This is a genomic window from Photorhabdus tasmaniensis (assembly GCF_011189505.1).
Taxonomy (GTDB): domain Bacteria; phylum Pseudomonadota; class Gammaproteobacteria; order Enterobacterales; family Enterobacteriaceae; genus Photorhabdus; species Photorhabdus tasmaniensis.
Window position 1 is genome coordinate 1 of sequence record NZ_PUJU01000033.1, and the last position, 53,040, is coordinate 53,040.

Sequence of the window (53,040 nt, forward strand, 5' to 3'; positions counted from 1 at the left end):
CACATAAGCGCAGGGCCATCGGGATATGATAAGTTTCGCTAACGCCCTCAATCTGTGCCAGGAACCACAAGCGTTGTTGAGCAAATGACAGCGGCAACTCACCCTCACGGGATATCGGCACGATGGCCGGCAGAGTAGGGTCCAATTGACCAGACCGGGCCTGCATGACCTCGGCAAAAGCCATTAAAGTAGGGGATTTAAACAGGGTCGCCAGCGACAGGTCGACACCGAGTGCCGCGACACGGTTCATCACCCGTACCGCCAGCAACGAATGGCCGCCCAGGGCAAAGAAATTGTCATGCCGACTGATTTGCTCAATCCCCAGGATTTCACGCCAAATCGCGGCCAGCGCGATTTCTGTTTCCCCTTGTGGTGCTTCATAAACTTGACGGGCAAAAGCTTCATTATCCGGTGCCGGCAATGCTCGACGATCCAATTTACCGTTAGGCGTTAAAGGAAACGCATCCAGCCGCACAAAGGCTGACGGCACCATATAATCAGGCAGAATGGCACTCAGGTGGGCCCGCAGACTGTTCACCAGCCCCTCATCCGCAGGTGCCACCACATAGGCCACCAGCCGTTTATCCGCCCCTTCCCCTTGAACCAACACCGCAGCCTCACGTACCGCAGAGTACTCTGCCAACCGGGCCTCAATTTCCCCCGGTTCAATGCGGAAACCCCGGATTTTAACCTGCTGATCATTACGGCCAAGAAACGCCAGATTGCCGTCCGGCAGATAACACGCTAAATCCCCGGTGCGGTACATGCGGGCATCCGGTTTATCACTAAACGGATCGACAAGGAAATATTCTGCGGTCAATTCAGGACGATTAAGATAACCACAGGCAACCCCATCTCCCCCGACATAAATCTCTCCGGTCCCCCCCAACGGCACGGGCTGACCATACGCATCCAACAGATAAACCCGCGTGTTAGCTACCGGTCGGCCAATAGGGATACGGGTTGCTCCCTGCGCTAATGCGGTGATACGGTATGTCGTCGTAAAGGTCGTGCCTTCACTCGGCCCATAGCCATTTAATAGCTGTTGTGGCGGACTCGTGCTCAATACCTGCCCAATGACATGGGGATCAAGGGCATCTCCCCCGACAATCAGAAGCTTTATCTGCGGAAACACCGGAGACAGCTCCGCCGCCAGCTGGTTAAACAATCCAACACTCAGCCACAGAACAGTCATTCGCTGAACCTGTAAAGCCTGTACGAACGTTTGCGGTGTCAGCAAAGTGACGTGCTCGACCACCACTAACGCGCCACCATTGAGCAATGGTGCCCAGACTTCAAACGTACTGGCATCAAAAGCCGGATTAGCGGCAAAGGCCACCCGGTCACCCGGTCCAATTTCAGCATACCCGTTGTTGATAACCAGCCGGACCACCGCACGATGAGGTACCAGGACCCCTTTAGGTGTACCGGTAGAACCAGAGGTATACATGATATACGCTAACTCAGCGCTAGAACATGGTAAGTCAGGGTTGAGGCAATCTTCCTCTCTATTCGTGTCTGTCTCATCAGAGAGACGCAATAGCGGAACAGCTAGGTTAGCCGGAATATCATCCCGTGTATCAGTAAGCAACAACCTGGCTGAACAATCGCTCATCAGCCAGTTTTTCCGTTCATCCGGCACATTGGGATCAATCGGCACGTAAACGGCGCCAGCTTTAAGAATAGCCAATTGGGCCACCACCAGCTCCATCGATCGCTCTAACAGGAGCGCAACATGCTCACTAGGATCAACCCCTTGTTCGATCAGCTGACGAGCCAACCGGTTAGCACGCGTATTCAGTTCCGTGTAGCTGAAGGTCTTATCTCCCGCTATCAGTGCCGTCGCATCCGGGGTTTTCTCCACCTGTTGTTCAAACAACTGATGAATACACAACGTATCAGGATACACAGTTTCTGTGGCGTTCCAAGTTTCCAGTAACAGCGTACGTTCAGCCTCCGGCAACAAATTAAGCTGCCAGACGGGGATTTCATCACCGCTCCTTTTCGACAATGCCAGCACCGGTAAATGCTCACTCATCCGTAGAATCACTTCCGGACTCAGACGATTTTCATCATAGATCCAGCGAAAACCGCCCTGTGCATTCATCTGAAGCGTTAGCAATTCGCCGGATACTTCCTGATCATACGGTCTGTCATCTTGTATCACAGAGACGGCGATCTGCCACGGCCGGTTGGTTCTTAATGCCGGGATAGCCCGCAGTGAAGGAGAACGGGTGAAGAGGTCACGGCTAAATGTCTGGTGCTGTGCCAATCGAGCAAGTTCATCATCAATCCAGTCAGCTACTGCACTCCAAGGCTTATCAAACGCCACTTCAATGGTCATGGGGACCACCGGTGCCAGAACATCTGCCGATTTACCTTTGACCTCATCCACGCACCAACCGATTTGGAATTCAGCCTGCTGAGTCAGACGCGCAAGATAGATAACTATTACCTGCAACAGTGCCTGTAATGGCTCCTCTTCATCGTTTTTTGGCAGTGGAGGCTGCCAGGGACTCATTACCCATTGGGGTTCTGTCTGTTCCCCTATCATTTCAAAAGGCAACTGGATTGGCTGCAAAGAGGCAAGGCGCTCATACCAAAATGATTCACTGGGTGCGAGGGTTTGAAGGGTATTTTTTACATTCTGAGCCTGCTGTGAGGAAAGCAGAGGCAACGGTTTACCCGGACTGAGTGCCGATATATCGGCAAGCTCCCTGGCAGACAGCAAGTGACCTTCAAGGGTGGCGAACCCGCCGATCCGAACATCCTCACTGCCGGTCGTTACCTGCCAGGCATCCTCCTCCACCCTAATCAGGGTACCGGGTACCCCCTCAGAACATGTGTTCAACCGCTGTAGCCAGGAAATTTGCACCGTGCCCTGTTCAAGTAATAGTTTCGGGCAACCCAATGGATTTACGTAATTCTCGCCAAAATCTAATGCTCGCACCAAAGCTGACAGTGCCTCTCCCGATTGTTTCCAATACAGATATCCCCCCCCATCGGGGCGACGTGACTGAGCATAAAAACTGCGTTGCGTGAGATCCTGCGGATAAGTCACCAATGTGCCGTGACCCAAATCTTTCAAAAGTTCAATAAACCCTTTCTGAGCCGCCTGATAACATTTCAGATTCAGCGAGAAAGCGTTATCGTGTTCCTCAATCGATACCGGGCATTGCACAGCAATATCGCCGGTATCCACACCACCTTCAATAGAGTGCCAGGAAATAGCGTAATGCCTCTCCTGAGCTAACAACGCCCAAGAAGTGGCATGACTGCCCGCATAACGTGGCAAAGGACTATCATGATAATTAAAAGCGCCGCCGCGAATCTGCCCAATTAGCGACACTGGTAAGATGATTGGATTGACGATGGAGAAAAGCCAATCGACAGGATGTAACATGATTTGTTCTTGTAATGCATCAACCGAGTTCACACAAACAATCCCTTGTCGAGCCGCCCACGTTTGTAGAACCGTATCAGTAGATAGCACCGCTTGTATGATATGCCCGGCTGCCTGAATTTGCTCGGCGCAGAACACCGCAAGAGTCGTCCCTCCCACCACAACGCATGTGCGTGATAGAATTGATGTATCATTTATATTATGAGTTTTATTTTCACATGACATTTGAGAGAGAGTTTCGGCTTTAAGAACATTTTCCTCTGTAGTAACATTACCTTTCATCTATTACCTCAACGAATCTGTTGAAATTTGAGAATTGTCATTCCTGACAACCATCACCAATATTTCTTTCTTACTTCTTGCCCCCAAGAAATAAAAACGGACATATCTGACATTAACTCAAGACACACAGATGCTGTGCCATCACCTGATTAATAACGGCCAATTAACAATCCTTCAACACTAATTTATTTGACAATGGAAAAAATAACCCAATTCATTGTACAAATAGAACGCGATATTCTTGTTCCTATGGAAAAATTACAAATGACAATTAACTTCATCATATATTATTTTGTAATAACAAAATAACGTTAGCAGCATAACAATTAACGCGATAAAATATTGATTGCAACCGAACGCATTCCAGTCAGATCGTTCTTTAATGCGATTTTTCGAACGTCTAGCGATATTTACTAACACGTAATGCCAGCTGGAACAGAGTTTAATATTATTCAATTTTCATATACCTGCCAACATATACATTTAGACTTTTCCCCATCACTTTTTCACATTTATTGCCTATCCCATAGGGCTATTCTATTTACCATTCTTTATAATAAAAAGCGAACTTAGTCAACGTTCAGACAAAAGCAATAGCTTTCGAACGTACTTTAGTTCTACGCCAAGGACAGACGAATCGAGTCGTTCTCACCTATTATATGTACATGCCGGTTTTTGCACACTGTCCATGTTCACCCTTTATTCACAAGAACGGCCAACGGCTATTAATCCCAATTAGGTAGCCTCTTAATTATCTCGAGTTATTTACAATAACCCCAATATGACCCAAAGCGAAATCATGAAATGAAGGATAATTAAATCAGCCTATATTACGACCAAAAACACATGTCCATGATCACCCCTTCAATTATCTTCTCACAATTATTTATGACAATAAACCTTTCCAACAATAACTCTACAATTAAATATATAATTTTGAGACCAAGGCGATCAACAAAAAATAAAACCAACAATAAAACAACAATAAAACCAGATTCAGATCACATAATATAAAACAGCGACAATAAAAAAATTCAAAAAAAATAACTTCCGGGGAAATTATCACGTTTCTTCTTCTACTTTAATAGAGAAACAATCCGGTATAAACAATGTATACCGGATTATCATATAAATGTTAAATTATTCTATATGAATTAATATATGAGTATTACAGTACTTCCCCATCACAATGGATTGCCAACACCCTATTCAGGGCCTGAGCTAAAGCCGCTTTATTTTCATTCTCCTCCAATACACTAAAATGGTTACCCGGAATAACAATCAACCGAAGTGAAAAGTCAGGCATTATCTGTATCCAACCTCACAACGGTTCTCTCTTTAACAACTCCGATTTTTCATACGTGACAAAAGAAACCGCAGGAGAAGATTCTATCGCATAAAACTGATGCAGCATTATCGCTAACGCTTGCAGATCATCAATTGACCAGTACAAAACTGTAACCTATAATTTTTTCTTCACCAAATGTAAATTTCTTTACATCATTTAAAAGTCCATTTGTCATTTTAAACAAAATTCGTCTTATATCTTCTTCTGAGTTACCTTTGAAAATTAGATATTTCAGTGATTCAGGCAATAGAAAAAAAAGAAATACAGATAAAAATAGTGGCAAAATACCCCCTAAGATCAGAACACCTTGCCATCCAAAATGTGGAATAATCCATGCAGAAAACATTCCTCCTAGCGCCGCACCAAAAGGAAAGCCACAAAAAACGATATTTATTAATAAAGACCGCCGATGCTCTGGTGCATACTCAGATATCAACGTTATTGCATTTGACATTGCTGCACCAAGACCCAACCCCGTCAAAAAACGCAAAATAGTTAATGTCTGTATTGAATCAGCTGCGGCGGTAACCAAACTAAACAGACCAAAAACACCCACTGAGATTGTAAGTACTAATTTTCGACCAAATCTATCAGCAAGCGGACCAGAAAAAAGCGCGCCCAATGCTAAACCAAAAAGTGCAGCGCTCATGACTGGCCCAAGAACAATGCTTTCTACGTTAAAGTCATTGATCACTGCGGGTGCAATATAACCAATTAATGCTGTATCGAAACCATCAATAGTCACGATAGAGAAACAAAGAATTAATACTTGCCACTGGACTTTTGAAAGTTTTTGACTATTGATAACATTCTGGATATTGACTGTTGTAATACTATTCATTTTAAATCACCGACGTCAAAGAGTTCATTATTATTAATTAGAAAGATAAATCATCCAGTTAACTTCAATTAATTTCAATGCAAAATATGGAGACAAAACAGAAACTAATATTTTATTGGTATAAGAGAGCTAATTGGTTAATTTAGCCCTCTTTTATTATAAAAGAAACTCATTCAAGTTCAAATTGGCGCAAGGCACGGCGATCATCTGTGTGATCATATTGATCTACTTTGAATTTACGTAAATCTGATTGTTGAACCATTGTACCGTCACCAACAGGCCGATCACCTTTTATTGTTACTCGTTCCATCAAACGGGGATTAGGATAATAATCATGAACCGCAGCATGCTGAACAGAACGATTATCCCAAAACACAAGCATATTAGGTTGCCAATGATGCCGGTATTGATACTCTAAAATGGCAGTGGAGCGATATAAGCTATTCAATAATTCAAAGCTCTCTCTATCATCCATGCCTTTGATATATCGAGTGTAGTGAGGATTAACAAATAAAATTTTTTTTCCAGTTACCGGATGTATACGCACTACCGGATGGCTAATGGGTGGATATTGATCTTCATTTTTACGCAGTTGTTGCCTCCCTTTATCCGTTTCAGGAAAAAGATATTTGTAAGATGCAAAATCGTGTATAGCTTCAAGCCCAGAAATAAATTGCTGCATTTTATTTGAAAGTGCGTTATAAGCGGCGGTCATACTCGAAAAACAGGTGTCCCCTCCAATTTCAGGAACAACTTTAGAATAAAGTATCGTTCCTAAAGGTGGACATTCCCGATATGTCTCATCAGAATGCCAGCGATCAGTTAAGACCGGCGGATTACCTTCTTTATAATCAAAGACAATAAGCTCCGGAACCTCTGCTGAATTTTCAGCGAAAGGATGAACCGTCAGTTCACCAAAATAACCTCCAATTCGCAATAAATCTTCCGTTGAAAGGTTTTGGTTCGGAAAAACCAAAACTTCATGAGTAGCCAATGCATTAGATATCGCTTGAATACATCCATCATCTAACGGTTGACTCAAATCAATGCGGGTTATCTCAGCACAGAAATATGGACTTAGTTTACGTAAAGAAAACCTGTCCTCAATATTGCCTGTATTAATTTCATTTATGTTCATGTTATCACCATAAGAAATTTTTAATTAACGTTATTATTCCCAAGCCTATTATTATAGGCTGCTGCTCAGAAAGTTGATGCCAGAAATATTAAAACCAATGAACAGAAACCTCTCAGGATAAATGTTGCCACAAGATTAACTGATATATTCCAAGAGAAAATGACAGAATAAAAAATTGCAGATGAAAAATTGACTCGCTCTATTAAAAACATAATCCATTTATTATTATCAAAGAAACATGCATTAACGCGAATAAATGCAATCAAAAATAGAACAATTAATTCTCTGTTACCTTATTTTTATAGATATAGCAGAGCAAAAACATGAGTAAAGAAAGAAATCTTATATTATTCCATTATTACGCAACTCAACTATTTCATCATCTTGGTAATTTAGCAACTCTTTTAAGATCACATCAGTATGTTCTCCATGCTCTGGAGCAGCAGCCCTGACGGTTTGCATGCCACAAAAACGACTAGAATGAAATGGTTGCCCAACTAATGATAATTGACCAAGACGGGAGTGATTAATTGAACATTTCATTTTCAAATGATTCATTTGTTCATCATTCATTGCTTCCTCTATCGTATATAGAGGTCCACAAGGAATACCTACAGCATTAAGCTTTTCAATTAGCTCGGTACTTTTAAAATGTTTTATTCTTTCTTTCAATTTATTCCATAATGAAGCTCTATTTAAAGACCGCAGTGCAATATTGCTATATTCATGAAAATCAGCCAACGCTGGGATATCCAAAATTTCACACAAAAGTCTAAATTTTGAATCTTCAGCAGCAGCGATATTAACTTGTCCATCAGCCGTCGGAAATAACCCTATAGGCATTAATGTTGGATGATCATTACCCATTTGGGTTGGTACATCACCATTAGCAAGCCATCTTGCCACCTGAAAATCAAGCATTGAAATTGTAGATTCAAGTAAAGAAGTGTAGACCCACTGACCCAGACCTGTTTTCTCACGATAATAAAGCGCCATTAAAACTGCCTGAGCTAACGTCATTCCCGCACTTATATCAGTGATTGCCGCACCAACACGTACGGGCCCGCTACCAGGTATACCAGTAACTGACATTAAACCTGACATTCCCTGAATAATCTGGTCTACAGCAGGTCTTGTGCGGTAAGGACCTGTTTGCCCAAATCCAGATATACTCCCGCAAATAATACGTTCGTTTATTGATTGCAATGAATCATAATCAAGGCCAAGCCGATATTTAACTTCAGGCCTGAAATTTTCCAGAACAACATCCGCTTTACTCACCAGTTTTTTAAAAACGCTTTGCCCATCATCTGTTTTCAAATTCAGAGACAAACTCTGCTTGTTTCTATGCAGGTTTTGGTAATCAAACCCTTCACGTGAGCCACCCATGCTGTCCCCAAGATCGGCAGGCTCTTCAATTTTAATGATTGTTGCCCCCCAATCTGCCAATAATCGGGAAGTAACAGGACCCGCTCTATGCCGAGTAAAATCGAGAACCAGCAGATCATACATTGGTAATTGAGACATATATTTTTCCTATAGTGAGAATACATAGGTAAAAATTCAGATTTTCTATCTGTAAATAATGAGTAATTAATTTCCAAAAAGAAATTAGAATATCCTAAATTGGCAATACTATCGAATCAGGAATTATATCTGTATTTATAATACACATTCTATCTTTGAATTTTAATATACCGTCATCTTGAACTATTACGTCATGTGAACGCCCACAGACAAGTAGTTTACTGGATTCACCATATAAACTTTCATATATCGCAAAAGATGAACATGCTTTAATGCCATAAACATTGACATCATCTATTGAAATCAATCGTACACCGCTGACAATTCGGCATTGAGATCTTCTTCGATACATAACAGTCTTTTGCAATGCAATAGCTCTGTCCTTAATCATCTTTTGCCCATCACAGAGTACAAAACTCAGTGGAAAATTTTGATCAAAATTCTCCCTGGATGTAATTCTATAGTGGCTATCTTTAACAAAAAAATTGGGCCATTGTTCAATGTTACCTTCATCCAGAAACTCATTGTAGATGGTATAAAGCCATTGAACATCCAATGTGAGTTCACGAAATTCTGGCGTTCTATTCATCGTCTTCATAACCCATAATTTTTTTATAGTATTTATAAAACCCACGAATAGCTGACTCAGTCATCATATGATCTGCATCCCCCTCTCCGTTACCCGCTTCCAGAACGGCTACTGAGTTGGGAGAAGCAGCTGAACCGATCTGAACCATTGCCAATATTTCATTATCGTCAATTGTTACCAATCCAGACGGGCCAAATAAGTTTGCCTGATATAACCGTTTTTGAGTCAATTCAGGGCTATCCGATTCATATCCGAAAAATGTCCAGGTTTTAATACATGAATCAGGTCCATCTGGTTTCACATGCCTCATCACCAAACAATTTAATTGTTGCAAGAATATCAGATTTGGCCAAATAGTCATTACGGCCCCCGTACCATGCTCGTATTCAGATTGATACTCAATTAATCGTTTATCATTAAGACTGAAACCATTTTGAGAATTCAGCCGTTCCTTAAACTGCTCATTCTGAGCTTGCTTAAATGTTGCGGTTGAAACAAGAACACTGCTGCGTCCGTGTTTATCTACTTTAACGTGAGTTTCTTGATCAGAACGCCAAATACCAAAAGTCAGGAAAAATGAATGCAACAGTGCTGCATGAAATGGATCCTTTACATTTTCTACCTGGAGCTTCCAATTTGCGTGCACTCTATGCTGCATTTTTCCAATAACACGTAATGTTTTGCCATTACATACCCGATCAAAATAAACCAATATGCCAGGCCCCAAATACTCTTCAAACGATTCAATTTCAAAACTGAAACTTGCAAAAACAACGCCATGCCGCTCTGTTACATTAAGTTGTTCTAATCCATGTTCCGTTGAATCAAAGTCTGGTGACATCCCTCCCTTTCCATCAATACCCCGACGAAAAGGCATACCAACAAGAGTACCATCAAGATTAAAAGACCACTCATGATAAAGACAGGTAAATAATTTCACATTCCCCTGCTCTTGGTGACATATCTGAGCGCCTCTATGTGTGCAACGATTCACAAATACTCTAAATTTATTTCTTCTGTCCCTCACAAGAATTACCGGAACTTCACCTACGAATGTTTGAATAAAATCACCAATATCCTTTACTTCAGTGGTTAAACCAACATAGTTCCAGGTTCGGCTTTTGAAAATATAATCTTGTTCCCGATTATAAATTTCACGATCTGTATATACCTCAGACGGCACCCGACGAGGCCCCTCAATTGGCCATTTCAACGTCAGCCCCTTTTCCTGATTCCTTAGTTTGCTTATTATTTGTTGAATGCTCATCTGAATTGTACACTACCAGATCAGCAATTCGCCCCATAACAGACATCAGCATAGACCAGCCTTGATGTTGAATTTCAAATAATCGTTCTCCGTCACTCAAAGGTATATTTCGTAAGAATTCATAACCCATTGCCATATGCTCATCATCAGCGATTGTATGAATATCAAAATGACCTCCAGTGGCAGTGGATACCATCTCAGGCTGAATATGCTTATAGAAGAAAGTTGCTGAGGCTTCGACAACTAAGTGAACTAAAACAACTTTTTCAATATCACTAATTGAGTTCATTTTCCAGGGGAACCACGCACTTGTGGATTCAAGAACCGGATCAAATACAGTTTGAAGATCTGTTCGATTCTTCGCTAAAATACGGTTATGGCCTAACTCTTCAATCAAATGAAGCCAGGCCAATTCTTCGAATTTAGGATCCTGTAAAGTTATCACCCGCGTCAGAACCATTTTTTGAAAATGATTCGACCAAACTTGAAAACAATCCAGAAATCTTTTCTTAGCTTCAGGATTTTTAAGCAACCCTTTCCGCACAAGCGCGAATAAACGATGTTTGTCAAATCTATCCATATATTTTTCATTGAGCTGGAACAGCTGTTCAGCAATATTATCACCTACCTTCTCTGATTTCATTTCAGGATAAAAGACTGCCCATGGATCGGTGATATCTTCGTACAAACCACGAGAATCGAATTGGATTGAAAGACCCCAAAATCCATTAGGTTCCATCCCCTTAAATCCATGTAGTCTACCTGGCGGCACTAAAAGAATATCTCCAGCATTCATGTCAGCCTTTACCTCACCCGTCGTATGTGCTCCACCTTCACACATTAATATCATTGATTCGACTGGGTGAGTGTGCTCATTTAATTCTTCACCGGCTTCCAAACGTACCCACGCCATAGAAATACGATTATCGCCAGGAAGAAAACTGACAAGATATTTATTCTTAATAAAGTCTTTAACATGCCCTAACCAATGTTCAACACCATCAACTTCAATTGTTCTCATTGATGGAATTTCATCTCGTTTAACCAATGTAATATCAGATAATTTATTCATTTTCATTCTCACTTGTTATTTAAAATACAAATAATTTCACCAAAGCGAGATCATGAAGTACAAACTAACTAAATTAACCTATATCGCGCTATCAGGAAATACATTACTACTCCCATTTCTTCGCTTAGATCTTTTTAGTCATTCGTACGAAAAGATTCACAATTAAATATACGATTAAGATAACAAATAATCAATAAGTAACATAAAATAAATAATAAAGTTCGATTTAGCTCACATAACTAAACATAACAAAAGAAATAACAAATAGAAAAGTATAAAAATAAAAGAATAACAAATTAGAAATTATATATTCGATAGATATATAATTTTAAATATGAATTCCATATGCATTTAAAAACTTATATTTTCATGGTAGTTATAGTTATTCTTTTCATATGATTATTAAAGTCGGTCACGACAATTACATAAGATAATTATTTCATTTCAGACTTATTTCTTCACCCCCCTTTTTAAACAACATAAATATTAAAATCTACAATCTGACATAGCATGAAAATATTAATAATCACTACATCACACATTTTCAGGGATGCGAGCATTTTGGGCGCAAATTGCATATACCAGAGCAATCCCCCCCAGTAAAGCACCGACGATGCAGACCCCGGACCAACCTGCGTAGGAAAAAACCCATGAAGAAATCAGCGATCCGGCAGCAGCGCCGATAAAATTGGAAGTCATTATTCCCGCAGTAAGACGGCTACGAGCCTCTGGATCCAAACGATAGATAGCGTTTAGGTTAGTAACATGAACACCTTGGATAGCCAAATCCTGCAACAAAATACCGGCCAGTAAGGACAATACAGAGATCTGACCAAATGCAACAGGTAGCCAGGACACTAGCAGTAATATCAGACCGATACAGGTGAATCGGTTGCCCTGCCCTCGATCGATCATGCGTCCGAACCAGTTGGCCGCATAAGCACCAGCAACACCGGCCAACCCAAATAACCCAATAATGGTGTTCGAATAGGAGTAAGGTGGACTGACCAAGAGAAAGGTCAGAGACGTCCATAATATACCGAACGAAGCAAACAAAAGAGCTCCCAACAGGGCCCGGGCGCGAAACAGAGGTTCATCAGTGTACAGGCGGATTATAGAAGCAAGCAGACGCGGATAACTCAGCTCTACTGGGCTCTTGTAACGTGGAAGTACGAACCAGAGTGCGCCAGACATAGCCAGCATTAACACAGCGGCAACCCAGTAAACGGTACGCCAGCTGCCAAGATCGGCCAGCGCACCAGCCACAGTACGAGCCAAAAGGATCCCTAATAGCAGCCCACTCATGACCGTACCCACAACTTTGCCTCGTTCGCCCGGAGCAGCTAAAGTGGAAGCAAAAGGAATCAATATTTGCGCTACAACCGATAAGCTACCAGCAACAACAGTGCCCAATATGACAAAAGAGAGGCTGGATGCAAACGCCGTGATCAACAAACCGAAGGCAGACAGAGCAGTCATAAGAACGATCAGACTGCGCCGCTCAATGATATCACCCAGCGGTACCAGTAAGATAAGCCCGCCGGCATAGCTTAATTGGGCTACAGTGACCACACTTCCAGCCGCAGTAATAGACAAATTGAATTGTGAACCAATGCTGTGTAACAAAGGTTGAGCATAGTAGTTGCTAGCCACAGAAAGACCGACTGCCACCGACATAAGCAGCACGATGAACGAAGTCAAACGTGGAAGCTCGCTGACCGGGGAAAATGAGAATTTCACAGGTTTTCCCCGGGAAAAAGCATTCATAATAATTTCTCATTTCTTTGAAATACTACTAATCTATTTTATCAGAACCGTGCTGGCAATTCATAATATTGGATTTTCATTATCTGGAAATCCTTATAATACCTTTTCTTTTTTAGGTAGTTTTATTAGGAGGAAAAGTGAAACGACATATTTCTCTTGATCAGCTCGACTTCCGGCTACTCAATGTTTTTCTCACCATCTTTCGTGAACGACACGTGGGACGTGCCGCTGATACATTGGGGATGTCACAGCCAACTATTTCAACACTGCTGGCCCGCTTGCGTCGAATTTCCGGTGATCCACTGTTTATTCGCAGTGCGCAAGGTATGCAACCTACTGTACTGGCGCGTAATTGGGTTGAGCCAGTTACATCGGCGCTGACCATGTTGGAATCAGCTCTCAATACCCCATCAGATTTTGATGCTGCAACATCCCAGCGTACTTTCAGTGTGTATATGACAGATGTCGGCCAAATGCTCATGCTTAACCGGCTAATGTCCCGGATTGAGACAACAGCTCCCGGTATACGCATCCGGACGATTGGTACCTGGGAAGGTACCCTGGCAGATCAGCTTGACGACAGAAGCATTGATATTGCCTTTGGCTGGATCCCTCAACTTAAGGCACGTAAAACCAGTTCACTATTATTTAAGGATAGGTATGTAGGAGTGCATGATGCTGCCATAGCGCCTGCACTACACCGTTATGCCGTGGCTTATGTTCCCAATTCAGCTCATCAGATTGTGCCTGAACGTTTTCAACTGCACGGCATCAAACCCGTGATCACTGTGCCAAACTTCTTTATGTTGCCGGAAGTGCTTACAGGGACGTCTATCACAGCGGTTGTTCCAGAACGGCTGGTTCATCTTCTATCCCAACAAAGGAGAACAGCATTGCGCATTGTTGAACTCCCTTTCAAGTTGCCAATGATTAGCATCCGGATACATTGGTCTGCTGGAACATGGCGAGATGAAGGTATTGACTGGCTGCGAAACCAAATAATAGCAAGTGTCAATGACTATCCTCCCATTAAGGACTTTCCGCCTTGATAAAATTATTTCGAAAAGATATAGCCCAGTTGGGCGGCTTCCTGGGGCGCAAGGGCGAGCAGAGTTGCCCTGATATTATGGGCTATTTTTAGCCTGTCATGGGTTGCCAGCCCCAATCACAGGCAATCAATCTCTGTGGGTTTATTTTCAATGCTGACCTTTTGCGACACCCTCTTTACGGCGGGGAGCAGTCACTTAAGAGTGGCGTCCCCTGCAGGGATCGAACCTGCAATTAGCCCTTAGGAGGGGCTTGTTATATCCATTTAACTAAGGGGACAACATCCGCATTATAACCGTTTTTCTTTCCTAAGATAAGGCGTTATGAACTGTTTGCCTATTTAACAACCACTCAAATTGAGTACCATTCAAGTTGAATTGTCAGTAATATTTATATTACTGATGATCGTCGGTGGGTATTGCACAAATTGATTTGCCGGATCTAAGAAGTTATTACTTGGAGAAATGTATGATGTATCGTTTGGGCGGAATCGCTCTTACAGCCGCATTGCTGGTGGGGTGTGCCAGTTCATCTAATACTGTTGAGCAGGGGCATTCAGACCCTCTGGAAGGTTTTAACCGTACAATGTTCAACTTTAATTATGATGTTCTTGATCCTTATATTCTACGTCCGGTCGCGGTAGTGTGGCACGATTATGTACCAATGCCTGCTCGAAATGGTTTGGGTAATTTTCTAAGTAATCTCGAAGAACCGGCTAGCATGGTAAACAGTTTCTTACGTGGTAACCCATATCAGGGAATGAAACATTTTAATCGTTTTTTCCTGAATACCATTTTTGGGGTGGGTGGGTTGATTGATGTCGCAACTATGGCAAACCCTAAGCTGGCAAAAGAAGAGTCAAAACGCTTTGGTAGTACTCTGGGCTATTATGATGTGGGATATGGCCCTTATACTGTATTACCGGGTTATGGCAGTTTCACTCTACGTGATGAAGGGGGAAATTGGGCTGATATGACTTACCCAATGCTGAGTTATCTGAATATCTGGATGTCAGCGGGTAAGTGGGTATTTGAAGGTATTGAAACTCGTGCTCGTTTACTGGATTCTGATGGTTTATTGAAAAATTCATCAGATCCATACCTGATGATGCGCGAGGCTTATTTCCAGAACCATAATTTTATGGCAAGTGACGGTAAACTGGAAGCCACGAGAAATCCAAATGCTGAAGCATTACAGGATGAGTTGGACAGTATTGATTGATAGTTATTACCTGGTTTAACTTCGTAAATAAAAAAGGATAGCAGCAAGGCTATCCTTTTTTAGGCGCTACATATTATCAGAATGCGTAGTTGAAGTTCACACCATATAACCAGGCAGAACCTTTCGCATCAAATTCATATGTGTAAGGCAGACTTTCGACCAATTTCTCTTTGACAGAGACTTTCTGACCATGCATATAAGAAACACCTACGTCAACAGACATGTCTTTATTAAATGCGTAGGTTGCACCCGCGCTCAACCAGAAACGGTCCTGATCAGGAATAGAGATAGAACGGTTTTCAGCAGGAATCGGGCTATCATCAAAGGCAATACCAGTACGGAATGTCCAGTTGTCATCGTGATAATAAGTTGTACCTAAAGCAATCCGGTAGGCATCTTTAAAACCTTCATGTTTACTGAACAGGACTGAACCGTCTTTATTTTTGGTTCCTTTCAGTTCACTAAACTCACTCCAGCCTGTATATGCCAGGCTATAGTGGATAGCCCATTTAGGTGCTACGCGGTTGTAACCGGAAATCTCCCAGATATCGGGCAAATTGAGATCCAATTTACCGCCAATGGTTTGACCTCCAGTAGCAGGTAAATTTACCCCTATTCTTTGTCCCATTGCACCTAGTGCAACAGGTATGTCATTTTTATAGTCACCGTCTTTAAATTTGACTTTAACTTTAGAACGGTAAGTTAGGCTGTAGCGGTTATTTTCATCCACTTCATACATGATGCCTGCGTTCCAGCCATAGCCCCAATCTTTACCTGACAGATTAGCCAGCTCATCTGTTGGTTTGATGAGACCTTTTGGTAGCTTAGGGTTCTGCGCCAGAATGTCTGACAGAGCGCCCGCATGACGGACGATTTTCGCATCAGCATAAACAGCGTTCAGTCCTAAACCAAAGCTGAAGTTATCGTTCAGTCGATAAGCACCGCTTAGGTTGAAGTTCAACGTTGTCAGATCAGTTTTACCGCCGATGGGGCCTGCTTCATAGTTGTTACTAAAATCAGTAGCCAGACCAAAGTTAGTGGTGACCGAAGTACCAACAAACCATTGATCATCAATCGGCATAATAAAATGCAGATTAGGTATCCAAGCGGTAGGCGCAATATTTTTAGCATTAGTGCTTTTACCCGTCGGCGACTTACCTGTAATATCAACGTCCGGATTGATATAGATGGCACCAATAGAAAACGATGGGCGATCAAACAGAGTCATTGCTGCTGGGTTACGGCTGCCTACAGTCGCGTTATCTGCAACAACTCCTTCCCCGGAAAAAGCTCGGCCCAAAGCCGAAGTAGAAAATTCATTTAACTGGAAACCAGCAGCGCCAGCATTGGATGAAATTATAGCCACTGCAACCGCTAATGCTGAACGGGTGAACAGGTTTTTCTGGTTCATGACCAAAACCCTCTTGTTTATTATTTAACTATGCCACTTACTTAGCTAAGGAGCGCAGGATTGTAGAGTCGGTTTGTCTTGATGACAAATCAGACCAGTCGTGAAGTATAGGTCTGATGACAGCTGGTGTTGCAAGAATGTTTTTAAAATATGGCCAAATTGATATCAAAAACGCGACTCAGTTAACAAAAAAATGATTTTTGATGTTAATAAAAACGTTTAAAAATGACTTTTTGAGATCAAATATCAATGGGATAAATATACTTGTAATAGGGTAGACGCTGGTTTTCCGTGGTCAGAAGGATGAAATAAATAGGTTTTCATAATAGTGATACACCCATTTTTACCCTTCCCGATTTTTGCTGTTGTCATGATACTGCTTCCATGAATACCTTTACATGTTGAAGCCATTGCCACATAAATTGACAACAGTGGTTCCATGTCACGTCGTTCATTTCGGAGGGTAGACAGTTATGGACTTCCTGTCCATTTTGAACTTTCAGTCGGTCAAGAAAACGACATTGTTCATGCCGAGAGCCTGATTACGCAGTCACCTCCGTCAGAGTATGTCATTGCCGACAAGGGATACGACAGTGAAAAGTTCAGAGACTTTATCCGAAAGAGGGGAGCTACAAGCGTGATCCCTTACCGGAAAAACAGCCGTAAAAGTGACCAGAGCATTGACAGGCACTTATACAGTATCGGCATCTGGTTGAAAATGCTTTTGCCAGAGTTAAACATTTTCGAGCAATAGCCACAAGATACGACAAACTTGAGCGGAATTATGCCAGTATGGTTGCCATGGCTTTTATGATGATGTGGTTACCCATGTGGGTTGTATAAGTTATGTACATGAAACGTCAACAGTCCCTAGCCCCTAGGGATTGTTCTGTTGTTTTTCGGCTTAGGGACCACGTTATCTTCCGGTCTTTATGCATTTTTCGACCACCGTGCTGATTATAAGAAAATGCTAAAAATGAGTTATACATTTCTCGGTGGTCTAATGTTATTACTACCCTATTTGGGATCGGTTTTCAGTTTATCCGTAACCCAGGGCGAGAACACGAACGTTTTTTGAACTTAAATTGCACGTAACACAATCTAAATATAAACAAAAAACACTCAATTCAACGCTATTCAAGCATTGGGTAGTGCTTTATTTGAGCGATTTGTTCAAAATGCAGCCTTTCATGCTCTCGCCCTGATCCGTAACCCTTTTTCTAATTGGCTTAAGTATTGGATTTTGTGGCCCACTAGGAGCAACGTTTCTACAAAAAAACGTTGAAAATAAATTACAAGGCAGAGTTTTTTCAATTTATAACTCAATAAGATTTCTTCCTGTTCCTATCGGGATGGTTCTATTTGGTTTTCTATTAGAAAATCATCTGACCAGTTATATTGGGTATTTTATGTGCGGCATAATTTGGATCGGTGTATTTATTTTTACCTTAATGAATAGAAGCAGATTACTGTATATTCATAACTAATGAAATCTTCTAAAGATAATTTTAATCAATATATATTTAGGATGCACAATGAAAGAATATATCTCTGCGTTACGTATCTTATCAAAAATTGGTGAGTTAGGAGCAAAAATTATCCTGGGTGAAAAAATCGATGAAATGATTATCAGCGCCCCAAAAGGGAGCCTTGACCAATCACTCATCCATGAAATTAAAACCAATAAAACAACCATATTAAAACTGATTGGCAATCAGCAGATGATTGCAAAGACCAAGTCTGAAGTTGCTGAGAATATTGGAAAGAGTAATCATCATTTAAAATTGACATTACAACAACGCCAACTTCTTGCGATCAGGAATAGTTCATCACACGACAAAGAATATAACATTGCTAGAATAATTGAGCTACGAAATAACATCAATGCTGAAAAACTCGCATCTAATCTGGTAGATAAATTAAATAATATTCATTATGCCAAGTATTTCCAGAATGATTTTTGGAAAACTTATCTAAAAGGCGCAAATACGAGCTTAAACCTTATCTACCAAATTAATGATGCACCAAATAAAGAAGCAGAATATTATATTGCGACTATTGATAATCATGACAGAGACAGTATTAGAACTTTGTCCAAAATGTTAAAAGTTACCGAGTATCACATATATAAACTATGCCTATTATACACGTGCTCATTGAAAATGCTTGATTTTCCCCAAAATGAAGCTCATGGTATCAGTCATGAAAATATTTATTACTGATAAACAAAAAGCCGAACTTGAACACCTCCATCACACCTGCCGTGATAAAAGGGAATGTGATCGCATAAAAGCGGTTCTGCTCGCCTCTGAGGGCTGGAGTTCAATGATTCGCTCAGGCTCTGCGCCTTCATGAAACGACCGTTAATCGTCATATCAGCGATTACCTTAATCATCGCAAACTGAAGCCTGAAAATGGCGGTTCTCAGAGCTATCTCAGCAAAACACAGACTCAGGAACTTATCGCTTATCTGACCGCAGATCTTCTGCCCACCACACAGGCGGTTATCCGTCTTGTCGAAGCGGGGTGGGATATCAGTTACACCGTTCCCGGCATGAATAAATGGCTGCACCACAATGGCTTCAGCTACAAAAAACCAACCGGCGTGCCGCACAAGTCCAATGCGGAACAGCAACGGGCCTTTATGGAAACTTACGGGAAACTGAAACAGGAAGCCGGAGACTATGAGCCCATCCTGTTCATTGATGGCGTCCATCCCACACAGAGAACGAAGCTCGCTGATGGCTGGATGCGAAAAGGCCAGAAAACCGCAGTGAAAACAACGGGAAGCCGTACCCGTCTGAACCTGATGGGGGCCCTGAATCTGGCCGATATCAGTAACACGGGGGTCCGCGAATATGACCGTATCGACAGTTATCACATCGTAGAGTTCTTCATTGCCATCCGTGAAACCTATCCGGTCAGTCCGAAGGTTCATATTATCCTTGACGGAGCCAGCTATCATCGGAGTGAGCTGGTGAAAGACTGGGCTTATGTGATGAATATTGACCTTCATTATTTACCGCCTTACAGCCCGAATCTGAACCCGATAGAACGGCTGTGGAAGGTGATGAATGAACAAGTCAGAAATAACCATTATTTCGCCTCGACGACCTTGTTCAGGCAGGCAATACATCGTTTTTTTACGGAAATATTACCGGAACTTGCCGGGAACCTGTCGTGCCGTATTAATGACAACTTCCAAGTTCTGAATCCTGCATCTTCAAGTTAAGCGGGTATATCTATATTTTTAATATGGTTATTTACACCAATAGATTAATTTCATAATTTAAAGGGTAATAACACGCCTACTTAACTAACCTTATATCTGTTTAAGAGTAGCCAATTTAGAAGCATACAGATTCAGACGCGATTTTTGGGTTGGAAGGTTCAAGCTCATCCAAATAACATGCCGCTTCTATGCGTTTTGTGCATTTATTCAAGCATTTTTACGCCGATTAAGGACTCTCAACACGAATTAGTGGCATATTTGCTCAAGTTCGTTCTGGCTCAGCCCGGTGGCTTTTATTATCATTTCACGGTCGATGCCAATGTCCATCAGCGCACACGCCACTTTCAGAACCCCCTGTTTTTCACCTTCCTGCAATCCTTCCTGCAATCCTTCCTGGAGTCCCTCTTGGCGTCCTTTCTGCTCCAGTTTCTGCGCTATTGTCATCAATACCTCCTCATAACTTCGGGGACTGTTCCGCCAGCTGCCATAAGACTCTTTTAACACGAATCGTTGAATGCCGATGAAGGGCTCTCAGCACGAATTAGTGGCGTATTTGCTCAAGTTCGCTCTGGCTCAGCCCGGTGGCTTTCATTATCATTTCACGGTCGATGCCAATGTCCATCATCGCACACGCCGTTTTCAGAATTCCCTGTTTTTCACCTTTCTCCAATCCTTCCTGGAGTCCTTCCTGACGCCCTTCCTGGCGTCCTTTCTGCTCCAGTTTCTGCGCTATTGTCATCAATACCTCCTCATACTTCGGGGACTGTTCTGCCAGTCGCCGGATAAAACCCTCTGGATCGGCGGTATCTCCCGCCTGTAATAAGTAGTTTAGCACGCTTTTTAGCTGTTCATCCGTATAGTAATCATACGCCAGCAGTATGACCAACTCTTGCAGCAGCTCCGCCATATCTCGCTGCCGGATATGCTTTTGCACCATTTCCAGTAGTGCTACCCGTTTATGCGTCAGGATTTCATCATCTGAGATGACCGTCACATCGACCAGCGGGAACGCGCCAGAATAGATTTCCTCCGCCAAAACCGGAGCATCGAAACAATCGAACCAATTGGTGCTCCACGGATGCGGTCGCATTTTCCCGTGATAGAACAACATCGGAATAACCAGCGGCAATTTTTCATGTCCCTGCTCCAGATGCCGTTGCATGGCTGAAATACTGTAACGCATCAACCGGAATGCCATCATCTTATCCGGGGAACTCTGATGTTCAATCACGCAATACACATAACCTTCACCCTGCACCGTTTTCAATGAATACAAAATGTCGGAATAATACGCACGCAGATTGTCTTCAATAAACGATCCGGATTCCAACCGCAATGTATCCAGATCACACACTGCCCGTGATGTCGCAGGCAAGTGTATCTCCAGAAAGTCCCTTGCGGTATCAATATGACCTAAAAACTGTTTGAATACCGCATCATGTGGCGTTGGTGTGTGTTTTCTCTTCATCGGTGAATGGTAGCATATTTTCTTTTATATTGAAGAAATATTAAGCAAAAAACCGAGCAGATTGTAATGTCTTGAGTGTTCTCTCTGAGAAACGAAGTTCAGGTAATCGAAACTTATAAATAGTTATATTTAGATATCATCATATTTAAAAAATGATCCGTAACAGGAAATACGTACATGATGAACACTTTATTGATGGAAAATAAAATGTTCATTATGAGACAGGCAACTACTCCGGTACTGTTTTAACGCAATAAATATCTCAGCTAAATTAATATCAGAGATTTTACAAGTTACTTATTCATTACCGGAATATTCCCCCGCAACCAACTGCCTAATTTACGCTGGTAAAATGGCTGTGTATGCTGCATCAAATAATGGCTGATACCACGTTCTTTTTCATCAACCAGGCAGAAGTCAATCGGTTCTTCTTCCGAAGTGTATTCGCAGGCAATACCGCCAGCTTCTTGAATTAGCTGTTCAACCTCATCCTCCGTGCCATTCATTTCCAGCCCAATTAATAAATTGGGTTTTTCATCCATATTTTTATCATGGGCCTGGATGATAAAAGCACGACGGACAGGTTTACGCTGACTAAATAAACTGACCAGAGCTTCAATGAGCTGCGAAGGATATTCTTCCGGCTGGCTGAGTGTTATCGCGCTGCCACTTGGCACATCAACCTCAACTGAAATCAACTCATTTAATGAACTCATAAAAATCTCCAATCAGTTTTTTTATATAAAATGGGTTTATTTCGCTTTCGCTAACAACAAATTAGCAATCGAACGAACACCATAACCCGTTGCGCCAGCCGACCAATGTTCTACCGCAGATTTACGGTAAGTTGCCGAGCAATCAATGTGAACCCAGCCCTTTTGGTATTCTTCCACAAAATGAGACAGAAAAGCCGCCGCAGTACTCGCACCAGCCGTATGTGATGGTGCAGCAACATTGTTCAAATCAGCAAAATTCGATGGCAGTTGGCTACGGTGGAATTCAGCCAGTGGCAAACGCCAAAATAATTCATTCTCAGATTCTGATGCAGCCAATAAATCAGCCGCCAGTTTATCATCAAAGCTGAATACACAGTGATAGTCATTACCCACAGCCATTTTCGCTGCACCCGTCAGGGTCGCCGCATCAATGATTAACTTCGCTTTCTCTTTGCTGGCATCAATTAAACCATCCGCCAGCACTAAACGACCTTCCGCATCGGTGTTCATGACTTCAACAGATTTGCCATTACGGTAACGGATAATATCACCCAGTTTAAAGGCATTGCCACTGACCATGTTATCCGCAATGCAGAGGAACAGTTTAACGCGCTGTTTCAAGCCACGGCTGATTGCCAATGCCAACGCACCTGCCAGCGTTGCCGCTCCACCCATATCTGATTTCATGGAGTCCATAAAAGAAGATTGTTTCAGGCTGTAGCCACCGGTGTCAAATGTGATGCCTTTACCCACCAAACAAGCGAATACCGGCGCTTGTGGGTTGTCAGTCGGATTGTAATCCAGCGCCAACAAAATCGGATCACGGGAAGAGCCACGACCAACAGTATGAATACCCATATAACCCTGTTCACGTAAATCCTCGCCTTTAGTTATGCGATAATTTACCGCTTCACCCGCAACGCCACACATCAGGTCAATAGCACGCTTTGCCAATTGTTCCGGCCCAAGCTCTTCGGCTGACATGTTGATGGTGTCACGCACCCAATCAATGATTTTAATTCTGCTTTCTAACTCTTGTTTTTCAGCCGCCGGCAGTTGAGGCCATTCAATAGAACGACTGCCTTTTGGCGCACGGAAGCCTTGCCAAAATGCCCAGCTTTTTTCCAAGTCCCAGCCTTCACCCATCAGAGCGACATGACAAATGCCCTGACCATCAATTTTACGCCCAGCACGTTGAACCGCACCCAATTTGCCTTTACCAGTCAGATGAATAGTCATCCCTTGATCACTCGAACTAATCAGCGCTTTTTCACCCCAGCACGCTGCGGCTGGCTCATAAGACAGTGTTATTGGCATGATTTGTTTAGTCATTCTTTTCTCACCTCTAATTATTCACCACTCACAATGGCAGTGAGGATCTTATTCAGGTTTCCACCCACATAATTGTTCGTCTGCCAAATATTAACCTTATAAAAAAACTGGCTAAAGCCAGTTTTTCATTAAAGCTCAGACTACCTTAAAATTGTGACCAATAAATAACAGATTAATGCTATTTGTTATTCAAACTCATCCAGCCAGACCAAAAGTACAGCTTCCAGAATTTTCTCACTGGATTTCTCAGGCGCATCATCAAAATCATCCAGGTCACAAATCCATTGATGCATATCTGTGAAGCGAACTGTTTTTGGATCCAAATCAGGAAATTTGTCATACAGCGCTTCACCGATTTCTCGGCTATCAGACCATTTCAGGCTCATTGATATTTCTCCTGCCAATCAGTGCTCACGGGCATGGTTAATGGTGTATTTTGGAATTTCAACCACCAAGTCTTCGTCCGAGACTCTAGCCTGACAACTCAGACGACTTTCCGGTTCGAGCCCCCAAGCTTTATCCAACATGTCGTCTTCCAGCTCAGAGCTCTCTTCCAGTGAATCGAAACCTTCACGAACGATACAGTGGCAAGTGGTACAAGCACAGGATTTTTCACAAGCATGCTCAATCTCAATCCCATTGCGCAATGCAACATTCAGAATGGATTCCCCTTCTTTGGCTTCCAAAACTGCACCATCAGGGCAAAGATCGTTATGAGGTAAAAATATAATTTTCGGCATAATTAAATCTCGTCCACAGAATGGCCCGCCAACGCCCGACGAACAGATGAATCCATCCGGCGTGCAGCGAATTCCTGCGTTTGCTTATCCAGTTGTTTAATTGCGTTCTCAATCACGTCAGGATCACTCCCCTGAACGCTTTTTATCAGTGTTTCTACGGCGGTATCAATCGCCGCGTGTTCTTGTTCATTCAGCAGATCGGCATCTTTTTCTAACGCACTGGTGACACTTTCCAGCACCCGTGCCGCTTCTACTTTTTGTTCTGCCAGTTTGCGCGCATTGATATCTTCTTGAGCATTCGCCATAGAATCTTTTATCATGCGGGCGATTTCTTCATCAGATAAACCATAGGACGGTTTCACCTGAATAGACGCTTCTACACCAGTGGATTTTTCCAACGCGCTAACACTCAACAAGCCATCAGCATCCACTTGGAACGTAACCCGGATATGAGCGCCACCCGCCGGTAACGGAGGAATACCCCGTAGGGTAAAACGGGCCAGTGAACGGCAATCACTCACCAATTCCCGTTCCCCTTGTACCACATGGATACTCATCGCACTCTGACCGTCTTTGAAGGTGGTGAATTCCTGCGCTCTCGCAACCGGGATGGTTGTATTGCGGGGAATGACTTTTTCAACCAAGCCCCCCATCGTTTCCAGCCCAAGTGACAGCGGAATAACATCCAACAGCAACATGTCGCTATCCGGTTTGTTACCCACCAAAATATCCGCCTGAATTGATGCACCAACAGCAACAACTTTATCAGGATCAATGGAAGTTAGTGGTTCACGGGCAAAAAATTCACCAACCCAATGACGAACCAACGGTACACGGGTTGAGCCACCCACCATAACCACCTGTAAAACTTCATCCACAGAGATTTCTGCATCTTTCAATGCCCGGCGACTTGCCAGCAAAGTCCGTTTTACCAGCGGTGTAATCAGTGCTTCAAATTCGAGACGGGTGATTTTTCCCTGCCAGCCGGCAATGCTGATTTCTGCAACATCAGCATCACTTAGGGCGATTTTCACCTGAGCGGCAATGTCCAAGAGTTGGCGTTGCAGACTATGGTCATCACGATTGGCGATACCTATCTGTTCACGGATCCAATCAGCCAGTATCGCATCGAAATCATCCCCACCAAGCGCAGTATCACCGCCTGTTGCCAGCACTTCAAAAACCCCACGACTTAGCCGAAGAATAGAAACGTCAAACGTGCCACCACCTAAATCATAAATCGCGATAACCCCTTCCTGACCTGAATCCAGCCCGTAGGCAATCGCAGCGGCAGTCGGTTCATTAAGCAGGCGCAGAACATGTAATCCGGCTAAACGCGCCGCGTCTTTTGTTCCCTGACGCTGTGCATCATCAAAGTAGGCAGGAACGGTGATCACAACCCCATCAAGCTTGCCATCCAGTGTTGCTTCTGCACGCTGTGCCAGCAATTTAAGAATTTCAGAAGAAACCTGAATAGGATCGACCAAACCCGTTGCCGTATTGATTAACGGCAGACCGTTTTCACTCGCCTGAAATTGATAAGGAAGATTTGGGTAACGTTGCTGAATATCAGCCAGAGAACGCCCCATCATGCGCTTCACAGAGCTGATGGTATTAACCGGATCATGCGCCGCCTGTTGACGGGCCAACCAGCCAATTTCACTACCATTTTCATGGTAATGGACAACAGAAGGAAGCAGGTAACGGTTTTCGCTATCCATCAGTGTTTCTGCTTGCCCACTGCGAACAATGGCAACTAATGAATGTGTCGTGCCTAGATCAATACCGGCAGCCAAACGACGTTGATGTGGTACAGCGGATAAACCCGGCTCGCTGATTTGTAATAAAGCCATATACGCTTTCCTTAAAAGTCGTCCAGTAAACGTTCTTCCAGTTGTTCAACTTGCTGCTGCAATTTATCCAGAAAACGCAATTTACGAACGGTATCGGCGGCCTGTTCCCACTGCTGGTCATTCAATTGTTGTTCCATTTGCTGACTGCGGGTTTTAATCATCCCGTTCAGACGTTCAGCGAAATCAGCCAGCGCCGCTTCTGCATTCGCTTTACTTTCAATACATTCCAACTCTTCCCGCAACATCAGCTGTTCCATCAGGAAAGTGTGGTCATTCATGGTGTGCTGCTCATTGGCTAAATCAAAACCATGCAGAGAAAGCATATATTCAGCACGTTTCAGTGGATGTTTGAGAGCCTGATAGCCGTCATTGATCGTCGCTGCCTGCTGCAACGCCAGCGTTTTTTCACGCTCCGGCTGATTAGCAAAGCGATCAGGATGAAACTGACGCTGCAATTCCTGATAGCAGTGTGTCAGCTGTTCACGGTCAATAGCATAACGAGCCGGCAGCCCGAATAAAGTGAAATAGTCCATAATCTAAGCTTACTCTGGATTTGGCCGAAAAACGGAATTAAACGTTAAAACTTTCTCCACAACCACATTCACTGGAGACATTCGGGTTGTTGAATTTAAAGCCTTCGTTAAGGCCCTCTTTAACAAAATCCAGTTCTGTACCGTCGAGATAGACCATGCTCTTGCCGTCTATGATAACTTTGACACCCTTCTCTTCAAACACCGTGTCGTCTTCGTTAATCATATCAGCAAATTCAAGCAGATATGCCATACCTGAGCAGCCTGATGTTCTGACACCAAGGCGTAAACCGACACCTTTTCCACGGTGGCTCAGAAATGACGAAACGCGTTGTGCAGCACTTTCTGTAAGGGAAATTGACATACAACAACCTCACTGTTTAAAACCAGCAAAGGCGGATACTGGATGGTATATAACAGCCAGTATCCACCAAATTCATTTTCTATTTTCTTATTATCAAGGGCAATTATTTGCCCTGGCGCTTACTTTTGTAATCCGCAATGGCCGCTTTGATAGCATCTTCCGCCAGAATAGAGCAGTGAATTTTCACGGGTGGTAGTTCTAACTCATCTGCAATTTCAGTATTTTTGATCGATTCTGCCTGCTCCAAAGATTTGCCCTTCATCCACTCAGTGATTAAAGAACTGGAAGCTATTGCAGAACCGCAACCGTAAGTTTTAAAACGCGCATCTTCAATAATGCCTTCATTATTGACTTTGATTTGCAGTTTCATGACGTCACCACACGCAGGGGCACCGACCATGCCGCTGCCAACCGTGGGATCTTCATTATCGAAAGAACCCACGTTGCGTGGATTTTCATAGTGATCAATTACTTTTTCGCTGTAAGCCATGTTATTACTCCTGAAACCGTCTGATTAGTGATGAGACCATTCGATACTGTTAAGATCCACACCTTGTTTGAACATTTCCCACAGTGGAGAAAGTTCGCGCAGGCGGCCAATAGATTTGTGAATCAGTTCAATGGCGTAGTCGATCTCTTCTTCCGTGGTAAAGCGCCCTAAAGAGAAACGGATAGAGCTATGAGCCAATTCATCATTCATACCCAACGCACGCAATACGTAGGAGGGTTCCAGACTGGCAGAAGTACAGGCAGAACCAGAGGAAACCGCCAGATCTTTTAATGCCATCATCAGTGATTCGCCTTCAACATAGTTGAAGCTGACATTCAGAATGTGGGGCGCGCCATGTTCCAGGTCGCCATTAAGGAAGACTTCTTCGATATCTTTGATCCCCTGCCACAGGCGTAAACGCAAGCCACGCAGACGCTGAGATTCACTTTCCATTTCCTGCCTGGCAATACGGTAAGCTTCACCCATACCAACAATCTGATGAACCGGCAACGTCCCGGAACGCATACCACGTTCATGGCCGCCACCATGCTGTTGAGCTTCAATCCGAATGCGTGGTTTGCGGCGAACATACAATGCGCCAATCCCCATCGGCCCATAAATTTTATGCGCAGAGAAAGACATCAGATCCACTTTCAGTTTGGTTAGGTCGATAGGTAATTTACCTACGCTCTGCGTCGCATCAACATGGAAAATGATACCGCGGCTACGGCACATTTCGCCGATAGCAGCGATATCCTGTACCACACCAATTTCATTGTTAACATGCATGATAGAAATCAGAATGGTGTCATCACGCACCGCAGTTTCCAGATCGTTTAAATCAATCAGTCCATTGCTCTGAGGTGCCAGATAAGTGACTTCAAATCCTTCACGCTCTAACTGACGGCAAGTATCCAGCACCGCTTTATGTTCGGTTTTGCTGGTGATGATATGCTTGCCCTTTTTCTGATAAAAATTAGCAGCACCTTTGATAGCAAGATTGTCAGACTCCGTTGCGCCGGAAGTGAAAACAATCTCACGTGGATCGGCACCCACTAAATCGGCAATCTGATTACGGGCAATATCAACCGCTTCTTCAGCCTGCCAGCCAAAACGGTGAGAACGGGAAGCTGGGTTACCAAATACCCCGTCCATGGTTAAATAACGCATCATCTTTTCAGCAACACGCGGATCAACCGGCGTCGTTGCTGAGTAGTCTAAATAAATTGGTAATTTCATTGCTCACATGCTCCCTACTTCTAATACTTTAATTCATCACAAGTTCTGCTTATGCGCGCAGATTAACATTAATTGTTTCTTGTGCTCTGCCGTTAGGTGCGCGGCGCTTATCGTTATCCTGGCGACCAGCAACGTCTAATACTTCCTGGTTATTAACCAATTCTTCTAAACTGATGCTACTCAGGAAACCGGTAATACGGTCACTTAAATCGCGCCATAAAGTATGAGTCAGACAACGATCACCGCCCTGACACCCTTCTTTACCCTGGCAACGCGTCGCGTCTACCGATTCATCAACAGCGAAAATCACTTCAGCGACGACAATTTTCCCGGCATCTCTGCCCAGTAAATAACCGCCACCCGGACCACGGACACTTGAAACCAGACCATTTTTGCGCAAGCGAGAGAATAACTGCTCAAGATAGGAGAGGGAAATACCCTGACGTTCAGAGATGTCGGCCAGTGGTACCGGACCTTCTTGTGAGTGCAACGCCACATCAAGCATGGCAGTTACTGCATAACGCCCTTTAGATGTCAATCTCATAAATGATTACCCCGTGGTGAAATATGGCGAAATTGTGTCATTCCTGAGTATTTTAGTCAACTATTTAACCAAGTAATTTACTCAACTATTTTTTCGCCCATTTTTCAATGGAGGTCAGGATACCACGCAGAATATTCAGCTCCTGAGTTTCAGGCCGGGCGCGGGTAAAAAGCCGTCTTAACTTATTTATTATTTGACCAGGATGGGCTTTCCTGATGAACCCCGCATCATATAACACACGTTCAAGGTGATGATAAAAGCGTTCCATATCATCAACTAATGGATATTCGGCCTCATCTGTTTTCTGCTCGGGTTTATCCTGACGCGCCAGAGATGCCATGCGAATTTCATAACTGACAAGCTGGACAGCCATAGCCAGATTTAACGAACTGTATTCCGGGTTAGTCGGGATATTCAGATGATAATGACACTTCTGCAATTCTTCATTCGTCAGCCCTACGCGCTCCCGTCCGAAAATAATTGCTACCGGCGCATGTTTAGCTGCCTGAACACTGCGCTCGCCACATTCACGGGGTTCGACCATCGGCCATGAGAGGGTTCTTGAACGAGCGCTGGTACCAATCACCAGTTCACAACCAGCCAGAGCTTTATCCAAACTATCAACAATAGTCGCATTACCAATAACATCGCTGGCACCAGCAGAAAGCGCAATCGCGTGGGAATCTGGCTGAACCAGTGGATTAACCAGATAAAGGTTTGTTAATCCCATTGTTTTCATTGCCCGGGCGGTTGAACCCATGTTCCCAGTGTGGGAAGTTTCAACCAGGATAATGCGGATATTTTCTAACATAACAACTTCTGGATTAGTTATAAGAGCCAAATATCTTAACACAGCGTTAGTCATTTTTCCGAACTACTGCTATACTGCGCGCCGATTAATTATCCGTTCTTTAACATCCTGGTGGAAGATATCCCATGCATCCGATGCTGACCATCGCCATACGTGCGGCGCGTAAAGCCGGCAACCTGATTGCCAAAAATTATGAAACTCCCGATGCGGTTGAAGCTAGCCAAAAAGGCAGTAACGACTTTGTTACCAACGTTGACAAAGCCGCAGAAGCACTGATTATTGACGTTATCCGCAAATCTTATCCCAAACACTCAATCATTACGGAAGAGAGTGGCGAACTGCCAGGCGAAGATGATGATATTCAATGGGTAATCGATCCACTGGATGGCACGACTAACTTTATCAAACGCCTCCCTCACTTCGCCGTTTCCATTGCAGTACGCATCAAGGGCCGTACTGAAGTTGCTGTTGTTTATGATCCAATGCGCAATGAGCTTTTCACCACAGCCCGAGGTCAAGGGGCTCAGTTGAATGGCTACCGTCTGCGTGGCACCAATGCCCGCGATCTGGATGGCACTGTTCTGGCGACAGGTTTCCCATTTAAAGCAAAACAACACTCCACTGTTTTTATTAATACCTTGGGCAAATTGTTTGTTCGTTGTGCTGATTTCCGTCGTACCGGATCGGCAGCACTGGATCTGGCTTATGTTGCAGCTGGCCGAGTTGACGGTTATTTTGAAATTGGCCTGAAACCGTGGGATTTTATGGGTGGCGAACTGTTAGTACGTGAATCTGGCGGTATCATCACCGATTTTGTTGGTGGTCATAATTACATTCATTCCGGCAACATTGTTGCAGGTAATCCACGCGTGGTTAAAGACATTTTGGCTGAAATGCGTGATGAGTTATCAGAGTCATTGAAACGTTAACTTAAATTAATCCTTAAACTGGAATTGCATGGTGATAACCGGCAGGCCGTAACAATGCGGTCTATCCTTCGCCCGGCAATTCCACCTAGCAACAAATAAAGTCACTGATGAACTTTTTTGTTGCCATTTTAAGCCCGAATTAATTTGCTAACCAATAAGCAGCTTCATAAGGTTGTAAATGTCTATTTTTTGCCGGTAGCTGATGTTCAGGATAGTTCCCCATTAACTTAACCCATGAACAATCGGATAAAGAAGCGTCCAGCGACCATGCCTGCACTTCCGCACTGAGATTGGCAATAACCAGCAACGTTTGGTCTTCCCAACGGCGAACATAACACCAAAGCGAAGGGTGTGATGGCAACAAATCTTCATAACTGCCATAGGTCAATACCGGATATTCCTTACGCAGTTTTATTAAGCGCGCATAGCAATGGAAAACGGAATCCTCATCCTGAATGGCATTTTGCGCATTCACTTCCTGGTAATCATTATTCAGCGCTATCCAGGGTTCTCCCTGAGTGAACCCAGCATTGGAAGTCGCATCCCATTGCATCGGCGTTCGCCCATTGTCGCGGGATTTTTTCGCTAAGACCGATAAAATTTTCTCCTTATCATTGCCTTGCTCAATCTTCTCCCGGTAAATATTTAAACTCTCTATGTCCCGGTAATCTTCAATTTGAGAAAAATCAGGGTTAGTCATCCCCAACTCTTCCCCTTGATAGATATAAGGGGTTCCCTGCATACCGTGCAACACCATTGCCAACATTTTAGCGGAGGGAACCCGCCAGACACCTTCACCACCAAAACGTGAAACAATACGCGGTTGATCGTGATTACACCAGAACAGCGCATTCCACGCCCGTTGATGCATGCCTTGTTGCCACTTGGCAAAGATTTTTTTCAATTCAATAAAATCGGGCGGGGCTGTAACCCATTTTTCGCCATTGGGGTAATCGACTTTCAAATGGTGAAAAGCAAAAACCATCGACAACTCTCCACCCTCTAATGAAGAATAGCGCTGACAATTTTCCAGTGAAGTAGAAGACATTTCGCCCACCGTCATCACTCCCGCCGGCTGGAAGGCTTCTCTGTTTATTTCCTGCAAAAATTCATGAATACGGGGACCATCTGTATAGAACTGACGCCCATCCCCCTGCGTTGCTTTAGGAAAATCCTGCTGCTTGGAAACCAGGTTGATAACATCCAAACGGAAGCCATCAACACCAAGATCAGCCCAGAATTCACAAATCTTTTTCAGCTCGTCCCGTACAGGTTCATGCTCCCAGTTCAGATCTGCCTGCTCAACGGCAAACAGATGTAAATAATATTGTTGACTTGCTTCATGCCACTCCCAAGCCCCCCCGCCAAATTTTGACGACCAATTATTGGGGGGGGTTCCAGGTACTCCATCCCGCCAGATGTAATATTGCCGGTAAGGGCTATTAATATCCTGTGCTTGCCTGAACCAAGGATGTTGAGTAGAGGTATGGTTGAAAACAATATCCACAATTACATGGATATCACGCTGATGTGCTTCATCAACCAGACGTTTAAAATCATCCATTGAGCCGTAAGCCGGATCAATCGCACAATAATCCGCAACATCATAACCGTTATCTACCTGTGGTGAGTGATAAAAAGGCGTCACCCAAATAGCATCTACACCCAGTTTTTTCAAATAATCAAGCCGGTAGGTAATACCGTTAAGATCGCCTGTTCCGCTACCAGTAGTATCCTGGAAACTCTTAGGATATATCTGGTAGATGACACCTTGTAACCACCACGGAATGATTTTGTCCATCGAAAACGCCTTATCAATATATTTCCTGAATTGAATAACCTAACTAGTTATTTTTATATCTGTTACTCAGATGAAGATTTAACAGAATTATTCAACAGCTAACATACCGCTCATACTCTTCTTTCGATAAACAACCGTAGTCAGTATCAACGGAACAATGACGGCTACGAGCATAGCTAATGCGTAGATTGCCCAAAATTGCGGTTTGATCGAAAGGATACCGGGCAAGCCACCAACACCAATACCGTTTGCCAACACACCACTTAATCCACAGATCAACCCGGCCAAACCTGAACCAACCATGGCACAGAGCATAGGGAATCGATATTTGATGTTAATACCATACATTGCCGGCTCAGTGACGCCTAAATAGGCAGAGATAGCGGCGGGTACAGACAATTCACGTTCATTATGCTTTTTGCTGACCAAGATAATGCCCACAACCGCTGACCCCTGAGCAATATTGGATAGTGCAATAATCGGCCAGATCGGTGTCCCACCGATACTTTGAACCATCTGCATATCAATAGCTAATGTAGTTTGATGTATACCCGTGATAACCAAAGGCGCATAAAAGAATCCGAATAAAGCTGCACCGACAGGCGCAAAACTTCCCGTCATCAACGCCTTAACAACCCAAGCGACTCCGTCGCCAATTAACCGGCCAAACGGCCCAATAAGGCTATGTGCTAAAAAGGTTGCCAATATTAACGAAACTACCGGAACAACCACCAAATAAAGATAACTAGGAACCACCTTCTTTAACTGAATTTCAATCCACCCCAACGTAATACCCGCCAAAAGTGACGGAATAACCTGCGCCTGATAACCGACTTTACTGATCGTGAACAGGCCAAAATTCCATATTTCAGGGATCTGTTGCCCTAATTGATAAGCATTCATAAGTTGCGGAGATACCAAGGTTATTCCCAATATAATTCCTAATATTGGGGTTCCTCCCATTGTTCTGACCGCTGACCAACAAATACCCACCGGCAGATAGAAGAATATTGCCTCTCCTAACAACCATAAAAAATCATATATTGTTTTCCAAATAGGATATATTTGAGCTAAAGTTTTACCGTCACTAAAAGGAATATCACCAATAATATTACGGAAACCCAGAATAAGACCGCCACTAATTAATGCTGGCAGGAGAGGAAAAAAGATTTCGGCAAATTGCGAAATGATACGCTCTTGCCATTTCATGTTTTTTTTCTCAGCCTGTTTTATCTCTTTTTTACTTAATTCAGTTTGATCAAGATAGCTGTTTAAAACCTGATAATAATCACCGACATTCGTGCCTATCACTACCTGGAACTGCCCTGCATTGGTAAAACAACCTTTAACCATTGGCAGATTTTTTATTTCATCCGGCAGGGCTTTAGTCGGCTCAACCAAAGAAAATCTCAATCGGGTAATACAATGCGTTACACTGGCTATATTTTTACAACCACCGATTAACGTAATTAGTTTTTCTATGTCTTTATAATTTATTTTATTTTTCATAATAGCCAGTCATCATTAAGTTAGTATCAGTTACTATGTCATGCTTAGTAAGATAATTTCATCCTAATATCATTTAGTTATGCTTGTCATGGGAACGTTCCCAAAAATGCGTTAATGATCACATTGAATCAACAATATTCTTATTTTTAAGCCAACTTACTCGAAATGATTACTTGCTGTTTAGGATATTTTTGCCTTATTTGAGCTATTAATTGACCAGCTGCATATTTACCCGCTTCACCATAACCCAAATCCACAGAAAGCGTGTCAGGGTACAAAAAGTTCAGCAAAGGAGTACTACCAATGCTGCCTATTTGTATATCTTCCCGGTTATTTTGTTGTAAATATTTATATGCACCTAATGCCAAGCTATCGGTTGCACAGATTAAGGCCGTCGTTTCCTTTTTTAATACCTTGTTGACATGCTGAAAACCACTCTGATAGCTTAAATCACATTGAATGGAAAGCGGGTGTAACGCCTTCTGTTCACAACAATTCAAATAGGATTGATGACGACGAAAACCTGTCGTGGCATCACAATCGCGTACACCAAGAAAACTGATCTCTCTGTGACCTTGCTGATAAAATTCATCCATCAATAGACGAACAGCACCAACATCGTCATAACATACAGAAGAAAAATCAGTATATTCGCGCGCAAATACCACTATTTTGTCACGCCAGGGCAAAAGGGATTCTTCCGGCAACCCGGTGAAACCAAACAAAATAACACCATCTGCATGACGTAATGCCAGCTGACGCAAATGTTCCTGCAAAAGCTGAGGATCAAAATTACTTTCCATGATAATGGGGTCATAACCATGCTGATAAAACAGCGGTAACATCGTACTTATTGATAAATTTTCCGAAAAAGACCCCAACCGAGACACAATTAACGCAATAATTTTGTCACTTTTCACTCGCATCGCTCTTGCTGATTTAGAGGGAATAAAGTTATTTTGATGAATAATCGTTTCAACTCTTTCACGTACTTGTGGGCTAACGCTATTTTCGTTGTTTAATACCCGCGAGACGGTTGATTTACTGACATTAGCCAGACGTGCAATATCTTTTATTGTTAATTTATTCGACATGATATCTCATGAAAACATTATTATTAGAAGTATCCAGTTTCTTACAAAAATATCATAAGAAACTGAATTCATGTGGTTAATAATGATGAGCTTTAACCTGTGGTCGCAGGAAAATAGCAGGAAAAGCAACGAAGGCCATTACCCAGAAAATACCGCTGTGCAGATAATCATACATAAATCCTGCAATTACCGTCATAACAGCGATACCGCCCCCCATTGCCAGTGCAGAATAAGCCGCCTGCAAACGAACAATTTCGCCTTCCTTTCTTGCGCTGATAAAACGCATGGCTGCCAAATGGCAGACAGTAAACGTACCACAATGCAAGATTTGAATGATAATCAACACCGGTAATGTCGTGAATGAGCCCATCAATCCCCAACGAACAACACCGCATATACCGGAAAGCAGCAGAAGATTACGGGCATTCCAGCGCCGAAATAATTTATTACTCAACGTAAAAATAACCACCTCAGCCACTACCCCCAATGACCAGAGATAACCCACTATCGAGGAGGAATAACCCGCTTTTTCCCAGTAAATTGCACTGAAACTGTAATATCCCGCATGAGCGCCCTGTAATAAAGCCACGCATAGCAGGAACCGGCATACCGATTTTTCAGACAATAACTGTTTAAATGACACAATATCCACTTTAGCGGATTTGGCTTCACCCACAGGCATGATGGAGGGTTTAAGCAATGTCGCCAACAGCGTTGACAAGACACTGAACAGCATGGTTATCAGAATAGCCTGATGTCCCCAGACAGAAATCAATTCCCCGGTCAGCGCCGAACTGATAATAAAGGCAATTGAACCCCAAACCCGTATTTTGCCGTAATCAAAGGGAAATTGCTTTTGCCATGTTCCCGCCAGCGCATCACTCAATGGCATCATCGGCGAAAAAAACAGGTTGAAACCAATCATGATAAACAGCAGCCATGCCCAGTGATTTCCCAATGTAAAGCCAACAACGGCAATCAGGGTCAGCAATGCCAATGTACGCAGAGCGAAAATAAGTTTTGCGGGATCTTTAACGGTAGGCGCAATTAATAAACTCCCCAGGAAACGAGAAACCAAACCGGCACCCAATAAAATCCCCATCATATCGGGTTTTATTCCCTCACCCTGGAGCCAGACAGCCCAGAAAGGCAAAAATATCCCGTAAGAAAAGAAATACGTGAAATAATCTAATGCCAGCCAACGTGTCGACTGAATAACCATTCATCCTCCCTGGTTAAAAATGCCAAAAACCTGCTCAAAACCAAACTGATTAACTTAAGAAATTAAGATATCAGGGACTATGCCAAGATAGACATTCCTCTAATATCTCGCTTAAGCAAACAATGTTAGCTGGAGCAGGTTTTTATAATTACTGATTAAAATTATAATTTATGCGTAAACCGGATATTTTGCACAAATAGCCAGAACTTTTTGCTTAGTCGCTTCAATGATCGCCTCATCATTGATGTTGTCCAATACGTCGCACATCCAGCCAGCCAATTCACGAGCTTCTGCTTGTTTGAAACCACGGCGGGTAATCGCCGGCGTACCGATACGCACACCAGAAGTCACAAATGGGCTCTTCGGATCATTGGGTACACTGTTTTTATTTACCGTGATATTGGCACGGCCCAGTGCAGCATCGGCATCTTTACCCGTGATATTTTTATCAACCAGATCCAACAGGAACAGATGGTTCTCAGTACCACCGGAAACCACTTTGTAGCCACGTTTCAGGAAGACTTCAACCATGGCTTTAGCGTTATCAGCAACCTGATGTTGATAGGCTTTGAATTCCGGCTCCATTGCTTCTTTCAGTGCAACCGCTTTACCGGCAATAACATGCATCAGAGGTCCACCCTGACAACCTGGGAATACAGAAGAATTCAGTTTCTTATACAGCTCTTCATCACCCCCTTTCGCCAGGATCAAACCACCACGTGGACCCGCCAGTGTTTTATGCGTGGTAGTCGTCACAATGTGAGCATGAGGAACCGGGTTAGGATAAACGCCTGCGGCGATCAGGCCGGCGACGTGTGCCATATCAACGAACAAATAAGCACCAATGCTGTCTGCAATTTCACGCATTTTTGCCCAATCAACAACACCGGAGTAAGCAGAAAAACCACCGATAATCATTTTCGGCTGGTGTTTTTGAGCTTGTGCCGCGATATCGTCATAATCAATTTTACCGCTTTCATCAATACCGTAAGGTACGATGTTATATAACTTACCAGAGAAGTTAACTGGAGAGCCGTGAGTCAAATGACCGCCATGTGCCAGATTCATCCCCAACACAGTATCACCCGGTTGCAGCAAAGCCATATAAACCGCCGCATTCGCCTGAGACCCCGAGTGTGGCTGAACGTTGGCATAATCAGCACCGAATAACTCTTTAGCACGATCAATCGCCAGTTGCTCAACAACGTCTACATATTCACAACCGCCGTAGTAACGTTTACCCGGATAACCTTCAGCATATTTGTTAGTGAGCTGGGAGCCTTGTGCCTGCATGACTCTTGGACTGGTATAGTTTTCAGAGGCAATCAACTCGATATGTTCTTCCTGACGAACAACTTCTTGTTCCATCGCCTGCCATAGTTCGGGATCATAATTAGCAATATTCATTTCACGCTTTAACATTGGGTTCTCCAGACTCAGCTAACTTCTCTTCAAACAACACCCCAAAGGGCAGAATGGCACACAGTGTAAACCCTTTTCACTGAATGAGATAGTCTTGACAAAATATTTTACGCAAACGATTGCATGCCAATGACAGCAAGGCATCGGTTTTCTCATAGGTATAACGAAAACTCCCTGCATTTTCCCTCGTTATCGGAATTTGTGACCTCGGTCATCCCCTGCCTTAGTATAAATATCTCCCAAGAATATTTTTTCACCATAAAGACCACATTTTATATTTACAAGATCCTCAAAAAATTATAAGTTGTATTTAAATTACATGTTATAAATTTCATTATCACTTGAAAGAAATTCAGGAGCTTCACCATGCTGGATAGTCAAATCATTGCAACTGTCAAATCAACTATTCCACTGCTTTCCGCCACTGGCCCGAAACTAACTGCCCATTTCTATGAGCGGATGTTCAAACATAATCCTGAGCTGAAGGATATTTTTAATATGAGCAATCAACTCAATGGCGATCAGCGTGAAGCCTTGTTCAATGCTATCTGCGCCTATGCAGCCAACATTGATAATTTGGCAATACTGTTGCCGGCAGTTGAAAAAATCGCGCATAAACACGCCAGCCTGAATATTCAACCAGAGCATTATCAGATTGTCGGCTCTCACTTGCTGGCAACGTTAGATGAAATGTTCCAGCCGGGAAATGAAGTGCTGGACGCCTGGGGAAAAGCGTACGGTGTGCTGGCTGATGTTTTTATCAATCGTGAAGAGCAGATTTATCATCATGACGAATCAGTCGATGGCGGTTGGCGTGGTTTACGCCCATTCCGTATCAACCGGAAACAGGTAAAAAGTGATGTGATTTGCAGCTTTGAATTTGTGCCACAAGATGGCGGGAAAGTGATGGATTATAAACCCGGTCAGTACCTGAGCATTTATCTGGAAGACAGCAGTTTTGATAACCGCGAAATTCGCCAGTATTCACTGACAGCGGCACCAAATGGTTCGAGCTACCGAATTGCTATCAAACGTGAGCCACAAGGAACAGTTTCCAACCATATGCATGATAAAATGCAAGAAGGCGATATTGTCTGGCTGGCCGCTCCACGCGGGGATTTCTTTCTTGATATTCAACCAGAGACACCGGTTACTCTGATTTCTGCCGGTGTCGGCCTGACACCCATGATGAGTATGCTGCATCACCTCCACCAGAAAAATCACAACAGCCAGATTAACTGGTTACATGCGGCGGAACACGGGGGTCATCATGCGTTTACCAATGAAGTGACCACTATTGCGCAGGCAATGCCGAATCTTAACAGCACAATCTGGTATCGTGAACCAAGAGATGAAGACCAGCAAGGCGTCCATTATCAACACAAAGGTTTTATGGATATGGCGGTGCTGAATGACGCACTGAAAACGGCAGGAATGCATTTCTATTTCTGTGGCCCGATTCCCTTTATGCAATATGTAGCAAAACAACTATTAGATATGGGAATTGATAAGCAATATATTCACTATGAATGCTTCGGTCCGCATAAAGTGATTTAAATTTTTAGTTTAACTGAGTTTGTTTATCATGGAGCCCGTCCCATTGGACGTCAGCTCCATTGATTTTAAAACATATTCAGCCATTGAGACAATATTATCACACACATTAATCATGACGCTTAATTTTAAAATATTAATTTCCTTAATGTAAATTAATATAGCCAACCTGAAAATAATTGATTTATATTATTGTATTTCTAAACAATCATTTAATTATCCATATCATTCATTATCGTTGATTAATCTATTGGTGTAAATAACTACATTAAAAATATAGATATAAATATTTTCTCAATTGTTTTTTATTTAAATATAATTTTGTTATATCGTTCTGGTAATGGATGTATTAATTGCAAGTGATTGATGGATTGAGAAATCGCGTGGTGCTTGGTTTTTTGTGATCTTGTTAGTATTTTTGTTATTTTTCTCTTAGAAAATTATTTAATGTTTGTTATATATTAAAAGGTTTAAATTTTATTTATTTGAAATGGCAGTTAGAAAAATACAAATTGCATTAACTAATAGATACGGCTTGAAATGATATAATTCCACATTTTAAATGTATGTGATTATATCATTTGTTTGAATTACTTTTAATGAATATCAATGAGATAGGAGGTTTTTTATTCTAAAGTGTACATTTTAGTAATCTATATAAGTTTATATAATTTAGATCTAAAGGGGAGAAATTAAATGTTATTACATGATGTAGTTGGAAATACACCAATTATAAAGTTGGAAAAGATCTCAAAAGATTTGTATGCAGATATTTATGTTAAATTAGAATTTCTTAATCCTTGGGGTTCTATTAAAGATAGAGCAGCCAAGTCAATGCTTGAATCAGCTATAAAAAATGGGCAGATAGATTCACAAACTACGATTGTTGAAGCGACAACAGGTAATACTGGTATCTCTCTTGCCGGAATATGTGCGTCTATGGGACTAAAGCTTATTATTGTGATGCCAGAATATGTTTCTGAAGAGCGTAAAAAGTTATTAACTCTATTAGGAGCAAAAATTATTCTCACGCCAAGTGGTGAAAACTATGCTGGAGCGGTAAAAAAAGCACAAATGCTCTCAAAAAAGGCTAACTATTTTCTTATCGACCAAGGGAATAATATTAATAATCCTCAAGCACATTATCAAACTGGCAATGAAATTATCAATTTTTTTGATGGTACTCCAGATATATTTATCGCAGGTATTGGGACTGGTGGGCATTGTAATGGTATAGGAAATACGCTTAAAAAATATCGATCGGATACATATATCGTTGCAATTGAACCTAAAAGTGCTGCTGTTTTAAGCCAGACGACTCCTTTAGGTGAGATCAACTCTAACCATGGCATACTGGGAATTGGCCCTGGAATAATCGCTAATACTGTGGATCGGAATATTATTGACGAAGTGTATATTATTGATGAAAACTCTGCTTTCCAAACTACTAGAAAGATTATAGAAAGTGAAGGGTTGTTAATAGGTATTTCGTCTGGTGCTTCTTTGCATTGTGCTATTGAATTGGCGAATAGGGAAGAAAATAAAGGAAAAAAAATACTAACAATAGCTGCTAGTCAAACAGAAAGATACCTTTCGGTGGGGATCTGAATGGAGTTATTATAATTATGAATATAGGAATTATAGGTAGTGGAGCAGGTTGCATTTCAATACTTAAACATTTATTACAATATAAATGTCAGCTTAGTTCCATTCTGATATTTTCAAAAGATCATAGCCAAGTCGGATTTGCATATAAAGATGTTCCAGAAGTTTTTATAATGAATACTCGATTAGATTCTCTTACCCAATTTAATGATGTGGTAGGTATAACTGATTGGTTGGCTGCTAAGGAATACAATTATTGTGATAACGATTATCTGCCGAGGCGAATTTATGGCGCTTATCTACAAGATGTGAAATCTAACTTAATCGATCAGTTGAAAAAAACAGGTATTGTTGTACACACTTACGGAAAAGCAGATTATTTAGATGAAGATGGTAATATCATATGCAATGGCACCTGTTTTAAAACTGATGCGAGTGTGTTAGCTATCGGTTTTGGAAAAGATATTTTAAATGACCACTTATTTGATAGAATAACAAATTCACCATACGGTGGAACAATTGATGTATACGGTTCAGGTCTGACGTCTATTGACATTTTACTTTATATTTATACATATAGGCCAGATTTGAAGATGCAATGTTATTCACTATCAGGCCGATTTCCCAGAGTGAGGGGGAAATTCAAGGCAGGTGGTGCATCGATTTTTGATGACTACAATGTAACTATTCCTTCTTTTAATAGTATAATACAGCTGTTCAAATCTTTGGTCACGAAAGATATTGAGAAAGATATATTGTTTAATCCTCTGTGTGCGTTAAAAGATGAAGTCGAATATTGTTCAGCTTATACACCCGTTTGGCAAGAAAGGTTATATAATGGAACAATGAATTATCTTGATGTCTACCAAAAATTGGGCCGGGATGATCAAATTCTTTTACATAATATTAGACATCAGTTTATTGAAACCAGAGCGATGTTTCCATTAGTAAATGCGCGTAAACTAGCGATATTAATTGATGATGGACAACTGTCTATTTCATCTCGACGTTATGATCCTACCACTGTTAATAAAAATTCAATTTTAGCATTCAATCCAATAATGGATTTGGAAATTATTCAAATGAGTCGCTTACCGATGCATTCCATTAGTGGAGTTGACGTTGATAGAAATTGCAAAGTCAATGATAAAAGAAACATCTATGTACTTGGCCCAATGACAAATGGATCACGTTTCTTCACAGAAGCAACTTCGCTTACCGTCAGAGATGCAAAACTGATAGTCGATGCTTTGATTATCTCAAAAGAAGGACAGACCCATGAACTTGTCAGATATTGCTAGATTTAAAAAGCTTTTAAAAGGAGTTTCAACCATTGATATTGTCTCTTTTGGTAGCGCAATTTCCCCCGAATATTTAATTAATTTAATTTGTAATGCTAGTTGGAATGGTCGATACAATGAAAAATTTGGATTCATTGGAGCATCACTACCAGGTAATGGTTGGCATGGCGGTTTTAACTCACTGCTTCTTGGTCACCATGTGGATTGGGTTGTAGGCGGTTTTTTCGGAACTGTTAATCATATTAACTCGGCGCTAGGCGAAAATAGTGTCGAGGTACACAACATACCGCAAGGAGTGGCGAGTTGCTTGCTTTCTAGCGAAGAGCGGAAATTGCTGACCACCATAGGTAAAAATACCTTTATTGACCCAGATAACAACGGCTCATTGATTAATAATGATTACTCAGCAGAAAAATTATCTATAGTGGAGTCATTAGGTGAACAACTATGCTATTCACTGCCAGAGAGTGATTTGGTTTTATTAAGAGGATCAGGATTTACGCCGGATGGAAACATTGTTTTAGAGACAGAGCCTATAGATCTTGATATAGAACAATGCATAAAATCTGCTCGGTTGAGGAAAGCGAGAATCGCTATCCAGCTACCGGATAAAGTGATTAGACATTACAGTAGTTTTTGCTATAGGAATTTATTTGATGAGGTATTTATTGCACCCTCATCGTTGCATTGTATCTCTTATTTGCCAAACAGGTATCATCACTATTGTGGAAATCTATCGCGAACATGCCTGGTGTCGGAGAGCATTTCATATCAGTTAGCTGCAAGGATTAGTAATGGTGAAAAACTGATTGTGGGTATTGGCCTTCCAGTTCCAGCAATTAATCATATAAAACGTAGAGAGGAAGACAAAACGTTTACGGCGTATATTGAATCCGGTGTTGAAGGAGAAATTATCTACGATGGCGAGGGATTTGGTATATGCAAAAATGGCAGAAAAGTTTTCTCTCAGGCAGCTATGTTTAAAAGTATATGGAACGGAGACATAGACCATGCTGTACTGGGTATCGGGGAAATTGACAAGGATGGCAATGTGAATGTGTCTCATCTCGGTGGTAAGTTCTATGGTGTAGGAGGTTTCATCGATATTAGTCAATCGATTAATAAAATTTCATTTTGTTTTAGAAAAAAAACAGCACTGGATCGACTGTCTCATATTAGTTTCCGTGCCGATGATGAAAAAGATGTTGAATATTTAGTGGGGTAACATGAGTAGTGAACAAGGATTTATAATTAGTTTCTGCACTATCTTATTAGTAGGTATTGCTAGCCCTGGACCAGGTTTCTTGGTCACGATGAAAAATGCGGTTACGTATTCAAAATCTGTAGCCATGATGAGTGTGGTAGGTATTGCAACAGCCAATTCATTATTCACAACTTTAGCGTTAAGTGGGTTTACTTTCATTTTGAAAGAACCAGTAATACTTTCTACTCTCTATATATTAGGAGGAACATACCTGCTTTATTTAGCTTATCGGTTATTTCGAATAAAACCAATGGGCGATATTAAGTTGAACACATTATCTGATAAGCGAGACTGTACATTTAGGTCTGGGTTTATATTACAACTATATAATCCTAAAGCAATTTTGCTCATTAGTAGCGCTGTATCAGTTAGCATACCACAGGATATCAATATAAGTATTTCAGTGATTATGATCTCAATGACCTTCATCATTAGTTTTTTGTGGTACGGAGGGATAGTCATGATTATAAATTATCAAAAAATTCGTGATTATTTACTGCTTAAAATTCACCTGGTTAATAAATTGTCTTCGCTGATCATATTTTTTATGGCTATGAAAATTTATTATTCTGCGATGCACTTAATATAAGTTTTGATAATTAATGATATAGATAAAACGAATCTGTATTTAAATCACAGCTGCGACACTCATGAATAAGGGGATAGGGTAAGCAATTTAGAGGTAAAATTTTTGATCTGATTTCAGGGGATTTGTTATAGTGCTGGACGGTAGCGGACAACATGTGTTTTTCCCGCTACCGTCAGCAAACAAGTCGCTTTGTGGGGCTACAGATAAAATGAGAATGGTTGAATTAATGATTTGATTTGAAACTAATGATTTTACAAAAACACCGGACATTGGGATAAATAAGATTTCAAAAGAGTAGATCACTGGAGGGAACTCAGTCCGATTTTGACGATCTGATCAATCGTCACAAATCACCAAACGAACAGCGTTATGCCTATCATAGCATCGATACTCCGATGGGGTAAAAATGGGTGTATCACTATTATAAAAACCTATTTGACCGGTTATCGGAAATCGTTTTTTACTCAATGGATTTAATTGTTATAAAGTTTTAACCGTTGTTTTTACCCTTTTTAACATTTACTTTTTATTAAGTTTAAGCATCCTCGGATATTGTTTTTTACGTTTAATGAATGCTAATTATATTCATTTTTTATCTTTTCTGATGTTGTTAAATAACTGGGAGAAAGCGCTTTAATATCCGTTTATTCAGGCAATGTTATTTTACGTGCGATTTCTTTTCAACTTTGGATTTAATGGGTATAAAGTTTTAACCGTTGTTTTTACTCCTTTTAATACCTGATTTTTGTTAAATTTAATCATCATTGGATATCGTGTTTTATGTTTAACGAAGGCGGATTATATTCACTTTTTATCTTTTTTGATGCTGTTAAATAACTGGCGAGAAAGCGCTTTAATATCCGTTTATTCGGGTAATGTTATTTTACGTGCGATTTCTTTTCAACTTTGGATTTAATTAGCATAAAGTTTTAACCGTTGTTTTTATCTCTTTTAACACCTGCTTTTTATTAAGTTTAATCATCATTAGATATCGTGTTTTATGTTTAACGAAGGCGGATTATATTCATTTTTTATCTTTTCTGATGTTGTTAAATAACTGCTGGGAGAGCGCTTTAATATCCGTTTATTCGGGCAATGTTATTTTATGTGCGATTTCTTTTCAACTTTGGATTTAATTAGCATAAAGTTTTAACCGTTGCTTTTATCTCTTTTAACACCTGTTTTTTGTTAAGTTTAATCATCATCGGATATCGTGTTTTATGTTTAACGAACGTGGATTATATTCATTTTTTATCTTTTCTGATGTTGTTAAATAACTGGGAGAAAACGCTTTAATATCCGTTTATTCAGGCAATGTTATTTTACGTGCGATTTCTTTTCAACTTTTGATTTAATTAGCATAAAGTTTTAACCGTTGTTTTTATCTCTTTTAACACCTGTTTTTTATTAAGTTTAATCATCATCGGATATCGTGTTTTATGTTTAACGAACGTGTATTATATTCATTTTTTATCTTTTCTGATGTTGTTAAATAACTGGCGAGAAAGCGCTTTAATATCCGTTTATTCGGGTAATGTTATTTTGTGTGCGATTTCTTTTCAACTTTTGATTTAATTAGCATAAAGTTTTAACCGTTGTTTTTATCTCTTTTAACACTTGATTTTTGTTAAGTTTAATCATCATTAGATATCGTGTTTTATGTTTAACGAAGGCGGATTATATTCACTTTTTATCTTTTCTGACACGGTTAAATAACTGGCGAAAAAGCGCTTTAATATCCGTTTATTCGGGTGATGTTATTTTACATACGATTTCTTTTCAACTTTGGATTTAATTAGCATAAAGTTTTAACCGTTGCTTTTATCTCTTTTAACACCTGTTTTTTGTTAAGTTTAATCATCATTGGATATCGTGTTTTATGTTTAACGAACGTGGATTATATTCATTTTTTATCTTTTCTGATGTTGTTAAATAACTGGGAGAAAACGCTTTAATATCCGTTTATTCAGGCAATGTTATTTTACGTGCGATTTCTTTTCAACTTTGGATTTAATTAGCGTAAAGTTTTAACCGTTGTTTTTATCTCTTTTAACACCTGTTTTTTGTTAAGTTTAATCATCATCGGATATCGTGTTTTATGTTTAACGAACGTGGATTATATTCATTTTTTATCTTTTCTGATGTTGTTAAATAACTGGGAGAAAGCGCTTTAATATCCGTTTATTCAGGCAATGTTATTTTACGTGCGATTTCTTTTCAACTTTGGATTTAATTAGCATAAAGTTTTAACCGTTGCTTTTATCTCTTTTAACACCTGTTTTTTGTTAAGTTTAACGCGATGCTCGACTTTAACATCCTATAACGTTGGCTTGTTGAAGCCAGTCGCGTTGACTTTTACCTTGTTGAAAATTGGCAAAAATACCTAACGTGTGAGAAAGCAGTTTTCTGGCAATTCGATTACTCAAATGCCACAAATCCCGTGCCCAGCACTTCTCGATAGCAAATTGGCCAGCGAGTTGACCAATCACGGTTTCAATTAAACGGCGTTTGGCGTTAATGACCCTTCTCGTTTTTCTGGGGATGGGATCATCCATATTGGCCCGCACAGGGGTAATCATTTCAATACCCTCCGCCTTCATTTCTTGTTTAAACTCAATGCCTAAATAGCCTTTATCACCCAGCAAACAGCCTTTTATCGAGCCGATCACATCCCAGGTTGCTTCACGCTCACTGACATTGGCCGGCGTCAGTGTAAATCCGGTTACCACGCCGATTTCGTCTATCATGAGATGTCCTTTGAAGCCGTGATAAGTTTCGTTTTTGGCGGCGCAGTACCCATAATCGGCTTGTCCTTTGAAGTTGGCACAGCCTTTTGCTCTTTTGAATCCACAGACGGGCAGCGGAAATCCGTCGATAATATGGACTGGCCTGTCGAACGCGCCCAATAACCTCGCCAGTTTTTCTTGCAGTTGTTGTTTAACAACCCAAAGATTCGAAATCTGTTTAGCGAAATTGGCGCGTGAACCTAGCCCCGGAAACCACTCGCGCCAGTGGTCATTAAAGTACGTCCAAATGCTTTTATCGGTTGAAAATCCTAAAAATTCCCCCACGACTTCCATCGTGATGGCTTCGGCATCGCTCAGTTTAGGCGGAAATCCCCGACTTCTGAATCGCATACCTCGCTGTAACTGCGTTAAATTGTCATCTACCCAACAAAACACCCAAATGATAAAATCTTGCTGTGACATAGCCTTTTGTTCCTTTATTTCTCTATTTTTGACGACTTAAAGTTATAAAGGAGCGGCTATGTCATTTCAACTCATCATTAAAGTCGAGCATCGCGTTAAGTTTAATCATCATCGGATAATCGTGTTTTATGTTTAACGAACGTGGATTATATTCACTTTTTATCTTTTTTGATGCTGTTAAATAACTGGCGAGAAAGCGCTTTAATATCCGTTTATTCGGGTAATGTTATTTTACATGCGATTTCTTTTCAACTTTGGATTTAATTAGTATAAAGTTTTAACCGTTGTTTTTATCTCTTTTAACACCTGTTTTTTGTTAAGTTTAATCATCATTGGATATCGTGTTTTATGTTTAACGAACGTGGATTATACTCATTTTTTATCTTTTCTGATGTTGTTAAATAACTGGCGAGAAAGCGCTTTAATATCCGTTTATTCGGGCAATATTATTTTACGTGTGATTTCTTTTCAACTTTTGATTTAATTAGCATAAAGTTTTAACCGTTGTTTTTATCTCTTTTAACACCTGTTTTTTATTAAGTTTAATCATCATCGGATATCGTGTTTTATGTTTAACGAACGTGTATTATATTCATTTTTTATCTTTTCTGATGTTGTTAAATAACTGGCGAGAAAGCGCTTTAATATCCGTTTATTCGGGTAATGTTATTTTACGTGCGATTTCTTTTCAACTTTGGATTTAATGGTTAATGATTTTCGATTAAATACTATTAATGGTGGCGGATTCACATGATAAGTGCAACATCGTTAATCTGGAAGTAAACAAGTTCGTATTCCTTTAGCAACTCCAAGAGCTGCTGAAATCCCCACTTGACCCGTAATCTGCACGATTTCCTGGGTCGTTTCGTCTGAGCCGCCGGTGACTTGGGCACGATGGAGCACTAAATTCCGTGATGCGTCAATATTCGACATCGCACCGCGTAAATCTGCCCATTCCCGCACTTCTGCCGGTGTGAGGGAATCCAGTCCCTTTTTTCTTGAATTTCACCTATTCGTGCGCTGTAATCACCTTGCAATGCCCTCAGCTCTTTGGCAACCGCAACGCACTGGTCTGCTCCTGAACAAGTTGCTATCCGCGCCTGAACCTTGTCATATTCCTGCCGATATTTATCCCTGACAGTCGCACGACAACTGGTATCACCCTGACAATTAACCAGTTCCTCACTGCGTGATTGATTCTTCTCCACACTTAGGTGATTATTGTCCACAACAACTCAGGTGATTGATCTGGGATTCATTTTAAGACAACCACTTTTTAAATTGTTCAAGTATAAATCCATAGGCATCTTCTTTTGTTGTAAATGAAGCAAGCATATAAGGGGAGTCTCTTTCTACATAGCAAACACACCACATATTTTCTTTCTGCACTACACATGTACAGTCATTATTTTGCAATCCATCTAAGGAATAACTACTTTCATCTACACCCAATAGAGTTAGCTGTTCAATCAATTCTTCACGCGTCATTTATTTATCCACCTTTTTCATATATTCGTTATCTAAATACCACTGAACTGGTTTCGGTAATTCATACTGAGTTCCCGTCCCTTTTTGTCCAAACCAAGGCAAAATATTAGATTTAGGAACATCAGGAATGGGTTTGATGATTTTATATTGAAAATAGGGTTTAGTCGTTTCATAAGAGGGAGGCAAAGCTCTTTCTGAAAATGGTACTCCAGCAGGTGAAACGAAATTTCCTCCAGGGTGTCCATATCTATCAATAATTTTACCAGTTGGTAGTGTCACTTTCTCAACAGGGCCATAAGCTCCCCGATTTGGCGGCCAAATTCCTAATGATTCCTGAACAGAGCCCTCTGCTTTACTGTATTGTCCGAAGTTCGATGATTCTCTGGCAACCTGACTAGTAGTAACATTTTCTTTGACACGATTTGCTACCGTCTTAGCCACAGTAGCCTCTGCCGCTGTTTTGCCTACACCGATCACACCAGCAGCACCTACACCACCCGGCGTTAATGCTTCTGCGACCTGAATACCTGCATTATTTAGACAAATTGTTGGCGCAGCTTTACACCCTTCCAGTACAGCTCGTGCCATTGCAGCAATTTCAGGTGTGGCGGCCACAATCTGGGCACCACCGGCTACTGCCATTCCTCCCGCAGAGACAATTAGGTTTCCATCAGCTATACCTTTAGCAATATTAGCCTTGCACGTCGTATCGCAGTCCGGTGTTTTACTTAACCAGAATCCAAGATCCGAGCCGGCTGCTGCGCCAAGGGCATTATTATCCGCAACAACGCATTCCATTGCGAATCTGACTGGCGGACTCTGATTTTCCCAATGTACTCAGTCAGTTACAACCGATTTTCCTCGGTTCGATTCGATGCCCGGCCCACAATGCCCTGACACGACTTTTCAGCCTGATAAGCCATTTTGCTCCGGCGTAATCAACTACACCTTAAATGGTCAGATGGTTGTCCAACATTTACAGTGTAGTTCACGAAGCCAAGGTTTATATTCAGGCAACTGGAGTTGCTATATATCGTTCGAGTACATAGACGTCACTGACATCACATTCTGGGTAAATCCATTTTGCCCAGTTATCTATAATCCATTGGGTGCTTAATCCCCTTGTTTCAATTAAACTACATTCCGCTGGTAGTTTTACCAATATCAACCCAGCCTTATGTCCAGAAGTGACAATCAATCCATAAGGGCGTTCAGTATTTGATAAATCAACTACCATAAAATCTACAAATTCCTCATAAGGCCATTGTGCTGGTAAGCGAAAAACATTTCCGTGCCTTAAAACATGATCCTGAATATCTATTAACTTCATTATATTTTCCATACTATTTAACCTTTAAATCATGACTACCTGACTTATCAATACTGTTATCTATGGGCCTCATCCCCATATCAACCTCACCTTGATGTTTACCTGTCTTGGGATGTACTTGTTCGAAACGACCATGTTGAGTATCCAATGCATAAAGATAACCATCTTTCCCTTTATAAACATCCCGATTATTTAGTTTAGTTAACCGATTATCTTTAATCATTCCATTTGATGAAATAACTTGGGCTGCCATTTGCTTGACTTGAGCTACACGTTCTCCTGGAGGGAGATTGTGTAAACTCTCTTCGAAGTGATTGACTTGTTGTCCATTTGGAAGTTTATCGGTATTTCCACTCTTTTCTTTTACTCCCTTCGCGCCAACCTTACTAATTCCACCGGCCACTCCCGCAGACGCAGCAATTCCCGTCTGCCCCATAATCTTCACGATTTCCTGGGTGGTTTCTTCTGAGCCTCCGGTGACTTGGGCACGATGGAGTACTAAATTCCGTGATGCATCAATATTCGACATCGCACCGCGTAAATCTGCCCATTCCCGCACTTCTGCCGGCGTGAGGGAATCCAGTCCCTGCATTCTGGCTTTTTCCTGAATTTCGCTTATTCGTGCTCTGTAATCACCTTGCAATGACCGCAGCTCTTTGGCAACGGCAACGCACTGGTCAGCCCCTGAACATGTTGCTATCCGCTCCTGAACCTTGTCATACTCCTGCCGATATTTATCCCTAACGGCAGAACGGCAACTGGTATCACCCTGACAATTAACCAGTTCCTCACTGCGCGATTGGTTCTTCTCCACACTGAGGTAGTTGTTGTCTACTTATCTGAATCAGACTTTATTATAAGTAATTTCATCCGTGGTTATTAAGACTGCTTGAATACTTGAATCAAGATTATCTTCATTTAACCATGAAGCGCCTTCTCTTCTTAAATGAAATTTGATTGTCGGCAATAGCGTTTCATCATCCAGAGATATAATAAAATTCAAATTATCAGCATGGTCTTTATTCCATTTATTAATTACGGAATTACTAAAAACAATTGAATATTCAAAGTGTTTTTCATTTACATAATCCTCCATATGAATAGAATTTACAAAACACTCAAAAGCAATTTCATCCTCAAAATTACTAGGTGAATTAGATTGACAATATGAAAGTAATTTTTTGGACAAAAAACACCCATCCATTTCAACAAAACCCTGAGTAACTATCTCATTGAGCTCCGATGAAAGGCTTATTTCCTCTATATCATCCCAATGTACCATTCCAAGTTGAACACTCATTAATTTATTGATTAACATATCATTTTTCCCCTAAATACTTTTTCATGCCTTTTTCAATAGAATTTTTAAAAGCAGGATCATTCAACTTGTCATTTACGCTTTTAGGTGCTCCAGGGAAAGTTTGTGTAATAGGGTCATAATAATATTTATTATTATTGCTATCTTGATAGTGTATCTGACCTGCTCTTTTTCCTGGTGCAGGGTTTTCAACATCTATTCTCTCTTTTCCTTTTCCCATCCATAAGGTTTTACTTGGAACAGTTGGACCATTAATTCCAAGCATCGCCCCATCTTTATTTAAGGTGTAATCAGGCTTAGGTTTTATATTTCCTTTAGTTGCCTTACTCACCCCACCCAGCGCACTTAACGCCACACCTGCAATAATATCTGCCTGAACCTGATCAAGACCATATTTCGCCATGATCTGCTCAGACACTTTATTACTGGCAATCACACCATCGGCATCCATCTGGTGCGCCCAAGTCGCTGTCAGGTCATAAACCATTTTGATCGGGATATCTTCACCCATCGCACGATCAATAGCCTGTTTCACTGCCATGCTATCGGCCAGTACACCACCGTATTTCTGCTGGCAAATCGCCGGACTGCTTGCACAGTCGCTGATAAGCTGTTGCTGTTGGGCAGTACTTAACTCTTCATACTTTTTAATTACCCTGCCGCAGTCACCACCATTAACCTGACAGGATTTCATTTCAGCGGACCAGTCATCTATCTGCTTACTGCTCAGATAGTTATTCTCAATCGCATTCTTCCCAGCCTGGGCCCCGGTGAGGGCACTTGCACTGGAATCACCCGCTATCCCACCTGCCAGCCCTGCCGCCAGGGTAGAAAGGGTGCTGATAGTTTGCTTCTGCTCCTCCGTCAACTCACTGACTTTCGCTTCTTTGCCGTAAAGCTGCTTTATCAGTACCTGCGCCGCCAGCTCTCCCGAAGCCGCACCGGCTGCACCCGACAGGGCATGATTACCGCTTACCTCCGCCGCCACCGCACCTAAAATCGCATGGGCCAGCGTATTGGTCGCAATATCCACTTTACCGGTTTGGGGGTCAGTGGTCAGTCCTTTAATCACTCCCGCCAAATACGGTGACGCGCCGCCTGCCAGCGCCTGACCGAGGTTATTCCCCGCCAGCCCCTGAATCGCTGCCGTAGCCGCTTGTAGGGCTTTCTGAT

General features: G+C 41.7%; 41 protein-coding genes, 1 tRNA gene and 6 pseudogenes. 11 read left to right on the plus strand and 37 right to left on the minus strand.

Annotated elements, in window-relative coordinates; genetic code table 11:
- The 9 genes and pseudogenes from C5471_RS15065 to C5471_RS15105 all read right to left on the minus strand — a co-directional run.
- The coding region (locus C5471_RS15065; protein WP_166296061.1) for an amino acid adenylation domain-containing protein at nt 1-3,685 on the minus strand (3,685 nt) is incomplete at its 3' end.
- Between the two features lie 1,168 nt (nt 3,686-4,853).
- On the minus strand, nt 4,854-4,991 hold the full coding sequence (locus tag C5471_RS15070) for a hypothetical protein (RefSeq protein WP_166296064.1): 138 nt from the start codon (nt 4,989-4,991) through the stop codon (nt 4,854-4,856).
- Between the two features lie 142 nt (nt 4,992-5,133).
- A pseudogene (locus C5471_RS15075) lies at nt 5,134-5,874 on the minus strand (MFS transporter); the annotation flags it as partial.
- Nucleotides 5,875-6,043: 169 nt separating this feature from the next.
- The gene (locus C5471_RS15080) at nt 6,044-7,012 is read right to left on the minus strand and encodes a TauD/TfdA dioxygenase family protein (RefSeq protein ID WP_207627359.1); all 969 of its coding nucleotides are present in this window, start codon (nt 7,010-7,012) and stop codon (nt 6,044-6,046) included.
- 342 nt (nt 7,013-7,354) lie between these two features.
- Nucleotides 7,355-8,539 carry a CaiB/BaiF CoA transferase family protein gene (locus C5471_RS15085; RefSeq protein ID WP_207627360.1) on the minus strand — a complete coding sequence of 395 codons (1,185 nt, stop codon included), beginning with the start codon at nt 8,537-8,539 and terminating at the stop codon, nt 7,355-7,357.
- Nucleotides 8,540-8,633: 94 nt separating this feature from the next.
- Nucleotides 8,634-9,128 carry an aromatic-ring-hydroxylating dioxygenase subunit beta gene (locus tag C5471_RS15090; RefSeq protein ID WP_166296067.1) on the minus strand — a complete coding sequence of 165 codons (495 nt, stop codon included), beginning with the start codon at nt 9,126-9,128 and terminating at the stop codon, nt 8,634-8,636.
- Nucleotides 9,121-10,395 carry an aromatic ring-hydroxylating oxygenase subunit alpha gene (locus C5471_RS15095; protein WP_133814990.1) on the minus strand — a complete coding sequence of 425 codons (1,275 nt, stop codon included), beginning with the start codon at nt 10,393-10,395 and terminating at the stop codon, nt 9,121-9,123. The genes C5471_RS15090 and C5471_RS15095 overlap by 8 nt, the downstream gene beginning before the upstream one ends.
- The gene (locus C5471_RS15100; RefSeq protein WP_133814989.1) at nt 10,325-11,467 is read right to left on the minus strand and encodes a cupin domain-containing protein; all 1,143 of its coding nucleotides are present in this window, start codon (nt 11,465-11,467) and stop codon (nt 10,325-10,327) included. Before C5471_RS15100 ends, C5471_RS15095 begins: the two co-directional genes overlap by 71 nt.
- Before the next feature lie 534 nt (nt 11,468-12,001).
- Nucleotides 12,002-13,144, minus strand: a complete 1,143-nt coding sequence (locus C5471_RS15105) for an MFS transporter (protein WP_133815016.1) — start codon at nt 13,142-13,144, stop codon at nt 12,002-12,004.
- 227 nt (nt 13,145-13,371) lie between these two features.
- Here C5471_RS15105 and C5471_RS24435 point away from each other — a divergent pair, with 227 nt between their 5' ends.
- Nucleotides 13,372-14,283 (plus strand): LysR family transcriptional regulator, encoded by a 912-nt coding sequence (locus C5471_RS24435; protein ID WP_133814988.1) that lies wholly within the window; start codon nt 13,372-13,374, stop codon nt 14,281-14,283.
- 202 nt (nt 14,284-14,485) lie between these two features.
- On the opposite strand, the gene C5471_RS15115 is transcribed toward C5471_RS24435, so the two are convergent.
- Nucleotides 14,486-14,560, minus strand: a tRNA-Arg gene (locus tag C5471_RS15115).
- 189 nt (nt 14,561-14,749) lie between these two features.
- On the opposite strand from C5471_RS15115, the gene mlaA reads away from it, so the two are divergent.
- Nucleotides 14,750-15,502 carry a phospholipid-binding lipoprotein MlaA gene (gene mlaA / locus C5471_RS15120; protein ID WP_133814987.1) on the plus strand — a complete coding sequence of 251 codons (753 nt, stop codon included), beginning with the start codon at nt 14,750-14,752 and terminating at the stop codon, nt 15,500-15,502.
- A 76-nt stretch (nt 15,503-15,578) separates the two neighbouring features.
- Here the strand turns inward: mlaA and fadL are convergent, their stop codons facing one another.
- Complete coding sequence (gene fadL / locus C5471_RS15125) at nt 15,579-16,913, minus strand: long-chain fatty acid transporter FadL (RefSeq protein ID WP_133814986.1); 1,335 nt, start codon at nt 16,911-16,913, stop codon at nt 15,579-15,581.
- Between the two features lie 460 nt (nt 16,914-17,373).
- Here fadL and C5471_RS15130 point away from each other — a divergent pair.
- From C5471_RS15130 to C5471_RS15140, 3 genes and pseudogenes are all read left to right on the plus strand, one after another.
- A pseudogene (locus C5471_RS15130) lies at nt 17,374-17,756 on the plus strand (IS5 family transposase); the annotation flags it as partial.
- Nucleotides 17,757-18,448: 692 nt separating this feature from the next.
- A complete protein-coding gene (locus C5471_RS15135; protein ID WP_133814985.1) occupies nt 18,449-19,135 on the plus strand; it encodes a hypothetical protein in 687 nt (228 codons plus the stop codon).
- Nucleotides 19,116-20,145 (plus strand): annotated as a pseudogene (locus C5471_RS15140) (IS630 family transposase). Before C5471_RS15135 ends, C5471_RS15140 begins: the two are co-directional and overlap by 20 nt.
- 246 nt (nt 20,146-20,391) lie before the next feature.
- Here the strand turns inward: C5471_RS15140 and C5471_RS15145 are convergent.
- The 13 genes and pseudogenes from C5471_RS15145 to trmJ form a co-directional block, all read right to left on the minus strand.
- A pseudogene (locus C5471_RS15145) lies at nt 20,392-20,629 on the minus strand (ISNCY family transposase); the annotation flags it as partial.
- 57 nt (nt 20,630-20,686) lie between these two features.
- The gene (locus C5471_RS15150; RefSeq protein ID WP_133814984.1) at nt 20,687-21,613 is read right to left on the minus strand and encodes an Rpn family recombination-promoting nuclease/putative transposase; all 927 of its coding nucleotides are present in this window, start codon (nt 21,611-21,613) and stop codon (nt 20,687-20,689) included.
- A 293-nt stretch (nt 21,614-21,906) separates the two neighbouring features.
- Nucleotides 21,907-22,299 (minus strand): annotated as a pseudogene (locus C5471_RS15155) (enhanced serine sensitivity protein SseB C-terminal domain-containing protein); the annotation flags it as partial.
- Nucleotides 22,300-22,365: 66 nt separating this feature from the next.
- Nucleotides 22,366-23,661, minus strand: coding sequence for an aminopeptidase PepB (gene pepB / locus C5471_RS15160; protein ID WP_133814982.1), 1,296 nt, complete (start codon nt 23,659-23,661; stop codon nt 22,366-22,368).
- A gap of 185 nt (nt 23,662-23,846) precedes the next feature.
- Nucleotides 23,847-24,047 carry a Fe-S cluster assembly protein IscX gene (gene iscX / locus C5471_RS15165; RefSeq protein WP_133814981.1) on the minus strand — a complete coding sequence of 67 codons (201 nt, stop codon included), beginning with the start codon at nt 24,045-24,047 and terminating at the stop codon, nt 23,847-23,849.
- 18 nt (nt 24,048-24,065) lie between these two features.
- The gene (fdx, locus tag C5471_RS15170; protein ID WP_021323903.1) at nt 24,066-24,401 is read right to left on the minus strand and encodes an ISC system 2Fe-2S type ferredoxin; all 336 of its coding nucleotides are present in this window, start codon (nt 24,399-24,401) and stop codon (nt 24,066-24,068) included.
- A 2-nt stretch (nt 24,402-24,403) separates the two neighbouring features.
- Nucleotides 24,404-26,254 (minus strand): Fe-S protein assembly chaperone HscA, encoded by a 1,851-nt coding sequence (gene hscA, locus C5471_RS15175; protein WP_133814980.1) that lies wholly within the window; start codon nt 26,252-26,254, stop codon nt 24,404-24,406.
- 11 nt (nt 26,255-26,265) lie between these two features.
- Nucleotides 26,266-26,787, minus strand: coding sequence for a co-chaperone HscB (gene hscB / locus C5471_RS15180; RefSeq protein WP_133814979.1), 522 nt, complete (start codon nt 26,785-26,787; stop codon nt 26,266-26,268).
- Between the two features lie 37 nt (nt 26,788-26,824).
- A complete protein-coding gene (iscA, locus tag C5471_RS15185) occupies nt 26,825-27,148 on the minus strand; it encodes an iron-sulfur cluster assembly protein IscA (RefSeq protein WP_133814978.1) in 324 nt (107 codons plus the stop codon).
- Between the two features lie 103 nt (nt 27,149-27,251).
- The gene (iscU, locus tag C5471_RS15190; protein ID WP_133814977.1) at nt 27,252-27,638 is read right to left on the minus strand and encodes a Fe-S cluster assembly scaffold IscU; all 387 of its coding nucleotides are present in this window, start codon (nt 27,636-27,638) and stop codon (nt 27,252-27,254) included.
- 24 nt (nt 27,639-27,662) lie between these two features.
- Complete coding sequence (locus C5471_RS15195) at nt 27,663-28,877, minus strand: IscS subfamily cysteine desulfurase (protein ID WP_133814976.1); 1,215 nt, start codon at nt 28,875-28,877, stop codon at nt 27,663-27,665.
- Nucleotides 28,878-28,926: 49 nt separating this feature from the next.
- Nucleotides 28,927-29,421, minus strand: coding sequence for a Fe-S cluster assembly transcriptional regulator IscR (gene iscR, locus C5471_RS15200; RefSeq protein ID WP_133814975.1), 495 nt, complete (start codon nt 29,419-29,421; stop codon nt 28,927-28,929).
- An 85-nt stretch (nt 29,422-29,506) separates the two neighbouring features.
- Entirely contained in the window at nt 29,507-30,232 is a 726-nt protein-coding gene (trmJ, locus tag C5471_RS15205) for a tRNA (cytosine(32)/uridine(32)-2'-O)-methyltransferase TrmJ (protein ID WP_133814974.1), read from the minus strand.
- 125 nt (nt 30,233-30,357) lie between these two features.
- Between trmJ and suhB the strand changes: the two genes are divergently transcribed.
- Nucleotides 30,358-31,161, plus strand: coding sequence for an inositol-1-monophosphatase (gene suhB / locus C5471_RS15210; protein WP_166296070.1), 804 nt, complete (start codon nt 30,358-30,360; stop codon nt 31,159-31,161).
- 139 nt (nt 31,162-31,300) lie between these two features.
- On the opposite strand, the gene treC is transcribed toward suhB, so the two are convergent.
- The 5 genes from treC to glyA all read right to left on the minus strand — a co-directional run bounded on the left by treC (nt 31,301) and on the right by glyA (nt 38,209).
- On the minus strand, nt 31,301-32,962 hold the full coding sequence (gene treC, locus C5471_RS15215) for an alpha,alpha-phosphotrehalase (RefSeq protein WP_133814973.1): 1,662 nt from the start codon (nt 32,960-32,962) through the stop codon (nt 31,301-31,303).
- Nucleotides 32,963-33,049: 87 nt separating this feature from the next.
- On the minus strand, nt 33,050-34,471 hold the full coding sequence (gene treB / locus C5471_RS15220) for a PTS trehalose transporter subunit IIBC (RefSeq protein ID WP_133814972.1): 1,422 nt from the start codon (nt 34,469-34,471) through the stop codon (nt 33,050-33,052).
- A gap of 146 nt (nt 34,472-34,617) precedes the next feature.
- Complete coding sequence (treR, locus tag C5471_RS15225; RefSeq protein WP_133814971.1) at nt 34,618-35,565, minus strand: trehalose operon repressor TreR; 948 nt, start codon at nt 35,563-35,565, stop codon at nt 34,618-34,620.
- A gap of 76 nt (nt 35,566-35,641) precedes the next feature.
- Nucleotides 35,642-36,787, minus strand: coding sequence for a 3-phenylpropionate MFS transporter (locus C5471_RS15230; RefSeq protein WP_133814970.1), 1,146 nt, complete (start codon nt 36,785-36,787; stop codon nt 35,642-35,644).
- A 168-nt stretch (nt 36,788-36,955) separates the two neighbouring features.
- Nucleotides 36,956-38,209, minus strand: coding sequence for a serine hydroxymethyltransferase (gene glyA, locus C5471_RS15235; RefSeq protein ID WP_133814969.1), 1,254 nt, complete (start codon nt 38,207-38,209; stop codon nt 36,956-36,958).
- Nucleotides 38,210-38,572: 363 nt separating this feature from the next.
- On the opposite strand from glyA, the pseudogene hmpA reads away from it, so the two are divergent.
- From hmpA to C5471_RS15260, 5 genes and pseudogenes are all read left to right on the plus strand, one after another.
- A pseudogene (hmpA, locus tag C5471_RS15240) lies at nt 38,573-39,766 on the plus strand (NO-inducible flavohemoprotein); the annotation flags it as partial.
- Between the two features lie 693 nt (nt 39,767-40,459).
- Nucleotides 40,460-41,371: a PLP-dependent cysteine synthase family protein gene (locus tag C5471_RS15245; RefSeq protein WP_133814967.1), complete on the plus strand. Its 912-nt coding sequence runs from the start codon at nt 40,460-40,462 to the stop codon at nt 41,369-41,371.
- A 17-nt stretch (nt 41,372-41,388) separates the two neighbouring features.
- The gene (locus C5471_RS15250; protein ID WP_133814966.1) at nt 41,389-42,669 is read left to right on the plus strand and encodes an FAD/NAD(P)-binding protein; all 1,281 of its coding nucleotides are present in this window, start codon (nt 41,389-41,391) and stop codon (nt 42,667-42,669) included.
- Nucleotides 42,647-43,894 (plus strand): propionate CoA-transferase, encoded by a 1,248-nt coding sequence (locus C5471_RS15255; protein WP_133814965.1) that lies wholly within the window; start codon nt 42,647-42,649, stop codon nt 43,892-43,894. The genes C5471_RS15250 and C5471_RS15255 overlap by 23 nt, the downstream gene beginning before the upstream one ends.
- Nucleotide 43,895: 1 nt before the next feature.
- Nucleotides 43,896-44,522: a LysE family translocator gene (locus C5471_RS15260; RefSeq protein ID WP_133814964.1), complete on the plus strand. Its 627-nt coding sequence runs from the start codon at nt 43,896-43,898 to the stop codon at nt 44,520-44,522.
- Between the two features lie 2,309 nt (nt 44,523-46,831).
- On the opposite strand, the gene C5471_RS15265 is transcribed toward C5471_RS15260, so the two are convergent.
- The 8 genes from C5471_RS15265 to C5471_RS15305 form a co-directional block, all read right to left on the minus strand.
- Nucleotides 46,832-47,731, minus strand: coding sequence for an IS982 family transposase (locus tag C5471_RS15265; RefSeq protein WP_166296073.1), 900 nt, complete (start codon nt 47,729-47,731; stop codon nt 46,832-46,834).
- A gap of 902 nt (nt 47,732-48,633) precedes the next feature.
- Complete coding sequence (locus C5471_RS15270; RefSeq protein ID WP_242688720.1) at nt 48,634-48,960, minus strand: hypothetical protein; 327 nt, start codon at nt 48,958-48,960, stop codon at nt 48,634-48,636.
- Between the two features lie 31 nt (nt 48,961-48,991).
- Nucleotides 48,992-49,219: a hypothetical protein gene (locus tag C5471_RS15275; protein ID WP_133814963.1), complete on the minus strand. Its 228-nt coding sequence runs from the start codon at nt 49,217-49,219 to the stop codon at nt 48,992-48,994.
- Nucleotides 49,220-50,017 carry a TNT domain-containing protein gene (locus C5471_RS15280; protein WP_133814962.1) on the minus strand — a complete coding sequence of 266 codons (798 nt, stop codon included), beginning with the start codon at nt 50,015-50,017 and terminating at the stop codon, nt 49,220-49,222.
- Nucleotides 50,018-50,228: 211 nt separating this feature from the next.
- The gene (gene imm45, locus C5471_RS15285) at nt 50,229-50,561 is read right to left on the minus strand and encodes an Imm45 family immunity protein (RefSeq protein ID WP_236637435.1); all 333 of its coding nucleotides are present in this window, start codon (nt 50,559-50,561) and stop codon (nt 50,229-50,231) included.
- 1 nt (nt 50,562) lies between these two features.
- Complete coding sequence (locus tag C5471_RS24440) at nt 50,563-51,363, minus strand: colicin E3/pyocin S6 family cytotoxin (RefSeq protein WP_166650300.1); 801 nt, start codon at nt 51,361-51,363, stop codon at nt 50,563-50,565.
- A 30-nt stretch (nt 51,364-51,393) separates the two neighbouring features.
- Nucleotides 51,394-51,867: a hypothetical protein gene (locus tag C5471_RS15300; protein WP_110086564.1), complete on the minus strand. Its 474-nt coding sequence runs from the start codon at nt 51,865-51,867 to the stop codon at nt 51,394-51,396.
- 1 nt (nt 51,868) lies between these two features.
- Nucleotides 51,869-53,040, minus strand: a 1,172-nt coding sequence (locus tag C5471_RS15305) for a VENN motif pre-toxin domain-containing protein (protein ID WP_166296076.1), incomplete at its 5' end; no start/stop codon positions are given.

Coding starts and splice junctions, on each gene's coding strand:
- pepB (WP_133814982.1), bottom strand. CDS start 23,661: ATGACTAAACAAATCATGCCAATAACACTGTCTTATGAGCCAGCCGCA.
- C5471_RS15135 (WP_133814985.1), top strand. CDS start 18,449: ATGAAAGAATATATCTCTGCGTTACGTATCTTATCAAAAATTGGTGAG.
- fdx (WP_021323903.1), bottom strand. CDS start 24,401: ATGCCGAAAATTATATTTTTACCTCATAACGATCTTTGCCCTGATGGT.
- C5471_RS15070 (WP_166296064.1), bottom strand. CDS start 4,991: ATGCCTGACTTTTCACTTCGGTTGATTGTTATTCCGGGTAACCATTTT.
- C5471_RS15195 (WP_133814976.1), bottom strand. CDS start 28,877: ATGAAATTACCAATTTATTTAGACTACTCAGCAACGACGCCGGTTGAT.
- C5471_RS15090 (WP_166296067.1), bottom strand. CDS start 9,128: ATGAATAGAACGCCAGAATTTCGTGAACTCACATTGGATGTTCAATGG.
- C5471_RS15085 (WP_207627360.1), bottom strand. CDS start 8,539: ATGTCTCAATTACCAATGTATGATCTGCTGGTTCTCGATTTTACTCGG.
- C5471_RS15105 (WP_133815016.1), bottom strand. CDS start 13,144: ATGTCGGTGGCAGTCGGTCTTTCTGTGGCTAGCAACTACTATGCTCAA.
- C5471_RS15300 (WP_110086564.1), bottom strand. CDS start 51,867: ATGTTAATCAATAAATTAATGAGTGTTCAACTTGGAATGGTACATTGG.
- C5471_RS15080 (WP_207627359.1), bottom strand. CDS start 7,012: ATGAACATAAATGAAATTAATACAGGCAATATTGAGGACAGGTTTTCT.
- treC (WP_133814973.1), bottom strand. CDS start 32,962: ATGGACAAAATCATTCCGTGGTGGTTACAAGGTGTCATCTACCAGATA.
- C5471_RS15265 (WP_166296073.1), bottom strand. CDS start 47,731: ATGTCACAGCAAGATTTTATCATTTGGGTGTTTTGTTGGGTAGATGAC.
- fadL (WP_133814986.1), bottom strand. CDS start 16,913: ATGAACCAGAAAAACCTGTTCACCCGTTCAGCATTAGCGGTTGCAGTG.
- iscX (WP_133814981.1), bottom strand. CDS start 24,047: ATGAGCCTGAAATGGTCTGATAGCCGAGAAATCGGTGAAGCGCTGTAT.
- hscA (WP_133814980.1), bottom strand. CDS start 26,254: ATGGCTTTATTACAAATCAGCGAGCCGGGTTTATCCGCTGTACCACAT.
- suhB (WP_166296070.1), top strand. CDS start 30,358: ATGCATCCGATGCTGACCATCGCCATACGTGCGGCGCGTAAAGCCGGC.
- C5471_RS15150 (WP_133814984.1), bottom strand. CDS start 21,613: ATGAAGAGAAAACACACACCAACGCCACATGATGCGGTATTCAAACAG.
- treR (WP_133814971.1), bottom strand. CDS start 35,565: ATGTCGAATAAATTAACAATAAAAGATATTGCACGTCTGGCTAATGTC.
- C5471_RS15275 (WP_133814963.1), bottom strand. CDS start 49,219: ATGACGCGTGAAGAATTGATTGAACAGCTAACTCTATTGGGTGTAGAT.
- C5471_RS15230 (WP_133814970.1), bottom strand. CDS start 36,787: ATGGTTATTCAGTCGACACGTTGGCTGGCATTAGATTATTTCACGTAT.
- iscU (WP_133814977.1), bottom strand. CDS start 27,638: ATGGCTTACAGCGAAAAAGTAATTGATCACTATGAAAATCCACGCAAC.
- hscB (WP_133814979.1), bottom strand. CDS start 26,787: ATGGACTATTTCACTTTATTCGGGCTGCCGGCTCGTTATGCTATTGAC.
- C5471_RS15250 (WP_133814966.1), top strand. CDS start 41,389: ATGAATATAGGAATTATAGGTAGTGGAGCAGGTTGCATTTCAATACTT.
- imm45 (WP_236637435.1), bottom strand. CDS start 50,561: ATGGAAAATATAATGAAGTTAATAGATATTCAGGATCATGTTTTAAGG.
- C5471_RS15280 (WP_133814962.1), bottom strand. CDS start 50,017: ATGGAATGCGTTGTTGCGGATAATAATGCCCTTGGCGCAGCAGCCGGC.
- C5471_RS15095 (WP_133814990.1), bottom strand. CDS start 10,395: ATGAGCATTCAACAAATAATAAGCAAACTAAGGAATCAGGAAAAGGGG.
- mlaA (WP_133814987.1), top strand. CDS start 14,750: ATGATGTATCGTTTGGGCGGAATCGCTCTTACAGCCGCATTGCTGGTG.
- glyA (WP_133814969.1), bottom strand. CDS start 38,209: ATGTTAAAGCGTGAAATGAATATTGCTAATTATGATCCCGAACTATGG.
- iscR (WP_133814975.1), bottom strand. CDS start 29,421: ATGAGATTGACATCTAAAGGGCGTTATGCAGTAACTGCCATGCTTGAT.
- treB (WP_133814972.1), bottom strand. CDS start 34,471: ATGAAAAATAAAATAAATTATAAAGACATAGAAAAACTAATTACGTTA.
- C5471_RS15255 (WP_133814965.1), top strand. CDS start 42,647: ATGAACTTGTCAGATATTGCTAGATTTAAAAAGCTTTTAAAAGGAGTT.
- C5471_RS15245 (WP_133814967.1), top strand. CDS start 40,460: ATGTTATTACATGATGTAGTTGGAAATACACCAATTATAAAGTTGGAA.
- iscA (WP_133814978.1), bottom strand. CDS start 27,148: ATGTCAATTTCCCTTACAGAAAGTGCTGCACAACGCGTTTCGTCATTT.
- C5471_RS15100 (WP_133814989.1), bottom strand. CDS start 11,467: ATGAATAAATTATCTGATATTACATTGGTTAAACGAGATGAAATTCCA.
- trmJ (WP_133814974.1), bottom strand. CDS start 30,232: ATGTTAGAAAATATCCGCATTATCCTGGTTGAAACTTCCCACACTGGG.
- C5471_RS15260 (WP_133814964.1), top strand. CDS start 43,896: ATGAGTAGTGAACAAGGATTTATAATTAGTTTCTGCACTATCTTATTA.